Origin of the sequence: Dokdonella fugitiva (assembly GCF_014138265.1) — a bacterium.
Classification (GTDB): domain Bacteria; phylum Pseudomonadota; class Gammaproteobacteria; order Xanthomonadales; family Rhodanobacteraceae; genus Dokdonella_A; species Dokdonella_A fugitiva_A.
Window position 1 is genome coordinate 1 of sequence record NZ_JACGXL010000008.1, and the last position, 57,671, is coordinate 57,671.

Genomic DNA, 57,671 nt, shown 5'->3' on the forward strand with positions numbered 1-57,671 from the left:
CGCTACGCGCGCGACGACGCGGGCGGGCGGCGCTACTTCCTCACGGACCACCTGGGCAGCACGACGGCGCTCTCGGACAGCGGCGGAAACGTGACCGCACGCTATTCGTACAGCCCGTACGGCGACTCGAGCATGACGGTGTTGCAAGGGGCGGCGCCGACGAACTCGTATCAGTACACGGGGCGGGAGAACGATGGGGCGGGGCTCTACTACTACCGGGCGAGGTACTACAGCCCCGGAATGAGGCGGTTCACGCAAGAAGATCCTCTGGGGTTGGGGGATGGACCGAATCCCTATGCGTACGTGAAAGATGGCCCCACGATGGGCACCGATCCGAGCGGAGAGTTCTTTACCTCGGTCGACGTGGCATGTGCACGAATGCCGGAGTTATGCTGGAACCTATTGAGCGAAATGACTCAAGCGAGGGCAGGGCTTGAACGAAAATTGGGCAATGATTGTGCCGCCAATTATTGGGAAGCAGCCGCAGACTTTGCCGAAGCAGTGCGGCCACTTGTACTAGTTGCGCAAATTGTTCCAGTAAGGGCGGTCGTCGAACTCCATCATTTGCTCCCACAAGCCAAACGATTCAAGAATTTCTTTAAGCGAGCGCAACTAGATATCGAAGATTTTAAGATTCCTTTGGATCGCGCGACACATAGACTTAAGCCCGATGGAATTCATACACGAGATGGAGGCGACTGGAACAAGGTATGGGATCGCTTTTTTGAAGCGAATCCGAACGCGACTAGAGATCAAATCATTAGGCAGTTGGAACGCATGCGGCGAGACTTCGGAATATAGAAATGTTCTATAAGCTACAAATAGGGCGTGATAGGCGATTCATTGAGGGGGGCGATATCAATGATTGGGAGGCAATTATTTGTCAAAAGAACCCTGGGCATTCTAGGGCAGGCATGCGAATTACGCGTTTGGCCGTCGATGTCCTATCGGAGAGTGTCGTTGATTTTTCGCAGACATTGCTCGGCGACATCGTGATTACTGATCGGGTTCTAGATGCCATAGTTCGAGCCGAACTGACTGGGTTTACTGCAAGCCCGGTGACGATATCGTCGTTTCCTGCAGGAACGGATCAATCGCGGTTTCCTCGACTTTGGGAGTTAACCATAGTCGGAAAAGGAGGTTTTGCGGGTAAGGATTCAGGAATAAAGAAGTTGAGAGAATGCGATGATTGCGGCCTCGTTGAATATTCTTCGTTCAAAAATGGAATCGTAGTAGATACCGATCAGTATGACGGATCCGACTTCTTTTCCACTACAGAGTATTGGAAGTATATTATGGTAACTGAGCGAGCGAAGTCCGTTATTATTCAAGAGCGAATGACGAACGTAAGTTTCGTCGCCTCCACCGAGTTGAAGTGGCCTAATGGGGTGGTTGAGCCAGAATGATTTGGGCTCCGGGGGAAATTTATCCGCTTGCACCTCACGGGCGATGCCTGAGCTAGTACGTCTAAGACGCGCGCGACCAGCTTGTCGAAATCAAGCAAGGCGGCCTGACGACCGCGAGCTTCGCCTACGACACGTTCGGTCGGCGGGCGTCAAAAAAAGCCGTGAGCGGAGTCGCGACTACCTATCGCTACGACGGCAAGAATCCGATCCAGGAACGAAGGACGGCACTGTAAGCACGATCCTGTCGGGCCTGGCGATGGATGAGCGCTACGCGGGTGACGACGCGGGTGGGCGGCGCTACTTCCTTACCGATCACCTGGGCAGCATGACGGCGCTCTTGGGCAGCGGCGGAACCGTGACCGCACGGTACACGTACACCCCATACGGCGACACGAGCATGACGGTGTTGCAAGGGGCTGCGCCGATGGGGCGGGGATCTACTACTACCGGGCGAGGTACTACAGCCCGGGCATGGGGCGGTTCACGCAAGAGGACCCATTGGGGTTTGTGGATGGGCCTAATTCATACGCATATGTCAGCAATAGTCCGATGGACGACAACTACCCTATGGGCGAATGTCCATGGTGCATCGGGGCAATTGCAGGGGCCCTAACAGATCTCGCTCTTCAGTACTTCGTGGATGGTAGGTCGATAAATTGCATAAACTGGGCATCGGTTGGCATATCCGCCGCTCTAGGCGCGGTAGGTGGTGCGTGGGCAAGCGGGGCCTTTAGGATTAACAAAAGGTTCCATGAAGGCTGCAAATGCCATTCGGAGGTATCGACGACTGCACAACGTAGAGCGCACCCATGACGTGCATCATTGGTTCATTGAGGCGAACGGGCGTGTACGAAAGCTTCTGGGGAAAAAATGCTGCCCGACGAGTTTGTCAATCAACCGTGGAATTTCAATCCGATTGAGAGAAACATCCACCAAAACATACACAATGTGTACGATCCCATTCGCAGGTGGTGGTTTGGTACGCCAGCATGGGCGATCGGAGCCGAATCGACGGAGGTTGGTGGCGCCGTTGCGGAGGCTCTGGATTCGGATGAGGATTGCGGTTGTCCATGACTAAGCTACCAGTATTTCCGCTTCTTCGGGTTAATGCGCGTCATATACAGCGCATCGAAGCGCCTGGGTTTTCAAAAGAAAATGATCTGTACCTCGCGAATGGTGCATATGCGGCGGGGACATACTTGATTGATTTTGTGGGCAACCGTTTTGACGTAGTCTCGTGGAGTAAGCGACGAAAAAGCTACAATTTGTTGGACCTACTTAGCAAGTATCCATGGTTCTACGTAGAACTTGAGCTTCTTTACTCTAACAAGCAATCAATCGATAAAACAAAACATGATCTTATGAAGTTAATACTTGATAACAGATGGTACCGACAATCTTATGAATCGAAAGAGAAATTTGTCCATTGGTTTGAGAGGATTCTTACATACCCCGAGCTTATGCGGTCCATTAGCCTCTACGGCGGACTGCTCAGAAACGCAAAGAGTATTGGTGGGTAGCTAGGCGGGATAATCGGGAGCGGAGTGGGAACAAAGGGAGCGGAGGAATATCGTTTGAATTCTCCACTTCCTCACACGCACTACGTTCATTGAATCGGCCGGTGAGGATCTCCCAGCCATTCGGGCGCACATCCAACCGCAGCGAGCGCTCGGCAGTCCGCGCTTCCAAGCCGTGGTGGCCAAGACGCTGAATCGACCCGTTCGTCCTGAGGCCGAGAGGGCAACCCAAGGTCAATTCTTCCGTGGACGCGCCGCAACCACCCGCCATCGATTCAAACGGGCAATTACCCGTTCCTTCTGCAGAACGTTGGAGCTACCCATTCTTCGAGTGGGTCGGTACCTATGACGGTATGGGGACAGCGGCCGCGGGACAGGGCTTGCTGACGGCCTCACCAATTGCGGCTGCCAGTGAAGGGAATGAGTATGACTTCAAGCACTAACAGACATCTCCTCCGTATGAGCATTGAGGCGACTCTTATACCCCTGCTCGAGAACTCAGGCTTCGAGCGTGTGCCCCTCGCTGGTGACGATCTTGCCAGTCGAGATATTAGATCCGGATTTCCTTTCGGGAGGCTTCGTAGATGCATTCCCAACGGGGCTGATCTGGCGGATATTCAAATCGACAAGAGGTATTGCGCGTTCCGAGTCAACTTTGGTCGCGTCCCTGAGGCGGGTGTTGACCACCCAATTTCGGGTCACATCGATTTCCTGGATGCATGGGCACATTATTTGCCAGTCTCTTATGAATTGTATGCAAATGCACTGTTCCGCCGTTGGTTTTCCGCCGAAACATGGTTCGGTAAGCCAATTACGCAAGAAAGGATTCATCGTGTTGTCCACTCCGCGGCTCTCGCATTGCCTGAAATGGAGATGGCCTTAGCAGGGGGAAGATCGGGTCCTCATGTGCGGCGCGTGCGTTTTTACTAGCTCGGTAGGGCGCGGTTAGTGCAACGAACCGCATCGGAGAAGGAGGTCGTTCGACAGATCGCCTAGCGTGGCCACTCCGCGGCCCAGGTATACGCACGCATCGGCGTGCCGGCGCACAGCCTGTACGAGTGGGCCAAGGCCATCGCGCCGGACAAGACCGAGAAGCATCAACGATCATCAGCACGAGTGCGGCTACAACGCGCACGACCGGCTGGTCGAGATCAAACAAGGCAGCCCTGATCACCGCGAGCTTTGCTTACGCGGTGAATATGTCGGTGGATATATCTATCATAGAAATCCGCTATTCGGGCATCCGGGGGATTTTGCCTACTTTTCAGCTGGTGGCCTTTCTGCTTGGGTCAGCAGTGGCTCATGGAATCTTGTTTGGATTGCCGACGGAGCGAGTCACGCAGCCATCCACCGATGGATGAGGAAGCTAGACGCCGTTTGGGGTTCGTTCGTCAATCCAGCAGCGACGGCACCGCGTGCGGCCTATGATTTTATTGGCGGTTGTGGGTTCGAATAGGAATCTTGGCTATGTCTTGGTTTGCTGTCATTGGCATTTTTTCTGTATTTATTGCGTATGCGTATAAAGAATACAGAATGAGACGATATGCAGCTTCTAGTAGTGAGCAGAATGAGAGTGCAAGGGCGACTCCATCGCTCGATGAGACTTGATTTCGAGTTGATGAGCAGCTTGAGGAAGGATTGATATTCCAAATTGTCGCCGCGAGAAGGTCGCGCACTGAAAATCAATGGCTAGGCCAGCTGCGGCCAGAAACGAGGGCATTCTTTGCGCGATATCATTGCGTTCAAACAATTCGAGGCGGAACAGTCATCTCTGAAGGATTGGTTGCGCCCTCATCGTACCTAACGGGGTACATATCCATTGGTCATAGCGAAGATTGGGACATTATTCAGGCCCCAGGGGATGATCGGATCTATGTTGTTGAGGGAGCGGAGAGGAGCAAGTCCGATTTGCGAGTAGAATTTCCGACGATCTACGATTTTATCGCTCACGAGATCTCGGAGATGGGTGGAATAGACGATTGAAGAAATTGGGAACGGAATTCAGGCGGATAGTGCTGTGCAGGGTTATAAAACACTTGTCCGTGTTACGCCACAGTCTGTTCTAAGGTCCCGGGACTGTGCGCCGCGCCAGGAGTTTCCCAGACTGACACCATAGGCGTTGCCTATGTCCATCGTCGGGAGGGCCTCGCCACCTGTTTCAGTTCCTGCATCGACCGCTGTCTCCCTATTGCTGCTGGCGATTGGATTGACCGCGCTGGCCCGCAAGCGGAAAGAATGGGTTGCAGTGCTTCTTATGACATTGACGCCCTATCCGGCGAGTACGGTTCGCGCCGCCGACGAGCGACCATATACGATCGACGCAGCGTCGTCGCTCAATGCCGCGCCACCTGCGAGTGGGTATGCTCTCGCCTCTTGCTGACCCGTGGGCGAATTGGACATGCTGGACCGTAGCCTCGCGCTTGCACCAGCGATCGCATGCGCTGTCGCGACACACCCCGCGTACGCGTTCTGGGATCCTCCCTACGTCACTCCGCCGAATCCCGTTGCCGGCCAGGCGGTGTCCGTCGGCATTCGAGCGGGCATTTGCGATGCGATCGTCGAGATGGATGGCTACCCACGAATCTCACGGTCGGGGAATGCGCTGCGCATCCTGTTCTACGGCGTGCAGATTCGAGACCCGGACTTCTGCAATCTGCCCATAGGCACGCTCGTCACTCCGGTGGCGAGTCTGGAGGCCGGCAACTACACGCTCGCGGTGGACGTCCTGTACGACAACTATCCCTTCGGGTACGACACGCTCCATCTGGGCGTCGTCCCTTTCGCCGTCGGCGGTTCTCCACGCCCCGCGGAGCCGGTGCCTTCGATGGATGGCGCGGCGGCTTTGCTTCTGGCGGTGCTGCTGGCGTTCGTCGCACGGCGTGCACTGAGCGGTTCCGCAAAGCGCGGACGAATGCTCGTCTGAGCGCGTTCGATATCGCTGGGCGCGATGCGGTCGCACGTCCGCTGTCAGTCGATCGTCAGGATCCGTCGGTGCGATCCGCGTAACGGCGCGGCAGGCGCGCGGACTCCCCTTGGCGATGTGCGCTTCCTCGGCCTCACGGAGTATCGTGACGACCGCCGCGAAGCCCGAGGAGCCTGCCGATGTCGTTCCGCCGTAGTCCTGTCCTGCTGTCGATGGTATGCCTGGCCGCATCGCTCTCTGCCGCGAACGCCTCCGGGCAGGGCGCACCCGACGACCTCGCCGGCCCCCAATGGCGCCTCCTCGGCCCCTTCCGCGCCGGCTGGGGCACGATGGCGGCGGGCATCGCGGATCAGCCGGATACGTTCTACTTCGGCGCGGCCGGGGGCGGCGTGTGGAAGACCGTGAATGCGGGGGCGACCTGGCAGCCGGTGTCGGACGGGCTCGCCTCGGCGCCGGTGGGGGCGATCGCGGTCGCGCCGTCGAACCCGCGCGTGCTCTATGCGGGCATGGGTCATCCGGAGCCGCGCTACGACATCGCCGCGGGGGATGGCGTGTACCGCTCCGAGGACGGCGGTGCGCACTGGCAGCGCGCGGGGCTGGAGGCGACGCGGCACATCGGTGCGATCCTCGTGTCGCCGTCCGATGCGAACACGCTGCTGCTCGGTGCGCTCGGCCACGTCTTCGGCACGAACGCGGAGCGCGGCGTGTTCCGCAGCACGGACGGCGGTCGCCACTGGACGCACGTGCTGGCGATCGATGCGCACACGGGCGTGGTGGATCTTGCGGCCGATCCGGCGCAGGCGAACATCGTGTTCGCGGCCGCGTGGCAGGCGCGCAACTGGCCGTGGCTGAGCTACTTCACGCCGATCGAAGGCGAGGGCAGCGCCATCTGGCGTTCGGACGACGGCGGCGTGCACTGGCGCAAGCTCGGCGGCGAAGGCTGGCCGGCGGGCAAGCTCGGTCGCATCGGCCTCGGCGTGACGCACCTTCGCGATGGCGCCACGCGCGTGTACGCGTCGATCGATTCGGAGGACCACGGCGGCCTCTACCGCTCCGACGACGGCGGTGCGCACTGGCAGCGCGTGAACGACGCGAAGGCGGTGAGCACGTGGTACGAGAGCCGCCTCACCGTCGCGCCGGACGATCCGGACACGCTCTACACGGTCGGCCAGTCGATCCACAAATCGACGGACGCGGGCAAGACCTTCACGATCATCAAGGGCTCGCCCGGCGGCGACGACTACCATCACCTGTGGATCAACCCGAAACACCCGGAGCGCATGGTCACCGCGAGCGACCAGGGCACGGTAGTGAGCGTGGACGATGGCAGGAGCTGGAGCGACTGGTACAACCAGCCGACCGGGCAGTTCTACCACCTGGCCGCGGACGATCGCTTCCCGTACTGGATCTACTCGGGCCAGCAGGACTCGGGCACGGTCGCGATCGCGAGCCGCAGCGACTACGGCGCACTCTCGTTCCGCGACTGGCACCCGGTCGGCGGCGACGAGCGCGACTACGACCTGCCGGACCCGGAGGACGCGAACATCGTGTTCGGCTCCGGCCTCGGCGGACGCATCTCGCGCTGGGACGCGCGCACGGGTGAAGTGCAGAACGTGTCGCCGTGGCCGGTGTCCAGCTACGGCGCGCGCGGCACCGACGTGAAATACCGCTACACCTGGTTCACGCCGATCGCGTTCTCGGCGAAAGCGCCGTACGCGCTCTACGCGGGCGCGCAGGTGCTGTTCCGTTCCACCGACCGCGGCGCCCACTGGCAGGCGATCAGCGGCGACCTCACCGGCAAGCGCGACAATGCCAAGGGCTGCACCGGCGACGTGCCGGTCGCGCGTGCGAGTGCGTGCGGCTACGGCGTGATCTTCAGCATCGCGCCGTCGCCGCGCGACAACGACGAGCTCTGGATCGGCACCGACAACGGCCGCATCCAGCTCACGCGCGACGGCGGCGCGCACTGGGCCGACGTCACGCCGAAGGCGGTGCCGGACTGGGGCAAGGTGAGTGCGCTCGACGTGTCCGCGCTGGAGCCGGGCACCGCGTACGCGGCGATCGACAACCATCGCCAGGACGATTTCGCGCCGCGCATCCTGCGCACGCACGACTACGGCAAGACATGGACCGCGATTAGCGACGGCCTGCCGCGCGATCATTTCGTGAGCGTGGTGCGCGCGGACCCGCAGCGCAAGGGCTTGCTCTACGCGGGCACCGACGTCGGCGTGCACGTGTCGTTCGACGACGGCGCGCACTGGCAGCCGCTGCAGCAGAACCTGCCGGTCGCGTGGGTGCGCGACCTGCTCGTGCACGGCAACGACCTCATCGCGGCGACGCAGGGTCGCGCGATCTGGCTGCTCGACGATGTCGCGCCGCTACGCCAGATGGCCGATGCGCGTGCGCACGATGGCGCGTTCCTGTTCTCGCCGTCGCCGGCGTATCGCCTGCGTCGCAGCCAGAACAAGGACACGCCGCCGCCGGCGGATACGCCGCTGGGCACCAACCCGCCGGATGGCGCGATCCTCGACTACCGCCTGCCGCGTGCGGCGAAGGGCGCGGTCGCGATCGAGATCCGCGATGCGCAGGGCGCACTCGTGCGCCGTTTCGCGAGCGACGCGGTGTCGCCATGGCGCAGTTCGGAACGCTACTTCGCCGAGGAATGGACCAAGCCCGACGCGAAGCCCGCGACCGCCGCCGGCGCGCACCGCTTCGTGTGGGACCTGCGCACGCCGCGTCCGCACGCGATCAGCTACGACTACAGCATCGCCGCCGTGCACGGCGAGGACACGCCGCTCACGCCGCAAGGCGTGAAGGTGCCGCCGGGCCGCTACGACGTCGCGCTGCTCGTCGACGGCACGACGCTGCACGCACCGCTCGAGGTGAAGGCCGACCCGCGCAACCCCGCGAGCGCGGACGACCTGCGCGCCGCGACCGCATTCGCGCAAGCGCTCGGCACATCGCTCGACCACGCCTATCTCGCCTACGGCCAACTGCAGGCGCTGCGCACGCAACTCGACGCGCTGCGCAAGGGCGACGGCGCGCTCGCCGGCGACGCGCGCAAACCGATCGACGCGCTGTACGACGCGACCACGCCGCTCGTCTCGGGCGCAGGTGCGGACAAGCCCGGCATCGCGACCGTGAGCGGCGTGTTGTCCTCGCTCTACACCGACGTCGAAGGCGCCGATCGCGCGCCGACCGAGGCGCAGCGCGCGGTGCAGGCCGATTACGACGCGCGCCTTGCTGCGCTGTTGCAACGTTGGCAGGCGTTGCGAGATGGAGACATGAAGAAGGTGGATGCGCAGCTCGTCGCGATGGGTAAGCCCGGGATACGGTTGCCGGCGATCGAGGAGATCAAGCTGGAAGGGGGCGGGGAGGCGAAGGATCTGCCATGAGGAGCAAAGAAAGGGTTAGGTCGTTGGAATGGATGTCGTGCGTGTAAGGAAACGCAGGACTCAACGGATAGTTCCTCCGTCCGCTTTGTTTCGAGAGATCTATGAACCCGAGATACTCGTAGTCGCTTCCGCCAAATGAATGGCTTTCGGTGCCTCAACGGAACGATCCAGCTGCATCGACAAATGCGATGAAAGTCACAATGAATCCATGTCGCATTACGCAAAATTGAATAACAGTTGCCGCGCGCGCCGATGACTTACCGGGTAGCGCGACAATATGATTCGATGTCTCCAATGCGTGCTTGCGAGGGCGAATTCATGAAGGTCGCAGCTGTCTGGGCAGTGGTCATGGGGCTGAGTGTCGCCGCGGTCCGCATCGCGTACTCGCAGGAACCTGGAACGATCCTCTGCTCGGGTTCCGTCCCCCCACCTGCGCCCCTGGCATGTCCGCTGTTCGCGGGCCTGCGTGCCGAATGCGTAGCCGGCGAGTCCGACCAGTGGCATTGGTACGCAGATACCTCGCGTACCAACAGTCTTCCTTGCAGCATTCCGCCCACTGCGGGGACCTGGTGCACCAAGGAACAAAATGCTTGGGACGAGGTGATCGCGAAATACGCCGCCGAATCTACCCACTGCCCCAATACCACGCCAACGCTGGATTACCTCTGCACCACCTATTCGGGCGGCGTCATCGCCGGTCTGCCGTACTTTTTCTCCAAGAGTTATCACTTCAATTTCCAGGAGAAGACGGGTCCCAGTACGTGTGGAACTTTCGTCCACGATGGCTCCGCGATCGCGTCGCGCACGCCCCATTGCCCTGTCGGCTATACATCATCGGACAACCGGGGCCCTTGCTACCGCGTGAAGCCGGAAGCATGCCCCGTCAACAATCCGATCCAGTGCGCAGGTGGCGACAAGAAGCAGGTCGAGGTCGACATTGCACAAAGCAACGGAGGCCTGGGCCTCACGCGGTACTACTCCAGCAATGGGTTCTACACCAGTCCGGGCGGTGAACGGCCACGGGAGATCCTCGGCTCGCGCTGGAGACATTCTTGGCAGAGTTCCGTGGTGGTGGAAGTCGGTGCGACGGACTCGTACGCATTCGTCTTGCTGACCAGTGGCGACTATCTGCAGTTCCATCAAAGCGGATCGGCATGGATCGGGAGAGAGGACAAGCCTGGAGCGCTTACGGAGCTCGCATCAGGTGGCGTTCGTACCGGATGGCTCTTCAAGGCTTCCGACGATTCCATCTATCACTATGACGCGAACGGCGTCTGGACGTCGCTCGAACAACATGGGCTGATCACGTCGCTTTCGTACAGCGACGCGTCCACGTCGCCGGCGGTAGCGCCCAAGCCCGGTCTCCTGATCGCCGTCACAGACCCTCGCAATCGCTCGTTGGCATTCCAGTACGACGCAGAGGCATACCTGATCCGTGTCACGGACGAGCTCGGAACCAATGTCGAGTATCGATACACCAGCTATACCGCCGCGGGTGTCTCCCACAATGGCGGGGTCCTCGAATATGCGGACAAGCCTGGCGGAAGTTCGCGCCACTATCTGTACGACGAGAGCGCCCACTTGAGTGGATCGCTGCCGTACAACGAACTGCTTACCGGCATCGTCGACGAGAACGGACAGCGGTTCGCGACATACGAGTACGATTCGCTCGGCAGGGCGTATCACGAGTGGCATGGCGGCGTCGATGCTGACGAAACCACCCTTCACTACAATGCGGGGGGTTACAACGGTGCGACTTCCAGCACCATTCGCGAAACTGCGTTGCATCATTTCGAGCGGCGCAATTTCCAATCCGTTGCTGGAATCGTGCGCGATGCGGGCGTCGATCGTTGTACCGACGTTACATGTGCGGTAGTCACCGGCAGCTCGTCACGAACCTACGACGGCAGCGGCAACCCCGACCTCGACACCGACTTCAACGGCAGTGTCACGGATCATGACTACAACACGCGGGGCCTCGAGACCCGGCGTGTGGACGCGTCGAACGCAAGCGGGGCAAATGCGGCGACGAAGCGCACGACGGAGACAACGTGGAACGCGACCTTCAACGTTCCCGATCAACGCACCGTAAAGAACTCGACCGGCACGGCCGAGGTGCAGACGAAGTGGTCGTACAACAGCCGCGGCCAGGCGACCGCGCGTTGCCAGATCGATCCAGCTATCAGCGGCGCCGGCAGCTACACCTGCGGTTCGTCGACGAACGCGCCTGCGGGCGTGCGCCAGACGAAGACGAGCTACTGCGAGGCGCCGGACGTCACCGCCGGCACGTGCCCGCTCGTCGGCCTCGTCACGTCGGTCAACGGCCCACGCCTCACGACCGACGCCGGCATGGGCGGCGGCGACGACATCACGACCTACACCTATCGCATGGCCGATGATTCGACCTGCGCATCGAGCGGCGCGTGCCTGTACCGCAAGGGCGACCTCTGGAAGGTCACCAATGCGCTCGGCCAGGTGACCGAGTACGTGAGCTACGACAAGAACGGCCGCGTGAAGCGCACGAAGGATGCGAACGGCACACTCACCGATTTCACCTATCACGCGCGCGGGTGGCTTACCGATCGCACGGTGCGCGCGAACAGCCTCGGCACGACCGACCCGGGCGACGCGACCCTGCACATCGACTACGACGCGGTCGGCAACGTGACCAAGGTTACGCAGCCGGACGGCGCGTACCTGCAGTACACCTACGATGCCGCGCACCGGCTGATCAAGATCAACGACAACCTGCCCAACAGCATCGACTACTGCCCGGGCGGCGTCGGTACGTCCAACTGCCTCGACGCGGCGGGCAACCGCAAGGTCGAGCAGGTGAAGGATCCGTCGAACACCGTGAAGCGCCAGCTGCATCGCGTCTACAACCAGCTCGGCCAGCTCACCCAGGTGCTCAACGCCGCCAACACCGCGGTCGAGACCTCGGCAGGCATCAACGGCACCGGCATCGCCGACGGCTACGACGGCAACGGCAACCGCGTGTACAAGGACGACGGCCTCGGCATCCGCACCGAGCAGGACTACGACCCGCTCAATCGCCTGAAGACGACGATCCAGAACCTCGGTGGCATCGACACGGCGACGCAGAACACGACGACGGGTTATACCTACGACACGCGCGACAACCTGCGCCAGGTGACCGATCCGGACGGCCTCAACACGGTCTACACCTACGACGGCCTCAATAACCTCACCGCGCTCGACAGCCCCGACACCGGCCACACCGGCTACACCTACGACGCGGCCGGCAATCGTATCAGCCAGACCGACAACCGCACGCCGTCGGTGACGAGCACGTACACCTACGATCGACTCAATCGCCTGACCGCGGTCACGTACCCGACGATGAGCCTCAATGTCACGTACGCGTACGACCAGTCCAATGCGACGACGGGTTGCAGTACGTCGTTCTCCTTCGGACGGCTCACGACCATGACGGACGCGACCGGCAGCACGACATACTGCTACGACCGGCGCGGCAACGTGACGAAGAAGACGCAGGTGACGAGCGGTACGACGCTCGTCACGCAATACACCTATACGACCGCCGACCGCCTCGCGACAATGACCTATCCGGGGGGCGATCTCGCCACCTACACGCGCGACGTACTCGGCCGCATCACGGGCATCTCGTGGACCCCCTTCGGTTTGCGAGCGTCCACGCTGGTCAGCAGCGCCGCGTACCTCCCGTTCGGCCCGCTCACGACGCTCACCTTCGGCAACGGCCGCACGCTGACCAAGGCCTACGACCAGGACTACGCGATCGACAGCATCAGCGGCACGCCCGCGGGTGCGCTCACGCTCGACCTCGGCGTCGACGTGATGGGCGACATCACGAGCGCGAGCGCCACGCTCGGCCTGAGCCCGCCCGATCGCGCCTACGGCTACGACGCGCTCTATCGACTCAAGACCTCGCAGACCGGTGCCAGCAGCCCGCTCGAGGCCTACACCTACAACAAGACCGGCGATCGCCTGAGCGCGAGCCTCAACGGCGGTGCTGCGAGCGCCTATACCTACACCACGGGCACGCATCACCTCGCGAGCGTCGGCGGCGTCGCGCGCACCTACGACGGCAACGGCAACACGCTCACGGGCACCTCGTCGGGCCTCACGCTGACCTACGACGACCGCAACCGCCTCGCGAGCATGGTCAACGGCACGACGAGTGCGACATACGGAATCACGGGTCGCGGCGAGCGTGTGCGCAAGACGGTCACGGTGAGTGGTACGCCGACGACGACGCTGTTCGGCTACGACGAAGGCGGTCGCCTCACCGGCGAATACTCGGGCACAGGCACGGCGCAGGCCGAATACATCTACCTCGACAACATCCCGGTCGGCGTGTTCAAGGGCGGCGCGTTGTACTACATCGAGACCGACCACCTCGGTACGCCGCGGCAGGTCGTGAAGCCGCTTGGCAATGTCGTCGTGTGGAAGTGGGACTTCCTGCAGAACACGTTCGGCAACAGTGCGCCGAATCAGGATCCGGATGGGGATTCGGTGCAGTTCGTATTGGGGATGAGGTTTCGGGGACAGTACTATGATCTGGAAACCGACCTAGCCCAAAACTATTTTCGCGACTTTGATGCACGCAGAGGACGTTACCTGCAGAGTGATCTGATCGGGCTCAATGGAGGGCTTGCGACTTACGCATATAGTGGAGCAAATCCGCTTCGGTATGTCGACGCCTACGGTTTGCAAGCAGAACCTGGGCTAGGAGATCAATTCAATCCTGGCGGGGCGCGTGGCCCGGGGAATGCCGACTACACACAGTATTTTGAAACGAGATTCCCCAATACGATCGCCGGTGGAAAACTGCTTTTCGACGAAAGAATCAGAAAAAAAATATGTGAGCTCGCAAACGGGAGCAACTCGCCAACGGTAATTCCAGGCTTGAATAGTGGCGCTGACGATATCGACATACAACCGGATATGAAAAGATTTAATGACCAACCGCAAGGCTGGTACGAAAGAAACGTTAAAATTGGCGCCTTTGAGCTCAAGACAGATGCCGTGAATGTCCTATGGGATGGCTCGGATTTGCAGTGCTCGAAATGCTTCATGTATACAACTACGATGTATGTGCTTGAGAACACCGGTGACAATCGCTTGCCGGGGTTCACTGAGAGGCCTGTCCGCATGGCGAATTGGCCCCTGTCGGGAAGGGGGTGCTGTGACAGCAAGTAGATTGATCAAGAGCTTTGTAGCTATGGCACTATTTTCCGTAGGTGCATTCATATGGTTTGAGCGTAGTCAAGAGAATTCATATCGAAAAACCCTAGATGCGCTCGAAGCGTCGATCGACTACACGTTTGAAGTGCGTGACACATGGAAGATTGGTTCATACGTTGATCGATCGGCCATTTGGGGAGTGACCGGAGGCGGCAGGCTGCTCTCAAAAATTTCTGGCAGACGTAACTTTTCCACTGCTGACGAGCACGACCTGAAATTCTTTGAGCAACTCATTGCTTCTGCTAAGGGAACTGACATATCTCTTTCCGGATATACGCTCTATCGCGCCGAGGTTCCTTTGGGGCCAGGAACTATTTGCGCTGCATTATCGTGCAGTATCTATATTGCGGTGCGACCGGACCGCGATATGGGGTATGTAGGAATTCTCAAAATATGAAATGGAGCGACTAACGGGGGAAAATCAAAGGGGACGGAGTGGACCACCCCTGATTTTTCGGACACCAGAAAGCGAGGACAATCCTCGCACGGAGGTGTTCGATGGAGAAGCGTCAGCGATTCACCGCGGAGTTCAAGCGCGAAGCGGTTCGGCTGCTGCGGACGTCTGGCAAGCCGGCGGCCGTCGTGGCGCGAGAGCTGGGCATTCCACGTAACCGAAGAATCAAAGGGGACGGAGTAATTATCCGTTTGAATCGAAAGCGGGTGGTTGAGGGGCTTCCTCTGAAAGTTTGATCCTGGCGACCGGATGACGTCGAGGCACTCATCGGTCATCCCGCAGCGGTGCTATTCGCGCATCAACCCGCGCCCTCGAAGCCATCGACAAAGATCGCATCGCCGCCGCCCTGCAACGCGAACAACCACAGCGGCGCACCCTGCGCGGGCGAGGTCGCCCACGTGACGTGATACGTACCTGCGCTGGCCACTTCGCGCACGGCGACCGCGCATTGCACGGCGCTGTTGGGCGGCAGGTCGACGAAATTCTCGATGAGCGTGAAGCCATCGCCGGGTATAGCGGAGTGGTGCAAGCCGGTGGCGTCGCCCCACCAGAACGCCACCAGCGTCGCGGGACCGGTGGTGGTCACGTCGCCGCTGCGCAGCGACGTCGATGCCTCGGGATAGGTGACGGCCACGTCCTGCAACAAGCCCGCGTCGCGCACTTCGATGAACGGCACGGTGATCTCACCGGCGGGCACGCCGTTCTTCACGACGGACACGCGGTGCGCCGCGCCGCCCGCGGCATGCAGCACGAGATACGCGGTGACGTCGAACTGGCCGTTGTAGCCGCGGTAGAACACCGGATCGCCAAGGCGAACCCACGCGTTGCCGTGCGTGTCGGTCGGCGGCTGGTCGTTGTCGGTGTAGCCGGCGCTGAATGCGATCAGCGTGCTGCCGGTGGCCGCCGTGGTGATCGCTGCGGTCGTCGCGACCGGCGGACCGTTGCCGTCCTCGTGCGCGAGCAGCGTGTGCGAGCCGAGGGTGCTGGCATGGCAGGGTGAGGCGCTCACGGCGATGGCGAACGCGACGAGTGTGCCGCCTGCGCGCGCGGCGGGACGATGGGTGATGGGCATGCGGCGTCTCGACCGGGAAACGGCGGCATTGTCGACCGGTCGGGAATCAGGCGCCGTGTCGCTCTTCGCAACGGCGGATTGCGGACGACCTGCCGGAACGGCGCGGTTCGTCGAGCGCGTCGTAGTCTCGATGGGTTCGCGAAAGAAGATCTCGCCGCCGGCAGGCGGCTGCGGCCCCGTACGGGCGCCCTCGGCGGCTGAACGGCGCGCCACGTCCGGCACGGACCCGCTGCATCGTCGTGGCCCCGGCAAACGCTACAATGCGCGTTCATGCGCAAGGCTGCCGCGCTGGCGGTGCGTCAGGATAAGCGGGGCGGTATCCGTGCAGGGGGCTTGATGGCAATTCGTGGAAGGGCGGCGCTGCTGGGCAGTGTCGTGTTGTGCCTGTGCGGCCCGGCGATCGCCGGGATCGCCTATGACGCCGTGCGGGTCGAGGCGCCGTATCGCGGCTATCCGGCGAACGTGTACGGGTTCGTACCCGTCCCCGGCGCGACGGACGTCGCTGCCTCGATGCTGCTCGCCGGCCAGGCGACCGCGATGGGCACGAGCTGGTACAGCACGCTCGGATACCTGGGCGGCGCGCTGGGACCGACGGCCGAGGTCGCGCCACCGCTCATGGGCGACGTCCCCGTGGGAGGCGTGGATGTGGCAGCGACGCCGGAGCCGATCGTCGTCGTTGCCGGTACGCGTCCCGATGACGACCGGCTCGCGCTGCGGGTGTTCGCGGGCAATCCGCTTGCACCGCGGTCGTCGCGCTGGCTCACGCCGGACGACCAGGTGATGGCGGTCGCGCTCACGCGCGTCGCCAGTGCCGACGATGTCGACGTCGCGGTGGGCGGATCCGCGGGCGTGGGCTTGTTCCGCGGCCAGGCGACGTCGCCGGCGTGGCGTTACGACGGCTCCGCGTATGCGCTCGCCCACCTGCCGGCGGCGGGCGCCCAGCCCGACCGCCTCGTCGTCGGCGGCTACGGTCAGGTCGACATCCGCGCGACATCGGACGGCCACGTGCTGTGGTCGTGGACGGACGCGGGGGCGCGCAAGGTGCTCGTCGGCAACATCGCCGGGTCCGCCGCGCCGGAGTTCGTCGTGCTTGGTTCGGACTACAGCGTCATCGCATTCAATGCGGACGTGCCGGCACTGCGCTGGCGCAAGCTCGACGTGTCGGCGAGCGACATCGCGCTCGGCGATCGCAATGGCGACGGCGTGATGGAAGTGCTCGTCGCCACCATCGACGGGCACACCTTCTGGCTCGACGGCAGTGGCGCGCAGGTCGGCGCGAGCGTGGCGTTGCAACACTCGGACCCGCGCGTGGCGGTGGCGAAAGTCGATGCGGCGCGCGCGCGCGCGCTCGTGCTCGGCTCGTCCTACGACGGGGGCGGCATCGACGTGCGCTCGCTCGACCTCACCACGTCGGTGTCCACGGTGGACGCGCAGGGCGGTCCGTTCGACCGCCTCCTGATCGGCGACACCGACGGCGATGGCCATGACGAACTCGTTTCGCTCGCGGACATACCGTTCGGCTACCCGACCAATGTCGGATACAGCGGCCGTGTCTCGATCCGCGACCTCGACACGCACGCATTGCGCTGGCGTTCCGCGATCCCGGCCGGACTCGGGCCGACCGGCAGCGATCCGCTGGTCGACGTCGCGATCGGGCACGTGCAGCCGGGGGCCGGGCGCCAGCTCGTCGTGCTCGGCCGCGACGCGGCGGGCGGCTCCTACGATTCCGTGCTCGAGATCGTCGACGGCGCCACCCATGCGTTGCTGCGGCGTGCCTTGGTGCCGTTGGCCGGTCGCATCGCGACGCACGTGCGGCTCACCGACCTCGACGGTGACGGCATCGACGAGATCGTGCTCGTGAGCGAGCCCGGTAGCGGTGTCCTCAACGGCACGCGCGTGCACGTGCTGCGCGCCGACACGCTCGCAAGCCTGTGGACCTCGCCCGTGCTCACGCCGGCGTGGGGGGCCAGCGCCGCGTTCCTGCGGCCCGTGGCAGGGGGGCCACCGCATTTGATGTTCGCGGTGCCGCAGGCGGGGCTGTGGTCGATCGACCTCGCCAACCACCTCGTCGACTACAGCGTGCCGGTCTCCGGGAAGTCGATCGCCCTGCTGCCGAACGGGCGCATCGCGGTCCTCGATTTCGGCACGCCGACCCTCGTCGTGCTCGATGCGACCGATGGCACCGAGCTCGATCGCCTGTCGATGCCGGATGCGGCGTACTCCGCGATTGCCGCGCTGCCCGGCGACGCCGATCGCGTCGCCGTGGCCGTCGGCGATCACCTGCAGACGTGGAACCTCGCCGAGCACCAGCCCGAGGGGCCGTCGCCGGTGGTGGGGCCTGACCTGGCGGCGCGCGGCACGCTGCTCGCGCACGCCGGAGCGAACGGCACGACGCTCTACGCCGGCAACAGCATCGGCATCTGGGCGTTCCCGACGCGACCGTACGCATCGCTCATCTTCGCCGACGGATTCGAACCATGAGGACGGCACGCGTGATACGTGGGATCGTCGGCGCGCTGCTCGTCGCGGCATTCGGCCATGCCCACGCGCAGTACGCGCTTCGCGCCGATGGCGCGCAGGTGCCGGGCATGGTGTATCCGGGCGTGCCCGGTATCGTCGTGGCCGACTTCGACGGCGACGGTCGCGACGACACGGCGATCGCGGGTCTGCAGATCCCGACGTCCTATCCGGACGACCAGCAGCCGCAGTCGGGCCTCGTCGCGATCGTCGGTTACGACGCGGCGCACGCGAACTATCGCGTGTCGCAATGGCTGGCGGGCGACCAGGCGCGCCTGGTCGGCATCGCGAGCGACCACGCGGCGCACCCCGGGCTCGTGCTCGTGTCCTTCGACGGCGTGATCGAGCACTACGCGGGTTGGCCGCTCGTGCCTGTCGCGCGCATCGCCACCGGCCGCCCCGCGCAGTCGATGCGCGTCGGCGACGTCGACGCCGATGGCCACCTCGACGTGGTCATCGCGGACGCGACCGCGGGCGTCGCGGCGTACTCGCTCGACGACGGTACGCTCGTGCGCACCTACGCCGGGCGCGCTTCGTCGTCGATCGAACTCGTGCAGCTCGATGCGGACCCTGCGCTCGAGATCGTGCTGGCGGGCACGCCCGGCTTCGTCGTCGATGGCGCGACCAACGCGATGGACTGGCAGGACGCGGGCGGGTTCGCGCCGTTGCTCGCGGCCGGCCGCATCGTGGACGCAGCGCACGACGGCTTCATCGCCGCGCGCGAAGCGGGCTACTTCTCCGGGTATCGCGGCACGCCGTACTCGCCGATCTGGTCGGTCAAGGTCGCACGCACCGACGGCGTGGATGTCGCCGATATCGATGGCGACGGCATCGACGAAATCCTCTACTCGGGCGACGGCGGGTTCCGCGTCTACGACGCGCGGACGCAGGCCGTGCGCGAGTCGTACTACGACCTGCCCCTGGTGCACGCGGGCGCCGCGCGCATGAAGGGAGGCACGGCGCGCCAGTACGTGTCCGGCGCGCGCCTCAACGACGCCGGTGGCGACACCGTGCAGGTCCGCGCGGCCGGTGGTGACATCGAGTACACGTTGCATGCCGAGAACGCACCGTTCCGCGCGACGGCGACCGCGGACGTATCCGGCGACGGCGTCGCCGACGCCGTCTGGATATCGGCCTACAGCAATGCGCGCTACCAGGGCGGCCGCTTGCACGTGTACGACCCGGCGACGGGCGTCGAGCGCTGGAGTGGCCTGCTGTCGGCCGACGGTACGCCGCTCGGCTACATGAGCTTGAGCGCGGTCGCCGTCGGCCCGATGCACGCCGCGGCGCCCGCGGACATCGCCGTCGCCGCGGTCACCAATAGCTATCAGATGATCCTGCATCGGCTCGACGGCGCGACGCACCTCGTCACGGCGTCGAACGCGACGACGGGGTTCACGTCGATCGAGCACCTCGTCGCGATGCCCGCGCAGCGTCTGCTCGCGGCGACGAGCACGACCGACGGCGTGCGTCTGGCGCTGTTCGACGGCACCGACCTGCATCGCATCGCGCTGTCGGTCATCGATGCCTCGCTCGGTACGACGGCGCTCGACGTGCAGACCGCGCCCGGGATCGGCGCGGGCGTCGTGCTGTTCGCGACCGGCGCCGCGGTGGTCGCGTTCGACACGGTGACGATGACGGTCGCATGGTCGCAGCCGCTCAACGCGGTGTCGGCGGCCGTCGTGCAGCGCGCGGGCGGTGCGCTCGTCGTGGTCGCGCTCGACCGCGACGGCGGCCTGCACATGTTCGGCACGGATGGCGAGCCGCTCGACGCGTTCGCACTCGGCAACGGCGAGGCCGGCGCCGTGCGCGCGGTGCCCGGCGACCCGGGCAAGGCCATCGCGTGCGTGGACCGTCGCCTCGTGCTCGCCGACATCGACGGCTACGCGGCCGTCGCCGAATCGGCGCCGATCGGCGCTCTCGCCTGCGATCGCGGCGGATTGTTCGTCGACGCCCCGCGCGGTGGCGTCGTGCACGTGCGGGCGAGCAGCCTCGGCGGCGTGTTCGACTTGGACGTCGCCGGTCCGCGGATCTTCACCGACGGCTTCGAAGCGAGCACGCCGTAGCGCGATACGGGAGTGTGCCGGACCGCCAGGCCGTCACGTCGCGTGCGTGGCGGCCCACAGCGTGGCGACGAACTGCACCGGCCGGTAGATGTAGAGGTTCACCGCGATCATCGCCGCGATCAGCGCGGCGCCCGACACGATCGCGCGCGGCCAGCCGGTGCGATACGCGCGCCGCAGCATGAGCACCGCGTACAGCGCGTAGAGGATGCGCGCGGCCCAGTCGAGCGCGGACATCGGCACGGTGGCGTCGAACCATGGCGAATGCCGCCGCAGCACGCCGTCGACGTGCACGAGCGCGCTCACCATGATCAGCGAGAACGCGAAGTAGTGCAGCGTGACGACGAAGTGCTCGGCGTAGTAATAGCGCCGGTCCACGAAGAGCAGCGCGAGCGCGAGCGCGACGAACGGCAGGTGTAGGATCACCAGCGCCTTGCTCACGTCGTCGGCGCGCGCGTCGTAGCGTTCACGCAACTTGCGGTAGCCGTCGCCGTGGCCGTCGGGATCGAGTTCGGCCGCCTTGCGATCCACCCACGCGGCCGTGAACGGGCTGTGCACCTGGCCGCTCCACGTGTAGCCACGCGTGTCCGTACCCGGCTCGGCCGCTGCCGCGGCGATGCGGCCGGGCACCTGCTTGTCGAACTGCATCGCGTAGTCGCCGTGCAGCGGCGAGAGGAAATAGAGCACGTTGACCGCGAAGAACAACGCTACCGGCGCGACCCAGCGCGCGCGCCGGCCTTCGTTGTAGTCGAGCGAGAGCCGCCCCGGGCGGAACAGCAGCGCGACGAGCGAGCGCCAGATGCGGCCGTCGAGATCGAACAGGCTGTGCATGAACTCGCCGAACAGGTGGCCGAAGCGACGATCCTCCGGCTCCAGGCGCTTCTGGCCGCAATTGCGGCAATAGCGGCTGTCGACGGGGGTGCGGCAGTTGACGCAAGGTTCGGTCATGCGGTCGGTCGGACGACGCCGGGCGAGGCGTGCATGCTAGCGCAGCGGGCGTCGGGTGACGGTGCGACGACCGATGGCGACGAGTCGTCTCACCCGAAGACCGACAAGCCTGAGGGGTCCATGCTGGCAGCATCGTTCGTACTTGCCGTGGCCGTCAGCCAGGTCGATCTCTCGTCGGTGCTCGACGAGAAGCCACCCTGTCGCGGCGCTCCGCTCGGGGATGATCAGGTATGGGACATCGCGCGCGGCGTGCTGGGTGATGCGTTCATGCATCCTCGCGGCATGCCGCCGCGTCCCTGGCCGGTCCGTGCGCTCGGTTGCGTCTACGATTTCGAGTATGTCGCGCTCTCGCACGAACGTACGTGGTTCGGATTCGACGCCATCGACGGCACGGGATGGCTCGTCGTTACACGCGACGGCAGCGTGTACACGAACGAAATGGAGGCGGAGGCAAGTGGTTGGTATGCGTCCCCGGCGCCTTGGCTCCAGGTCACCGCACCTTGACCGACCGACGGGGTCGAATCATCTTTATTCGGGAATGGACTTGAAGCGGGTACGGGTCGGACGCCTTCTCTGGAATCGGAGCGAGCGCGATGTGGCGCATGTTTGTCGCTGTCCTGATCGGTCACTTCTTTTTGCCGGATATGCCCTAACGGAGGTTGTTCCGCATGGAGTGCATTCGGCGAATGAATCCGTTCTCCGGTGGATAGCTTACTTCCCGTTCGGCTTCCTTTGGCCGAGTACGCTGCTATTCGTGCTGCTCAACGGGTTGGCTATCTCGTTGGCCATTTCCGGGTCTCTCGCGATTCTTTTCCGACAGACTGGAAGTCGGAGCCAAGGCAGCACATAGCGAACGGCGGTATGCGACCGCATCTTCGTCATCCGTCCGGAGCGGAGCGTTGCGTACATCGCACCTCGATGCTTCCGCCTTCGTGCTTGTTGCCCTCAACCACCGAACCACGCCGGCACCTGCGCCAGCGCGCGCATCGCCCGGCTCCGCTGCGGCCCTTCGCGATCGAGGCCGAAGAAGTGCACCGCGTTCGCGCGGAACAGCGCGTCGAACGGCAGCAGGTCGTGGCCGGTGCCGGTCACGGCGCTGGCGATCTGCGCGGGGAACTGCTCCCAGTCGCGTTCCTGCGCGAGCATGAGCCAGTCGCTGCCGTACATGAGGCGCTCGCCGATCGCCGGGTAGGCGGCCTTCGCGGCTTCGATCCGCGCGCGCAGTTCCGCACACGCGTCGCTGCCGGCGATGCCGCAGGTGCGCGCGTTGGACCAGTAGGCGAGGTCGCCGTAGATCGGCGCCTGCGGGTAGCGGGCCATGAGGCCGGCGAAGCGCGCGGGCCAGTCCCCGTCCCCGTTCGCGTCGCCGCCGAAATGGCTGAGGCTCACGCTCGGTGCGGGCTTGCCCTCGTAGCGCGCTTCCAGCGCGGTCCAGCCGACCGTGCCGCCGAACGCGTCGGAGGCGTCGTCGCGGCCCATGCTGTGGTTGGAATGCGCCATCACCGGCACCTCGTTCGCGACGCACCAGTCGAACAGCGTGGCGAGCCGGCGATCGAGTTCGCGCAGGTCGGGACGCGGCAGTGGCGTCTCGACCGGATGGTCGGCATTGCCGTAGGGGAAGAAGCCGGTCGGCGGATACAGCTTGACGCCGACGAAGCCGTACGAGCCGATCGCTTCCTTGACGAGGGCGAGCGACTCGCCGTCGCGCTTGATGTCGGTCCACGGGTTGTAGCCGATCAGCGGCAGCATGTAACCGCCGGAGAGGTACGACAGCAGCGAGTGCAGCTTCATCTGGTCGCTGCGCGAAGAGTACGGCGCGCAGTCGAGCCAGTAGTCGAAGTCGACGAGCGCGCCGAACGCGGCGTCGATGCCGTAGCTGCCGGCGTCGGTCGAGTACGCGCGCGCGTAGGTGCGCAGGTTCATCCAGCGGTCCTGCAGCATGTACGACGCGAAGCGCAGCACGCCGTCCGCCTCGTCCGAGGTCGCTGCGCGCGGTGACGTCGCGCCGAACGGCTGCACGCCGGTCGTGAGCGCCATCGACTGGCGGATGCGCTCGGGCGTGAGTTGCGGCGACACGTCGCGTGCGCCGCGCTTGCGCAGCGCGGAATCCTTCGCGCGCGCGTAGGCCGTGTCGGCGCCCTTGCGGCGCATCGTGTCGTACAGCTCGCGCGCGATGTCGTCGCGGCGCGCTTCGATGCGGCGGTCGAGCGCGGCGCTCGCGTCGCCGGCCGAGTACGGCTGCACGCCGCTCGCCTGCTGGATCAGCTCGGCATATTCCGCCGCGGCGGTCTTGGCGTTGCCGGCGAGCGCGTCGAGCACGGGCGCCATCGCCCGGATGAGCGTGCGCAGCGGTTCGTCGCGCGAGTGCGCGATGCAGTGCTCGACGTAGCCTGCGACATTGACGTCGGATGCGTTGAAGAAATGCGCATGCGCGTCGACCGCATGGCGCGCGCCGTGGTCGCGCACCTCGGGCCGCAGGATCCGGTTCGGCGGCGTGGCGCGCCCGGTGTCGGTGATGAGCGGCGCGGGGAACCTGCGCAGCGCGCAGCAGCCGGTGAAGGCGAGCGGGGCCGCGGCGAAAGCGCCGAGCAGGCGCCGGCGCGTCGGCGAATACGGAATGGACACGATGCGTTCCCCCGTCAGAATGCAGTGGCGACCAGCTGGTACTCCTGGCCCGGAATGCCGGCGACCGAGACATCCCACGCGCCGGCCGCGGGTGCCTGCACCTCGCACGCCGTGACGACGTCGTCGACGTCGCGCGCGCACGCGGCCGTCGCATCGTGCGGGCCGACCTGGAAGTGCACGGTCGAGCCGGTTTCGATCGTGTTCATCGCGACGCGCAGCACGCGCGTTCCCGGCGGCACCGTGAACGCGCGCGCCCAGGTCGCGTTCTGCGCGAAGATGCGCGCGGGTTCGCCGAACGGGAACCGCTGCACGTTGCTCGTCGCGGGTTGCAGCGAAGGCTCGAGCGGCGCGCCGCTCGACGCGGGCATCGCCGCGAGCTGTTCGCGGATCCAGTCCGCGTAGGCGTAGATCTCGGTGTCGACCGGGCGGTCGCCGACCGTGCAGTCCGCGCCGCCGCCCGAGGTGAGCCCGGCGAGCCGCCACGCGCCGTCCTCGACGACGAGCAGCGGGCCGCCGGAGTCGCCGTTGCAGGTGCTGCCGCTCAACGCGGCGCCGCTCCGCGCCTCGAAGGTCCAGCAGATCAGGCCTTGTCCCTGGTACGCCGCGTCGCAGGCGGACGTCGCCACGTTGCCGTAGAACTTCATGCCGGTGCGGCGCACGATCGCCTCGCTGCCGAGGCCGCTGTGGTAACCGAAGCCGACGATCTGCGCGGGCGTGCCCGGCGCCACGGCGGCGCGCGTGTTGAGCGCGAGCGGCACGATGCCGGTCACGTCGTCCTTGAGCGTGAGCAGGGCGATGTCGAAGCGCGGGAAGGCGAAGCTCGGATGCGCGATGGCGGCGACGACGTCGTGCACGCCGCCGTGCTGGAAATAGACGCCCGACAGCGTCGCGCCCTCGGCGTTGACGCAATGCGCGGCCGTGGCGACGACGTTGGGTGCGATGAGCGCGCCGGTGCACTGGATGCTGGTCGTGCCGGACAGGGTGTCGGTGTAGAGGATCGCGGCCGTCGCCGGGTAGTCCACCGTCGCGAAGCCGAGGCCGACGATGAACGGCGCGAGACCGGTCGAGCCGGGGGGGAGTGGGCTGACCGGCAGCGGAATCGCCCCCGGCGTCGCCGCCGACAAGCCGCCCGTCGCCAGCACGATCGCGCTGTCGCGGGGCACGACGATCGCCTGTGCCAGGTCGAGCGCCTGGTCGGCGGGCGCCTGCTGGATCGTCTGTCCCCAGGTGGCGAGGTGGCTGCTGCTGGTCTTGAGCTCGGCCGTCTTGGCGGCCACGGTGTCGATGAACGCCTGCTTCTGCGCACGCGTCACGCGTCCGATGCGCCCATTGACGACGCTGCGGTCGATCGGCCGTTCCAGCAACAACGGGAATGCGGAGCCGCTCGCAGTGGCGCGCACGTCGGTGGACAGTTTCGCGGGCGAGGCGTCCTCGGCGCGGATCCGCAAGGAATCACCACGCCGCGATTCTTCCGACAGCAGGCGCGAGAGGCGATCGACGCGCCGCGCGACTTCCGCCTTGACCTCGGCGTCGTGCGACGCCTCGTCGGCCTGCGCACCGACGGCGGCGATCGCGAGCGAGACACCGACGACGAACCCGAAACGATGGCCGCGATACGTCACGACACGACCTCCTTGGCCCCTGATCGATTCGCGCGACTCGGCGTATGCAGTATCGCCCCGGGTTGGCCGGGCGCGACCGGAGATTGGCGCGCATGCTTGTAGGAAAATCGCGCGTCGGCGGGAAAGGGCGGCGGAGGTGGCAATGTGTGCACGTCGTTGCCATGCTTCGTGACGACATCGGAGCGCAGGACACGCTGGATCCGAGGGCGCGTGCGTCGTTCGCTTGCGCCTTGCTTCGCTGACAGGGTGCCCGCAGCTCCTTCTCACCATGGTCTTACGTCGAGGTATTGGACATGCGCAAGCCCATCTACGGTCTGGTGGTTGCGCTGCTATCCGGAGTCGGCATCGGATCCGCGGGAACGTTCCTGCTGACGTCATCGAAGGTCGAAGACCTCGTGGCGTCGTCGTATGTCAGGAGCGCCAGCGATGCGCGATCCTTCGCCCAGGTCCTGGACGACATCGAATCGCATCGGGAAGCACAGGCGATCGTTCGACTGGAGGGCTATCTCGGCATTGCACTCGCCTCGCTCGGCGACTACGAGACCGTTTTTCCTGAGCCGAGGCGGGAGCCCGTTGGCCTTTGCTTTTCATCAGGGGGGGGCCAGGTAGGATTGGTGAGCACGTGGTCGTACGATCCCAGTCAGGACGCTTCGAGGGGGGTTCTATTGCAATGGACACGAATGTTGCGATGAAAGGCAGGGCACTGCTGCTCTGCATCGGGCTCGCGTCAGGCGTGGTCGTTCTTGCGCCCATGATCGGCTATGCCCGGCTCGGCATGATGCAAGCGGGGAGCGCCTGGGCGACGTCGTCGTCGCTCTCGCTCGCCGATGTGCTGCCGGTAGCACTCGGGACACTACTGTTTCTCGTGTCGCTCGGAGCCGCGAAGTACCGGGCGGCGGTCATCGCATGCGGCGCGTTGATCGGCATTGCGCTGTACGAGACGTGCATCCTGGTCATGTATCCACCGCTGACGGACGGGTCCTTGCACAGCAACGGAACCGTGTATGGGCCGACGCTGGTGCTTCTGGCCTTGGCATCCGTTTCGTTCTGGAAAGTCATGTTCGCACGCCGCAGCGACACGGCGTGACGATGGGTCGCGCATCTCCGTTATTGCCAATGGGATGTGATATGGATATTGGAACTCGATGGAAGGTGGTCGCCAGGCTGGCGCTCGTCGCCGACGGCACGCTTGCGCAACCCGCGCGGGAGATCGCGCTCGCGAGCGGAAAGGCCGCGTCGTATGAGCCCGATCTCGTGGATGCATTGGTCAGGAAGGGAGCCAGCGAGGCCGCCGCGGCGATGGATCGCATCGAATCCGACGGCGGCGCCGTCGAGGGCGTTGAATTCTGTGTCCGGCCGGTATTGCCGGACGGACTGAGACCTTCATTCAACCTGTCCGCGGAAGCGGTGTCCGCGCTGTCGAAGCTGAACGCGTCACTCGATTTCGATCCCTACTGATCGCGCTCAAATGGATGCGGGCCTATCAGTGCAAGGGCCGCCGCACGGCATCGATTGCATCGAGCTTCGCCCCGATCACCTCGAACGCCCGAGCCCCCAGCGCATCGAGCGTGACGCCGTCGCCGAGCATCGGCGCGAGCAGGGTTTCCGTGGGTGCGTCGTAGCCGCGTGCGAGCAGGGCGTGGTAGCGCGTCGCGAACGTCGCGGGGTGCGCTTTCGCTTCGGCATACAGGTTGATCGCGATGACGCCGGCGTAGAGGTAGTTCACGAGGTAGAACGGGTGCTGGTAGTAGAGACGCTTGGTCGCCCACCAGCTCGACGAGGCCTGCAGCACGTCGGCGGGCCAGGGTTCGAACGCACTGCGCACGCCGGTCGTGACGCGGTCGAGATCGGCGGCCGACTGCACGCGTCCGGCGGCGGCTTCGTCGTGGATCGTCTGCTCCAGTGTCGCCTCCTCGGCGGAGCCGAACACCTGGAACACCATGTCGTCGTCGAGCGCGACGAGGTAGCGCTCGCGCTCGGCCGGCGTACGCGCGTGCTGCGCGAGGTGGTCGTAGAGCAGGAACTCGTTGAGCAGCGCGTAGCTCTCCACGAGGCCGTTCGGCCCATGTGCGAGCAATGACGGCGTGCCGGCGTCGTCGGCGATCTGCGCGGCGATCGCGTGGCCGCCTTCGTGCAGCATCACGCGCAAGTCGCCGAGCGCGCCGCCGAACGCGGCGACGTAGAGGCCCGCGGGCGTACCGGGTGCGCTCACCGAGAATCCACCCGCTTCGCGCCGGCCGAGCACGTCGGCGAGATCGAGGCGGTGCGCATCGGCCGACAGCAGCGCGCTGAACGCGCGTACGTAGTCGCGGCCGAGCGGTGCGAGCGCCGCGGGCGCGATCGTGCGCACGTCGGCGAGCGTGAAATGCGGCGGCGTATCCGAGCCGGCGTCGAGATCCCACGGGCGCACGTCGTCGATGCCGGTCGCGGCGCGGATGCGCTGCGCACGCAAGGCGTGGTAGCGGCCGTACAGCGCGAGGTGCGCACGCACGTCGGCGAGCGAGCGTTCGACCGTCACGCGGTCGAGCCCGCGCTCGACGTAGCCCGCGGACGGCGCATCGGCGAATCCGCGCGCCTGCGCGAGCGCCCGGCGCGTGCGGGCGATGCCGAGCAGCAAGGTCGCGTCGACGTCGGCGCGTGCCTGCGTCGCCTGCCAGCGCCGGCGCCACGCAGCTTCGCGCGTGGCGCGGTCGGCGGCTTTCGCGTCGGCGGTATCGTCGGCCTGGCCTTGCAGCGGCAGGCGTTCGACGCGCTGGTGGATCGTCCAGGCGTCCCGCAGCAGCGGTTCGATCGCGGCGTCGGCGAGTTTCGCGGCGTCGGGTGGCAATGCGTGGGCGGCGCGCGCAGCGGCGTCGGTGGCGAGATGGCGATAGCGCGCGAGGCGCGCGTCGCCGGCGGCGGCCGTGTCGAACGCAGCGAGCGGGCGTACGCGCAAGGCGTCGTCGAGGCTGCGCGCGAGCTGGTCGCCGAGCGCGTCGACGCGGTTGCGGGCCTGCGTCGCCGCCGCGTCGTCGAGATCGCGCGCGGCGAGGATGTCGACGTACGCCGACACGCGGCGCGCGCGACGCGCGAGCGCTTCGGCGGCATCGAACACGGCGGCGAACGTCGTCGACGCGTCCGGATGCCAGCCGTCGACATCGCGTTGCAGGGCGTCGAGTTCGGCAAGTGCGGCCTCGCGCGTCGCGAAGTAGCGCGAGAGATCGATCGATGCCCGCGCCGGCATCGCGGGCGCATCGACGGCCGTGGCCGTTGCGGCGACGGGAAGCACGCCGAACGCGACGGCGGCGCGGAGCAGGGCAAGGTGGAACGAAAGGAGATTCATGCGGCGAGCCTCGCACGCGGGCGACCGGTGCGTCTTGAACGCGCCAAGCATCCGCGCTCAGTGCTCGCCGAATGCGCGTCGCCACGCGCCGGGCGCGCGCCCGGTCGCTGCGCGCACGTGGCGCGTGAGATGGCTCTGGTCGGCATAGCCGGCCTCCGCGGCGACCTCGGCGAGATCGAGCCGCGTGTCGACGAGCAGGCACACCGCGCGCGCGACGCGCCGCTGCCGCAGGTAGTCACCGATGCTGCAGCCGTACGCATGGCGGAACGCGCGCGTGAGATGCATCGGATGCACGCCCGCGCCGGCGGCGAGTGCCGCGAGCGAAGGCGATTCCAGCGCGGCGTCGAGCCGGTCGCGCACCGCGCGCAGCCAGGGCGCGCGCGTCGCGTCGGGCTGGCGATGCCGTGCGATGCCGCCGACCAGCTGCCACGCCGCTTCGGCGGCGACGAGCTCGCGCTCCGCGGCGGGTGCGTCGAGTGCGTGGCGCAGGCGCAGCGCGAGCGGCACGAGCGCGGTCGCATCGCAGTCCCATGCATCGTCGAACAGGCGTACGGCCGCGCCGCCGTCATGCAACGCGTCGTCGTCGACCTCGATCGTGAGCAGGCGCGTCGTGCACGCGTCGTGGCGATCCGCGTGCACTTCGCCGGCGGGGTGCGCGATGAGCGTGCCCGCGACCGCGCGTCGCGTGCGCCGGCCGTAGCGTTCCTCGTAGGCGCCCGCGAGGACGAGGCAGAGGCTCGCGCGTTCATGGTCGTGCCGGCCGATGCGCAGCCCGGGCGCGTAGCGGCCGCAGCCGACCACGAGGCCGCTGCCGCGCCAGCCGTGCTCCGGCACGCCGTGCAAGTCACCGGGGCGCTGCGCTGGAACCGTTTCCATCGAGGTCATGGCGCGCATGCTACGCCAGGATGCGCCGCGGCCGCCGCCGGTCGCGGGGTAGATTCCCTCATGCGCGCGCGCGGCGCGGCGTCCGCGCGCGAACCGGGCTATGCTGGTGGCGGACACGACCGGGTGCCGGGGCGATGGGGATCGACGCGGAAATCACCGGGCTGCTGAACGCCGCGCGCTCGGGCGACGCGGCCGCGCAGGATGCGGCGTACGCGCTCGTCTACGACGAGCTCAAGCGCTGCGCGCGCCGCCAGGGCGGCCTGGCGCCGCCGGGGTCGACGCTGTCGCCGACCGCGCTCGTCAACGAGCTCTACCTCAAGCTGCGCTCGGGCGAAGTCGACACGGTGCAGAACCGCGGCCACTTCTTCGCGCTCGCCGCGCGCGCGATGCGCCAGATCACCGTCGACCACGCACGCCGGCGCCATCGCGCCAAGCGCGGCGGCGGCGCCGAGCACGTCGAGATCGACACGCGCGACCTCGGCGCGGAATCGGCCGACGCCGCGCTCGAGCTCGACGCCGCGCTCGACGACCTCGCGCGGCGCGATCCCGACCTCGCGCGCATCGTCGAATGGCACTTCTTCGCCGGCCTCACGTTCCAGGAGATCGCCGACGAGATCGGCCGCCACGAGCGCACCGTGCGCCACGACTGGGAACTCGCGCGCGCGGTGCTGCGCCGCGCGATGGGCGCGGAGCCGCGCGATGGCGGCTGACGCGCGCTGGCCACGCGTGCGCGAGCTGTTCCACGCCTGCCAGGCGCTCGCGCCGGGCGAGCGCGACGCGTGGCTCGAACGCGAGTGCGCCGGCGACACCGCGCTGCTCGACGAGGTGCGCGACCTGCTCGGCGCGCAGGCGATCAGCGGCGACTTGCTCGCCGCCGACGCGAGCGAACTCATCGGCCTGCTGCGCGCGGCACCGGCGCAGGCGCTGGAAGGCCAGCGCATCGGCGCGTACCGCCTGCTGCGCCTGCTCGGCGAGGGCGGCATGGGTCGCGTGTTCCTCGCCGACCGCGAGCTCGCCGGGCGCGAGGCCGACGGTTTCGAGCAGCGCGTCGCACTCAAGCTCGTGCGCGGCGATTTCGTCGACGCCGAGACGCGCGTGCGCTTCCTGCGCGAGCGCGAACTGCTCGCGCGCCTGAGCCATCCGCACATCGCGCAGCTGCACGACGGCGGCGTCGCCGCCGACGGCTCGCCGTTCTTCACGCTCGAGTACGTCGAGGGCGAGCCGATCACGCGCTGGTGCGACGCGCGCCGGCTCGGCGTGCGCGCGCGCCTCGGCCTCGTGCTGCAGGTGTGCGCGGCGGTCGCGCACGCGCACCGCAACCTCATCGTGCACCGCGACCTCAAGCCGTCGAACATCCTCGTCACCGCGGACGGCGAGGCGAAGCTGCTCGACTTCGGCATCGCCAAGCTGCTCGACGCGGCCCCCGGCGCGGGCGACACGCGCACGCATGCACGGCTGATGACGCCCGAGTACGCCGCGCCCGAGCAGATCCTCGGCGGCGCGGTCACGACCGCGACCGACGTCTACGCGATCGGCGTGCTGCTGTACGAACTGCTCGCCGGGCGCACGCCCTACGCGCGCGCCGAGGCGGGCCTGGTCGGTTGGCCCGAGGCGGTGCTGCACGAAGTGCCCGAGCCGATGACGCGCGCGCTCGCGCGCCTGCCCGTGCGCGCGGGCGCTGGTGACGGCGACACGCTCGCCGAGCGGCGCGGCACGAGCGTCGCGGCCTTGCGCCGGACGCTGCGCGGCGACCTCGAGCGCATCGTGCGGCGCGCGCTCGCGAAGGAACCCGAAGCGCGCCACCCCTCGGTCGCTGCGCTCGCCGACGACGTGCGCGCCTGGCTCGACGGCCGTGCGATCGGCGGCGGCAGCCGGCGCTACCGCGTGCGCAAGTTCGTCGCACGCCACTGGCTGCCGCTCGGTGCGGCGGCGGCGATCCTCGGCGTGATCGTCGCCGGTGCGGCGGCGGTCGCGTGGCAGGCGCGCGAGACCGAGCGCGAGGCGCGCACGACGCTCGCGGTCAAGGACTTCCTGTACGGCCTGTTCACTGCGGTCGATCCGCGCGCGGCGAAGGGCCGCGACGTGAGCGCGCGCGAGCTGCTCGATCGCGGCGCCGCGCGCGTGCAGCGCGACACCGCGCTGGAGCCGGGCCAGCGCGCGGAGATCGACGCGACGCTCGGTCGCATCTACTACCAGCTCGCCCTCTACGAGCAGGCGAAGGGCCTGCAGGAAGGCGCCTCGCGGCTGCTCGCGGCCGATCCCTCGCGCGCGCTGCTCGCCGCGCGCACCGATGCCGAGCGCGCCGAGACGCTCGCCGCGCTCGGCGACGTGCCGGCCGCGAAGACGCTCGCCGACGACGCGATACGCCGCTTCGAGGCGGCGCCCGATGCGTCGGTCGCCGATCGCGTGAACGCGTGGCGCATCCGCGCGCGCACGGCGGTCGACGCGCGCGAGTTCGTCGACGCCGCCCGTTTCATCGACAAGGCGCTCGCGCACGTCGACGATCCGGCCATCGGCGACGACCTGCGCCTGCTCGTCATGATGTCGGCGGGCAACGCGAGCTGGGGCGAGCAGAAGAACGGCGAGGCCGAACAACGCTACCGAACCGCGCTGGCGATCGCTTCGCGCAACGCCGGACCGGACGACCTCAACGTCGCGTTCTCGCAGACCAGCCTCGGCCTCGCGCTGTACGCGCAGTCGCGCTACGCCGATGCGATCGAAGCCGATTCGCTGGCGCTCGCGACCTATCGCAAGGTGCTCGGCGAGGAACACCCGACCACGCTCAACGCGGTGCGCAACATCGGCCTTTCCAACTACCAGCTCGGCCACTACGCGACCTCGCGCGAACTGCTCGAGCGCGTCGCCTCGGTGCAGCGCGCGCGGCTCGGCGCGGACCATCCCGCGCTCGCCGGCACCGACATCAACATCGGCCTGGTCACGACCGACCTCGGCGACTTCGCGCGCGCGGAGGCCGCGCTGGCCGAGGCCGTGTCGATCTTCGGGAAGAAGTTCGGCCGCACGCACCAGGGCACGCGCGCGGCACTCGGCAACCTCGCGATCGTGCACGAACTCGAAGGACAGCTCGAACTCGCCGATGCCGAGCTCACCGAGATCATGCAGGCCGAGGCGGACCCGAAGCTCAACGAACTCAACGGCTATACCACCCTGTATCGCCTCGGCGATGTCAAGCGCCGTCGCGGCGACTTTGCGACCGCGCTCGAGCTGCAGCGGCGCGCGCTCGCCGACAGCATCAGGCACGTCGGCGAACACGCGCGCTACACCGCGCTCGCGCACGAGTATCTCGGCCTCACCTTGCGCGACAGTGGCAACGTCGCGGGCGCGGAGCGCGAACTGCGCGCGGCGCTCGCCTCGTTCGCGGGCTACCTGCCCGGCGCCGAGCACCCGCTCGCGGCGACCGCGCGACTGGACCTCGGCGAACTGCTCGAGCGCGATCCGACCCATCGCGCGGAGGCGGTCGAGCTGATCACCGAAGCCGCGCGCGAGCGGGAGAAATTCCTCGGTGCGACGCATCCGGCGACGGTCGCCGCGCACGCCGCGCTGGCGAAGGCGCAAGGCGCCACCCGGGGCTGAGTTTCAGCGCGCCGGACGGCCTCGACCGCGACGGCAAGCCGAGCATCGCGGCAAGGTGGCCGTGCTGTCGTTCTGGGCGAGCTGGTGCGGTGACTGCCTGAAGGAACTGCCGGTGCATCTACGGCAGCACGCCGGATCACTCCGACTGACGGTCCCCCTGCGGCGTGATGCGCCACACCCTGCCGCCGACATCGTCGGCGACGAGCAATCCGCCATGCCCGTCGAATGCGACGCCGACCGGACGCCCGTGTGCCTTGCCGTCGGCATTGAGGAAACCGGTGAGCACGGGTTCCGGCGCGCCCGACGGCTTGCCGTCGGTCGCGGCGGCGGCGCGTTCGGGGTTCGCGGGCTTCATGCGTTCGTCGACGTGCGAGCCCCACCAACTGTACGGCCAGCCGTAGAACGCGCCTTCCTTCACCGACGTGATGTAGTCGGGCACGAGGTCGTCGCCGAGCTCGTCGCGTTCGTTGACCGCGGTCCACAGCGCGCCACTGTCGGGCTGGAACGCGAGGCCGACCGGGTTGCGCAGCCCGCTGGCGAACGGTTGCAGCGTGCGCGTGGCAAGGTCGATGCGCGACACCGCGGCGCGGCCGCGCTCGGCGTCGATGCCGTTCTCGCCGACATTGCTGTTCGAGCCGATCGCGACGTACAGCGACGTGCCGTCGGGCGTGGCGATGATGTTCTTGGTCCAGTGATGGTTGATCGTGCCCGCGGGCAGGTCGACGATGCGTTCGCCGCTGCCGTCGAGCCGGGTCGCGCCGGCCGTGTACGCGAAGCGCACGACCGCGTCGGTGTTCGCGACGTAGAACGCGTCGCCGACGAGCGCCATGCCGATCGGCGAGTTCAAGCCGCTCGCGAACACGAAGCTGCGGTCGGCCTTGCCGTCGCGGTCGTCGTCGCGCAGCAGGCTGATGCGGTTCGCGCTCGGTGTCGCCGAGCCGGCCTTCTTCATGAGCTTCTTCATGATCGCGCCCTTGATGCCCTTGCCGTCGTCGGGCTTCGGCGGCGCGTCCGACTCGGCGACGAGCACGTCGCCGTTCGGCAGCACGTACAACCAGCGCGGATGATCGAGGTCGCGCGCGAACTCGGCGACCGCGAAGCCGGCGGCCGCGGTCGGCGTCTCACCCTCCTTCCAGCCGACCGTCTCGGCGACTTCGACGGTCGGCACAAGCGTCTTGTGCGGCGGCGGCAGGGTCGGATTTGGGCCGGTCGACGACGACGGCGGCAGCGTCGACGGCGGCGCGCCGGCGGCGAGCGCACCGGCGACCGCGAGCGAGACCGCGGTCGACGCGCCCATCTCAGCGCTCCTCGAGCGACCAGTGCCGACCGTTGGTATCGACGAAGCGGCGCGAGCGTTCGCGTTCGATGCGCACGTGCTCGCGCCGCGACGGCGCGCGTGCGAACTCGCGACGGAACGCGTGGGTGAGCGATGCGATCGCCTGCGCCGGCAACGCGTCGAGGTCGTCCGGCGGAATCGGTGCGTGGTGTTTCATGGCGTGGCCCTGGTGCCCGCAGGTCGGCGGGTCGAGCCACGAGCGTCGGCCCGCGCGGCTGAATCGCGGCCACGCACCGGCGCGCGCGTTCAGCCGCGATTCGTGCGCCCGGATCAGTGCGCGGAAACGAGCACCGGCTGCTCGCGCCAGCGTTCCGGGAACAGGCGCTTGAGGTTCTCGACCTTCGGCAGGTCGTTGATCGCGATGTACGGCTCGGTCGGGTTCAGCGTGAGGTAGTCCTGGTGGTAGCGCTCGGCCGGGTAGAACGTCTTGCCGGTTTCGATCGTCGTGACGATCGGCCGCGCGTACGCGCCGCTCTTGTCGAGTTGCGCGATGTACTCGGCGGCGACGTTCTTCTGCGCGTCGCTCATCGCGAAGATCGTCGAACGGTACTGCGAGCCGACGTCGGGTCCCTGGCGGTTGAACTGGGTCGGATCGTGCGCGACCGAGAAGTACACCTGCAGCAGCTGGCCATAGGTGACCTGGTGCGGGTCGAACGTGACCTGCACCGATTCGGCATGCCCGGTACGGCCGCTGCCGACGTCGTCGTAGTGCGCGTGGCCGCTGCCACCGCCGGCGTAGCCGGACACCGCCTTGCTCACGCCCTTCACGTGCTGGAACACGCCCTGCACGCCCCAGAAGCAGCCGCCCGCGAACACCGCGGTTTCGCTGTCGGTGCCGGCCATCGGTTCGTCGGTGGCCGGCGGCGGGATCGCGACCGCGGGTTCGGCCGAATGGCCGATGCGCTGGCACGCGGTGACGGCGAGCAGGAGTGCGAGCGCGATCGACGCGCGCGGCAGCGAACGGGCAGGGAACGTGGACATGGCGATACTCCGGGTCATCCGAACGTGAACGCGAACGCCTCGACCGGGTCGAGGAATTCGATCTCGAAGGTGCGGTCGTTCACCGCACCCTTCGCGCGATAGAGCTGGTAGAGCTTCTGCTGCGTGACGGTGCCCTGTCCGTCGGCATCGGTGTCGACGCCGTGGTCGTCGCCGGGGCGAGCACCGTCGATGCGCACGACGAAGCGCGCGGGCTTGCCGTCGGCCATGGGGCCGAGCACGAGGTTGAGGTCGCGCGCGTGGAAGCGGAACACGACGCGACCGCCGGGCTTGTCGAGGCGCGCCTTCTCGTCGGCGACGGTCCACGTGCCCGCGAGGCCCCACGCGTTGAGCGGCAAGGTCGCCGGCACCGCGTAGTCGTGCGCGGCGTCGTGCACGGCCCCGCCGGGCGACGCGAAGTGTTCGGCGCGCTCGTAGCCGAGATAGGTTTCGGGCGAACCGACGTCGGCGTTCGCGGGCGCGAGCGCGAGGCCGCTCGTGTCGGGCTGCACCGCCTGCGCATCCATCGGCATCGCGCCGGGCATGCCGCCGCGTGCTTCCTCGAGCAGCTCGCGGATCCATGTTTCCGACTGCTCGTACGCGCCTTCGCCGAAATGGTGGTGGCGGATGCGTCCCTGCGCGTCGATGAAGTAGTGCGCGGGCCAGTACTCGTTGTTGAAGCCGCGCCAGATCGCGTAGTCGTTGTCGAGCGCGACCGGATAGTCGACCGCGAGGTCGGCGACGGCGCGGCGCACATTGGTCTCGTCCTTCTCGAACGCGAACTCGGGCGCGTGCACGCCGATCACGACGAGGCCCTGGTCCTTGTACTTGGCGTACCAGGCGCGCACGTACGGCAAGGTGCGCAGGCAGTTCACGCACGAGTAGGTCCAGAAGTCGACCAGCACGACCTTGCCGCGCAGCCCTTCGCGCGTGAGCGGTGGCGAGTTGAGCCAGGCGACCGCGCCGTCGAGCGGCGGCAGCTCGCCTTCGCTGCGCACGCCGTCGACGGTGGCATGCGGCTTCGCCGCCATCATCGCGCCTTCGCCCGCGGGTGCGGACGGTGCCGCGCCCGGCGAGCGCGCGCCGATCGCGTCGATGAGCGACTGCTCGACACCGTTCGTGCGCGCGAGCGAGAGGCGCGTGAGCCAGCCGGTGTCCGCGCCGAGCGCGATCGCCGCGACCGCGACGAGCACGGCGACGCCGAGGCCGCGACGCACCCATTCCCCCGCACCGAGCGAACGCTTGAGCGCGCCGAACACGCGCCCGCCGACGAACAGCGCGAGCGCGAGCGAGGTCGCCGCGCCCGCCGCGTAGGCGAGCAGCAGCCCGAACGTGCCGATGTTGGCGCCGTGCAACGCGGCGCCGGTGAGCACGAGGCCGAGGATCGGTCCCGCGCACGGTGCCCACAGCAGGCCGGTGCCGATGCCGAGCACGACCGACGACAGCGTCGACGGCGCATCCGCGTCGCCGCGGTTCGACAGGCGCGCGCCGAGCGCGACGAGCGGTTGCATGAGGCGATCGGCGACGCGCGGCAGCAGCAGGGTGAGGCCGAACAGCGCGAGGATGAGCAGCGCGAGCCAGCGGCCGTACACGTTCGCGTGCACGGCCCAGGCGCCGCCGACCGCAGCGAGCGTGGCGACGAGCGCGAAGGTGAGCGCCATGCCGAGCAGCATCGGCAGGCCCGAACGCACGAACGGCTGGTCGGCGCGCGCGAACACGAACGGCAGCACCGGCAGGATGCACGGGCTGAGGATCGTGAGGACGCCGCCGAGGTAGGCGAGGATGAGGAACGTCATCGTGGCTCAGGCCTCGGCCGCGAAGGTGAGCGCGACGCCGTTCATGCAATAGCGCAGCCCGGTCGGCTTCGGGCCGTCGTCGAACACATGGCCGAGGTGGCCGCCGCAGCGCGCGCAATGCACCTCGGTGCGCAGCATGCCGAGGGTCATGTCGCGCGACTCGCCGACCGCGTGCGGCAGCGGCTTGTAGAAGCTCGGCCAGCCGGTGCCGCTCTCGAACTTCGTCACCGACGAGAACAGCGCGTTGTCGCAGCCGGCGCAATGGAACGTGCCCTTGCGGTGCTCGCGCTCGAGCGGGCTGCTGTACGGCGGCTCGGTCGCTTCATGGCGCAGCACGGCGTACTGGTCGGGGGTGAGGCGCGCCTTCCATTCCTCGTCGGTGCGCGTCACCTCGAAGTGCTCGTTCGTCGCGGCGCGCGCAGGCGTGAGGGAGCGGCGCAGGCCGAACGCGAGCAGGCCGGTGACGGCGGCCGCGCCGCCGAGCAGCAGGCTGCGGCGGACGGCATCGGGGGAAGAAGGTCGGGAGGGCGAGGTCATCGAAGGCTCCAGCGGGACACGTCGGTGGACGTCCGTTGCTCAACGGGACCGGCGATCGGCTCGATTCCTTGCGACGCACGCGCCGCTTCGTTCACGCGCGACATCTTGCCACGGTAGCGCGGCCCGGGTGTCGCCGTGCGTGCGCGATCCCGCGGCGCGGTGCCACGCGCGTTCGAGAGGCGGGCTGAACGCGGGCGCGGCGGGCGGTGCCGCGTTCACCTCGTGTTCCCGCGGCGTGCGTAGATTCGACCGCACCGCGTCCGTGCATGCAGTGCGCACGGCTCGCGCGACGGATTCCGGTACAGGAGCGCGACCATGGCCACTCCCGCGAACATCGCGTCGTCGCCGGATGCGGCGTCCTGGTGCGCGCACGAGGGCTGCCGCTGCCGCGTCGAACCAGGCCAGACCTATTGCAGCCCGCATTGCGCCAACGCCGGCATCGAAGTGCCCGAACAGCGCGAGGAACGCTGCGCCTGCGGCCATGCCGCGTGCGACATCGAACACGTCCACGACCACCGCTGATGCGGAACGAACCGAGGAGAACGCCATGCAGACGATCAACCAGGTGATGACGCCCGACATCGTGATCGCGCGTCCGGAACAGACCATCGCCGATGCCGCGCGCATGATGGCGAAGGCCGACATCGGCAGCCTGCCGGTCGGCGACGACGATCGCCTCGTCGGCATGCTCACCGACCGCGACATCGTCATCCGCGCGGTCGCGCAGGGCCTTCCTGCCGACACGCCCGTGCGCGACGTCATGACCGGCACGATCCGCTACTGCTACGACGACCAAGACGTCGCCGAAGTCGCGCGCAACATGGCCGAACTCGGCGTGCGGCGCCTGCCGGTGGTCAACCGCGACAAGCGCATCGTCGGTTTCGTCGCGCTCAGCAACATCGCGCAGGCGGACAGCGAAGGCGCGAAGGACGCATTCCTGCGCGGCGTCGCGACGCCGCACTGATCCCGTGCCGGAGGCTCCGATGCGTACCGTGCGATTCCGCGTGACCGGACCCGAAGACCCCGTGCAGGCGCTGCTCAAGCGCATCGGCGCGCTCGACGACATCGACCGCGTCGAGGAGGTCGCCGACAACGGCGCACATCTGCGCGAGGATTCCAGCTCGCTCGACCTTCCCGACGACGTCGGTCGCAGCGACTTCCACGACATCGAAGTGCATGCGATCAGCGATGCGGTCGCGCGCGGCGTCGTGCGCGAAGTGGAGCGCGCCGCGCGCGAGTACGGGCTCGTGGCCGAGTTCGTCGACGAGTTCTAGTAGGGCGGCACGCGCATGCGCGTGCCGCCGTCCGCTCCCTCGTGGCGTCGACCGAGCACGCGGTGGGACTCGCACCGCGTGCTCGATCGCCCTACATGCGCGCAGGGAACATGCGCCCCGCGCGCGATCGAAAAAATGGGACCGCCTTTCGGCGGTCCCGAACCGGAGCGCGGCAGCGAGGTGCCGGGGAAGGCGGCTCGGCTGCACGAGGACGCTCCGGGGATCGCGCGCGGCAAGGCTCTGCGCCGCGGGCGAAAGGCAGTCCCCTACTTCGACGCACCCGGCAGCGACTGCGCCATCTTCTGGTGCTCCTCGAGCGTCGGCAGCGTCTTCGCGGCGAACGCCTTCACCTGCGCATCGCCGTTCGCGCCGGCTTCCTTGCGGAAGAGCGCGACCGCCTTGTCGTGGTCGCCGCGCATCTGCTCACCGAACGCGCGATCGAACTCGGCACCCTGCAGGCGCGCGAGGCGATCGGCATCGGGATTGCTGGCGGGCGTCGCCGGCAAGGTGATGCCATCCTCCGTCGCGGCCGTCTTCAGGCCATCCGCGGCCTTCGTGTGGTCGGCGACCATGCGTTCGCCGAACGCCTTCACGTTCGCATCCTGTGCGTGCGTCGCGGCGAGGCGGCCGATCGCGATCTCGGCGGCGTTCGCCTTCGCCGCGGTGGTCGCGAACTCGCGATCCGCGGGCGTGGTGGCGGCGAGCGCGGTGCCCGTGCCAACGAGCGTCGCGGCGATCAGCGCCGGACGTACCAGCGCGCTAAGCTTCGTATTCATGAATGGTTACCTCCTCGGTTCGTGCGCGAGTTCCCACCCTAGGCGTCCGCGCGCAACCCCAGCGGAACGGACTCCAGGCAGGCACAGGCGGCGTTAAGTCGTGGACAACGCAATCGCCACCGGCGACCCGGGCCCGCCCCTGCAGCTGTCGCGCGGTCGCGCGTTCGTGTACGTGCTGCCCGTGCGCGACGACACGCTGTTCAAGATCGGCTTCGCGCGCGATCCGCTGCAACGCTGGCGCAGCCTGCATCCGCGCTGCCTGCGCTACTTCGATTTCCGCGCCGGCGCGCTGGTCGAGACCGCGCGCGTCGCGCAGGCGCGTGCGCTCGAGCGCACGCTGTTGCAGCGTTTCGCCGCCTACACCGCCTTCGCGCCACTCGCAGCCGCGTCCGAAGCAGGCGGCGAGCGTGAATGGTTCCGCGGCGTGCTCGACGAGGCGGCCGATGCCGCCGCCGCGCTCGCCGCGTCGCAGGATTTCACGCTCAGCCGCCCGATCGGCACCTGGCTGCGCTCGCAGCTCGATGCGCGCTGCGACGCGCTGTTCGGCTGGTCCGCGCGACTGCTCGAAGCGATCGACGTCGCGCGCGTCTACGACACGTCGGGCAGCGAGCGGCGTCGCCTCGAACACGCGTTGCGCGACACGCTCGACGCATGCCGCGAGGTCGGCCTCGACATCGAAGCGCGGCTGCCCGCGGCGGTCGTGCGCTGGTGGGACGCGGGCGAATCGTCGAGTGAGCGGTGATCGATTCGCCGCTCAGGCGCGCGACGGCTCCGCGCCGGCGTCGGTGGCCACCTGGGGCGTGCCCTGGTGCACGACGCGATTGCGGCCGAGATCCTTGGCGCGATAGAGCGCCGCGTCGGCGGCACGGAACAGGTCGTCGACGCCGCCGATGCCGGCGTCCTGGCTGCAGGCGACGCCGACGCTGATCGTGATGCTGCCGTCGCCCGACGTGCTCGTCTCCACGCCGCGGCGCAGCGATTCGGCGATGCGCATCGCTTCGCGCGCGTCCGCATCGGGCAGGATCACGGTGAACTCCTCGCCGCCGAACCGGCAGACCGCGTCGCCGCGGCGCACGCCCGCGCGCAGGCGGTCGGCGACGAGCTTGAGCACCTCGTCGCCGCGCGCATGGCCGTGGGTGTCGTTGAACTGCTTGAAGTGGTCGATGTCGGCGACGAGCAGTGCGATCGCGCTGCCGCCGCGGCGCGCGCGCTCGAACTCGGCCGGCAGCGTCTCGTCGAAGCTGCGGCGGTTCGGCACCTTGGTCAGGGTGTCGGTGCGGCTCTGCCGGCGCAGTTCGCGCAGGCGGCTCGCGAGCGCGAGCGAGAGCAGCACCATCTCGAGCAGCGAGCCGACCTGGAAGCCGTTCTGCGTGAGCATGTTGTGCGGCAGCAGGCCGAACACCTTGAGCATGTAGGCGAGCACACCGGCGAGCAGCATGCCCCAGGCGAGCATGAAGTAGCGCGCGGGCCGGTAACCCTTGAACAGGCCGACCGTGCCCATCGCGATGATGAGCAGCGTGACGACGACGGTGAGCAGCGCGAGCGGCTGGATCAGCACGCCGTAGGAAGCGAAGAACGACGCGACGAGCGCGAGCAGCGCGAGCACCTGCAGCGAGACCGCGAGCTTGTCCAGGCGCGGCAGGAAGCCGCCGGTGCCGAGGAACGTGCGGGTGAACTGCAGGCCGAACACGAGCGCGAGCGCGAGCAGCACGAGCAGCGCCTGGTTCGCCCAGTGCGGGCTGTCGGGCCAGAGGAACTGGAACGTGAGGCCGTTGTGCACGGCGAAGTAGAGACCGTAGCTCGATGCGTACAGCAGGTAGTAGAAGATCGCGCGGTCGCGCACGATCGCGAAGAGGAAGAAGTTGTACAGCACGAGCACGAGGAAGCCGCCGTAGTACGCGCCGTAGGCGAGTTGCTCGGTGCTGATCGCGCCGACCAGCGCGTGCGGGCGGTACAGCAGCAGGTTGAGGTCGACCGGGCCGTCCGAATGCGCGCGCAGGTAGAACGTGCGCTCGGAGCGCGCCGGCACGTCGAGTTCGAAGATGAAGTCGCGGTGCACGAACTCGCGCGTCGCGAACGGCGTGCGGTCGCCGGTCGCGACGTGGCGCCAGCCGCCGCTGCGGTCGGGTGCCCACAGCTCGAGGTAGTCGATGAGCGGGTAGTCCTCGCGCAGCATGAGCTCGCGGTCGACGTCACCGCCGTTGGCGAGCGTGAAGCGCACCCACCAGCTCGAATGCGTGAAGCCGAAGTTGGTGCCGACCGCGGGCGGCGCGGGCTTGAATGCGTCCGACGCGCGCGCGGCGTCGAAGTCGAGCGTGCCGGCCTTGTCCTCGAGCACCTCGACGTGGCCGCCGAGCGGGAGCGACGCGAAGTCCGCATCGACTTTCAGCGGCGAAGCGCCCACACTCTGCGTCGCCGCCAGCGCGAGTGCCGCGAGCAAAGCCCACAGGCGTGACGGCGGCGTTGCGCTCGATCTGGCCACGTTTCCCCTGCGTAGCGGTGGAACCCAGCCAGAATAGCAGGCTGTCGGGCTCGGGGGAGTCGGAACATGCGCAAGAACCGGTGGCTGGCCCTGGCCGGCATCAGCGTGCTGCTGGCCGCGTGCGACGGCGCGCAGGTCGCCGACGGCGACGCGGTCGCCGGCGGCGGCGGCGCGACCAACCTCGAACAGGGCTGGAGCCGCGCGGTGCAGGAGCGCGCGTGGTTCTCCTCGTTCGGTTCGCGCCTGGTGCCGACCGCGTGGCTGAAGGCGCTCGAACAGGCCGGCACGACGAGCCGCTTCATGTCCGACGAGCACCTCGACGCGCTCGGCTTCCTCGTGCAGGCCGCGACGGCGGCCAATCCGGACGCGTTCCCGGTCGGCTTCACGCACGAGACGGACGCCGACGGACAGGGCTGGACCGGTCTTGGCTGCGGCGCCTGCCATACGGGCGAAGTGCGCTACCAGGGGCACCGCATCCGCATCGACGGCGGCCAGGGCGTGCTCGACTTCGACGCGTTCGAGGGCGAGCTCGTCGACGCGCTGCGCGCGACCGCCGCCGACGAGGCGCGTTTCGAGCGCTTCGCGACCGCGCTCGGTACCGCGGCCGACGCGCGCGACGGCCTGCATCGAGACGTCGGCGCACTCGCCGATCGCATCGCCGCGCGGCATGCGATGAACCATGTCGACGTGCCGTACGGACCGGGCCGGCTCGACGCGTTCGGGCAGATCTTCAACGCGGTCGCGGTGCAGTTCCTCGGCGAGCCGGGGAACCGGCGCGCGCCGGATGCGCCGGTGAGTTTCCCGGTGCTGTGGGATGCGCCGCACCTCGACCTCGTGCAGTGGAACGGCTCCGCGCCGAACGCGGGCCCGGGTCCGCTGCTGCAGAACGTGACGACCGCGCTCGCGGTGTACGGTTCGCTCGACATCAGCGGCCACGATGGCCATGCGGGCTACCCGTCGTCGATCGACTTCGAGCACCTGGGCCAGATCCAGGGCGACCTCTACGCGCTGCGCGCCCCGCGCTGGCCGGTCGCGCTGTTCGGCGCGCCCGACGTCGCGGCCGCAGCGCGCGGCGCGAAGGTCTACGCGCAGCAGTGCGCCACCTGCCATGCGCTGTCCGATCGCGACGATCGCACGCGCGAGCTGAAGGCGGTCATCACGCCGCTCGACCAGGTCGGCACCGATCCGCGCATGGTCGACAACTTCCTCGCTTCGATGTCGCACAGCGGCGCCTTCGCGGGGCGCAAGATCGGCGTCGTCGCCGGCGATCCGCTCGGCGACGACGTGCCGACGACCGATCTCGTCGTGCACGCGGCGGTCGGTGCCGCGTTGCGCCATCCGCTCGCCGCGGTGCGCGATGCGGTCGTCGGCTACCACCGCGTGCTCAAGGCGGCGACCGACAGCCGTCCGGGCGGCTACAAGGCGCGCCCGCTGAGCGGCGTCTGGGCGTCGGCGCCGTACCTGCACAATGGCTCGGTGCCGAGCCTCGCGGACCTGCTCGCCGCGCCTGCCTCGCGCAGCACGCGCTTCGTGCCCGGCACGCGCGAGTTCGATCCTGCGCGCGTCGGCCTCGTCGCCTGCGCGCCGGACCATCCGCGCGCGTTCGACACGACGCTGCCCGGCAATTCGAACGCGGGCCACGCGTACGGCACGACGCTCGCGGACGCCGACAAGCACGACCTGCTCGAGTACCTCAAGACCCTGTAGGCCGGACGGCCGAAGGTCGGCCGGCATGTCGCCGCGATCGTCGCGCGTGCCGCCCGCGCCGCGCGCGTGCGGCCTACCTCGTGGTTGCGGTCGATGGGGCGCTCGCCGCGGCGAGCGCCGCGGCTTGCTGCGCCTCGAGCGCGTCGAACCACGCCGCGGCGCCGCGGCCCGGCGCGTCGCGGCCGAGCATCGCCTCGAAGATCTGCTGGCCGAGCGCGCGGTACGCCTCGAACTGTGCTTCGGCGAAGAACTGTTCGCTGGTCGGCTCGTCGGGGAACGCCGCGTGCGCGCGCCAGTAGGCGTAGATGTCCGCGGTGAGGCCAGCGCAGAGGACTGGGCGCACGTACAGGATGCGGCCGTGCGCGCCGTCCGCGTAGACGATGCGGCCGAGCAGCCACGGCTGCTGCGCGAGCACGCGTTCGCGCTCGTGGTAGAAGCGGTCGGCACCGAGTTCGATCTCCGCGCCGAAGTCGACCCGCACGCGTTCGATCGCGCGGCCGAGATCGCCGAGCGTGGTCTGCGGGTCGGCGCCGGCGTCGGTCACGACGATGTACTTCACGCGCCGGCGCACGAGTTCGTACAGGCCGAGATTCTCGAAGCCGCCGCCGTCGGACAGGTGCACGTGGCGGCGCTTCTCGTCGAGGCCGATGCCGAGCATCTCGCGCGCGATGAGGATCCACCACCACGGCAGCGGCGGCGGCCGCTCGCCCGCGTACTTCGGGTTGCGCGCCCAGTAGCCGAGGCGCACGTTGAGCAGCGCCATCAGGAAGGACACCGAGCGCGCGTGCGTCGCGATCATGTCGGGGTCGATCGCCGCGCCCGAGGTCGTGAACGCGGTCGACAACGCGGTCGAACCGCCCGCGTAGGTGCGGATGCGCCGCCAGCCGGTCGCCTCGGAACCTGCGAACAGCGGCGAGAAGAAGAAGCTCGCACCGGTGCGGCTGCGCCGGCGCTCGTCGTCCGAGCTCGTCGTGTTGAGCGTCGTGTTGATCAGCTGCAGCGGCGCGCCGCGCGTCGGGTCGAGCGAGCGCAGGTCGAAGTCGCCCGGATCGGTGTCGCCGCCGTCGCCGGCGAGGCCGGGCAGGAACGTGTCGCTGAGGCGCGCGCGGTAGTACGCGTGGATCGAGATGCGGTTGATGTCGCAGGCGAACGCGAGCACGACCGACAGCAGCACGAGCACGCCGAACACCGGCGAGCGCAGCAAGTCGACCGATGCGGCGATGTGGTAGCAGAGGATCAGCAGGCCGTAGACGAGCAGGCCGAGGCCGATCGTGGTCAGGCGTCCGCTGCTGTCGCCGCCCTTGCGGCGGTCGAGCAGCATCGAGACGACGCCGCCGAACGCGGGCATGAGGTAGGAGAGGTGCTTGCCGAGCGCGTGCGCGTGACGGAAGGCGGAGAAGTGTTCGACCATCTCGCCCAAGCGCGCGGCGACCGGGATCAGGCCGAGCACGATGAGCACGGGCGCGAACGCGAGCAGGCGACCCATCGCCACGCGCAGCGCGTCGATGCGGCGCACGCTGGCGAGCCCCGGGATGCCCGCGACGAGTGCGAACAGCGTCGCCAGCGGCGGCAACGCGGCGAGGCAGGCGAGTCCCGCGGCGAGCAGCAGCCAGTAGCCGTGATGGCCTTCGACCGCGCGCGCGCCGGGCAGCGCGAGCCAGGCCGGCCATTCGACCGGCAGCCACGCGAGCGTGAGCGAATAGACGACGAACACGAGCAGCGGGCCGAGCACGAGCACGTTCGCGAACGTCGCCGCGAGGATCGACGCGAGCAGGGTCCAGATCGAGAAGCCGCGGTGGCTCACGAGGTACTTGCCGTGGCCACGCAGCCAGTCGAGCACGCTGCCACTGCCGTCGGCGAGTGCGGCTGCGAATGCGTGCGTCGCCTGCGCGGGCGCGAGGCGCGCGCGCAGCCACGTGTAGCACGAGGCGACGTAGCCGCCGCCGGACACCGACGAGAGGTAGTCGACGTGGCGCAGCACGTCGGCGCGTTCGAGTGCCTGCAGCACGCCGAGGTTGAACGTCGCCGAGCGGATGCCGCCGCCGGAGAACGCGAGGCCGACGACGTCGTCGGCGGGCGGCGGCAGGCCGGCGGCGGCGCGGCGCTGCGCGAGCCACGCCTGTTCCTCGGCGAGCACGTGCGCGAAGTCGTCGACGTAGCCGCCGCGTTCGTGCGGCGTGCTCATCGCGCGCAGTCCGGCGGCACGAAGCCCGCGGGCGTCGCGGGCAGGTCGCGATGCACCTTGAGGTATTCGACGATCGCCCAGCGCTCCTCGTCGGTGAACAGCGGGCCGATCACGCCCGGCGGCAGCGGGTGCGCCTTCGGGTCGGCGCGCGCGGCGTCGAGCTGTTGCGGCGTCGCGGTGAATGCGTGGCCGGTGTTGTGGTTGCCGTCCTTGCTCGTGTCGAGCCAGAAGCCGTCCGCTTCACTCGCGTCGGCCGGCACGTCGACGTAGCCGACGCGCTTGCTGTCGAAGTCGCGGCGGCCGACGAAGAAGCGCGCGCTGCGCTGTGCGGGTGGCAGCAGCATCTCGTAGAGGTTCGGCACCGAGCCGTTGTGCAGGAACGGCGGCGTCGCCCACACGCCTTCGAGCGGGCGCGGCTTGTAGCCGGCGACCTGCTGCGGCAGGTCGAGGATGCCGAAGCCCTCGAGGCATTGCTGGCGTTCGTACGGGATGCCGCGGTCGGCGAAATACTTCGCCTTGATCATGAGGCCGAGCACGTTGAGGCCTTCGCCTTCGGTGAGCCGTGCGACGTCGATGCCGGCGAGCTGCGCGTCGACCTGCGCGCTGCCCTGGACGACGTCGACGAGCAGCGCGCGCGTCTGGCAGGCGAGGTCGCAGCCCCAGCCCTGCGTCGGCGGCATCGTGCTGAGGGCGGCGGCGCCGCCGAGCGCGGTCGCGATCGCGGCGAAACTGTCCTGCGGGATCGCCGGCACCGCGCTCGCGTCGGGATCGGGATACGCCGCGCGCAGCGCTTCCAGCGCGCTCGCGTCCTGCCCCGCGGCGCGGCGTCCGGCGATCGTCTCGTCGAGGCGCCAGCGTGCGTCGCGCGCGAGGTTGCGTACCAGCAGCGGCCGCAGCACGCGGTCGACGTCGTCGCGCGTGAGCCCCGCGCGCGTGAGGTCGTAGTGGCGCGCGAGGAAGCCGTTCGCCTCGGTCGCGTCGGTGCCGATGTGCTCGACCGGGACGACCTCGATCATCCATTCGGTCTCCGGCGACGGCTTGCCCGGCGCGCTCGCGAGCTGGCGCGCGCGATCGGCCGGGTGCGGGCCGTGGCATTGCACGCAATGCGCCTCGAACAACACCTTGCCGCGATCGGCGAGCGCGTGGTCGACCGGCCCGAGCAGATCCTCGGGCCAGCGCGGCGGCGTGAGCTTCTGCAGCGTGTGCTCGATCGTGTCGAGGTGGGCCATGTCGACCGACGAGGTGAAACGCTGCTCCGGCGGCAGCGGATTGCCGTAGTTGTCGGTGAGGCGGATCACCGCGCCGACGCCGAGCGCTTCGCCGATGTTGCGCGCGAGCGGTTGCTTGACCGAACCGTTGTACTGCACCCAGTCGAACTTCCAGATGTTCCAGACGTACGGATAGCTGACCGGCGCCGTGCCGGCCTGGTAGTTGCCCGTGCTCAAGTGGTCGCCGAACACGGTGTTGGCAATGCGGCCGAGCGCGTCGGTGCGGCCGAAGCCTTCCTGCACCGGGTAGAGGTGGCGCAGCGGGCTGTTCTGTCCCTGCGTCGCGAACGCGACGATCGTGTCCCACAGCTCGCCGCGCAGCGCGGACTTGCCTTCGGGATAACGCGGGCCGATCACCTTGCGCGCGAAGCGGTCGAACTTCGCCGGATTGGTCCAGGTCGCGATCATCGACGCGACGAGGGTCGGTCCGAACGCGCCGCGCTGCATGTTGGTGAACGCGTGCATCGCCTGGCCGCCGTCGATGCGGATCGCGACCGTGCGGTCGCCCTTGCGCGCGTGGATCTCGCCCGTGTGGCAGGCGGCGCAAGTGATGTCGAGCACGTACTGGCCGAGCGCGGCGTCGAAGTGGCGCGTGAAGCCGACCGGCAGGCGGTCGGGATTCTTCGGCGTCGGCTGCGGGTCGACGATGAAGCGGTAGCGCCGCAGGTGCTCGGGTTCGGCGAAGCGCTCGCTGCCGAACGGCATCTCGAGGTTCGTGAACCACGCATAGCGCAACGGCGTGACGAGCGCGCCCTGCGGCATCGAGGTGCCCTGCGCGGTGTAGTAGTAGGCCTGGCGCTCGGCGCTGCCGGCGGTGGTGCCCCAGCCCTGGTCGAGGTAGCGGTAGTCGTCGACGTGCTCCTCGGGCGGGATCGTGTGCACCGGGTAGAGCACGAACACCGCGAAGCCGGCGACCGCGGCGAGTGCGCCGAGGACCAGCAGCACGAACAGCCACTTGAGCAGGCGCCCGAGCGGGATGTCGAGGAACGCGCGCACGGGCCCCTTGCGCGTGCGGAACGTGACGCGACGATAAGCCATCGATGTCTCCCCTGTGGCGCACTCCGTTGCGAGCGATCCACCTGACGCGTAGCCGTGCCTGCCGCCCCTGCGGCGCCGCGCCGGCGGGCTTCCGCCCGGGCGCGTTGCACGTCCGTGAAAGAGTACACGTTTTTCCTTCCGCGCCGAGGCTGGCTGCGACCGGCTGGCGGGACGGGCGCCCTTCGACCGGTGCGGCGAAGGGTCTACATCCGATCCTGGAACGGCTTGCGGAAGCGGCGGCTCAGCGGCAGGCGGTCGCCGGAATGCAGCACGACCTCGTACTCGCCGTTGCCTTGCAGCTCGAGCGCGCGGACCTTGGCGCGATTGACGATGATCGAGCGGTGGATGCGCACGAAGGTGTTCGCGTCGAGCTCCCCTTCGAGCGTCTGCAGACTGCGGCGCAGGATGTGCGTGACGTCGCCGACGTGCAGGCAGGCGTAGTAGTTCGCCGCTTCGATCCAGTCGACGTCCGATGCGTCGAGGAACAGCATCTGGCCGCGGTTCTTGACGACGAGGCGCGTGACCGGGCGTCGATCGGGCGCCGGCTCGAGCGCGAGCCGGCTCTTCGCCCGCTGCAGCGCACGCGCGAATCGCGCGTCGTCGAACGGCTTCAGCAGGTAGTCGAGCGCGCCCGCGTCGAACGCGCGCAGCGCGTACTCGTCGTAGGCCGTGACGAAGATGACCGCCGCCGGCATGTCCGGGCCCATGAGCTCGAGCACGTCGAAGCCGTCGCATTCGGGCATCTGCACGTCGAGGAAGAGGAGATCCGGCTTCGTGCGCCGCATCTCGTCGATCGCGGCCTGGCCGGAGTCGCACTCGACGACGGCGCCGACGTCGGGATCGCGGCCGAGCAGAAGCGCGAGGTTGCGCCGCGCGATCGCCTCGTCGTCGACGATCAGCACGCGCAGCGGCGCCATTCACGCCTCCCGTAGCGGCAGCGTCACCACGACGTCGACGCCGTCGACGCCCGCACGTTGCAGCACGAGGCCGGAGCGGTCACCGTGCAGGATGCGCAGGCGCGTGCGGAGGTTGCCGAGGCCGACGCCCGTGCGCGTCGCGTCGAGGTCTTGCTGCGTGCACGGGCCGTCGTTCGACACGCTCAGGCGCAGCGTGCCGTCGCGGCCTGCGCCGGCGATGCGGATCGCGCCGCCGGACACGCGCTTGGAAATGCCGTGCTTGATCGCGTTCTCGACCAGCGGCTGCAGCAGCAGGTTCGGCACCTTCGCGTCGAGCAATCCGTCCTCGATGTCGAGATCGACGCGCAGGCGATCGCCGAAGCGCAGCTTCTGGATGTCGAGGTAGCGCTGCAGGTATTCCACTTCCTCGGCCAGCGTCACCTGCGCCCGGTTCGAGTCCTCCGACGCGCGGCGCAGGAACTCGCTCAGCCCCACGATCATGTTGACGGCGGCGCCGTTGCGCTGGTCGCGCACGAGGCCAGCGATCGCGTTGAGCGTGTTGTACATGAAGTGCGGTTCGAGCTGGCGGCGCAGCGCGGTGAGTTGCGCCCGGGACAGCTCTTCGTTGAGCCGCGCCGCTTCGGTCGCCTGGCGCGCGATGCGGTCGCGCGCGTCGAGCAGGTAGATCACCGTCAGTATCAGCGCGTAGGCGATGAAGAACGTGAAGAACTGGTAGACGAGCGACGTGCTCCACGTGTTCGCGAACGTCGGCCAGCGCTTGTTCGCCCACGGGTTGAAGAGCACCTGCAGCCATGCGGACCACGATTCGACCATCGCGCTCATGATCACGAGCGTGGCCAGATGCACGCCGACCGCCTTGAGCGTGGTGCCGCGGATGACCGGATAGCGCCGCGCCAGCTCGATGATCAGGGGCGTCGCCAGCGCCCACGGCAACCACAACGCCAGTTCTGTCGCGAACAGCGGCAGCCAGGAATGCGTCCTGCCTTCCACCACGCGCATCACGATCACGGTCTGGAATGCATCGAACAGCGCACCGGCGCCCCAGGCGCCGGCGATCCAGGGCCAGCGGGTCCGGTCCGCATAGGGTCGGAGGTCGATCATGGCGGGCACGATACAGCAACGCGGAATCGACGAAGTCGCATATGCAGCGAGCGGCGGCATGCATGCAGCGAACGGTCTGGCTGCTCGCGGATGCGACGCCTACGCTGGCTCCGACGTTTCGGAGTCGATGTCGCCAGGTGCGCGTCGCCGCGAAGCGTTCGATTCCAATCCCATCCATCGAAGGAGATCGACCATGAAACATCTCATCGCTTCGGTTCTACTGGCCGCCGCGTTCGCCGTGCCGGCCTCGGCTGCGCCGTCCGCGGATTCCTCCGCCGTCACCGCCATCAAGCAACTCGGGCAGGACATGGGCGACGCGATGGTGGCACTCGACGTCGAACGCATCGACCGGATGTTCGGCGACGACTGGATGACGATCGGCCAGTCCGGCAGCGCCTACACGAAGGCGGAACTGCTGGGCGACATCAAGTCCGGCAAGAAGAAGCTCACGTGGTTCGAACTGCGGCCGATCGACGTGCAGGTCTTCGGCGACGTCGCGATCGCCCAGGGCAACGTGCTCGAGAAGCGGGTCGTCGACGGCCAGGAAACGGAGATGGAACTCGTCTACCAGGACGTCCTCAAGAAGCGCGAGGGGCGCTGGGTCGTCGTGCGCAGCACGGGCGCCAAGGTGAAGTGACCGGCGGCGAAGCCGTTCGCCCAACGGACCCGGCGTGCGAGGCGGGCGACGCCTCGCACGCGGGCGTTTCCCGCGAACCAAACGGAAGCCAAACGCGTCGCGCGAACCCGGCGCGCGGTTCAGTTTTCAGCCAACCACGGCCTGAATAATTCCGCCCCGCCGAACCTGAACAGCGGTGGGAGGCCGCCATGGGCAATGCAAAGCCGCGTATCCAATGCGAGTCGATCGGCCGCCTGGCCGACGAAATGGTCACGATCGCCGAGCGCATCCACGCGCGGCTGGCGCACGGCGACATCCTCGTCTTCGCGGGCGACGACGGACTCGTGTACATCGATGTCCCGGACAACGCGGGCAAGGTGCCGACACACTGGATCGCCGGCACCTTCCGGCTCGGCGAGCCGTTCGAGGCGATCATCGAGGACCTGCGGTGCCTGCGCGACAGTCGTCGTCGCGACTGGATGCTGGAGTAGGCGCCGCGCGCGGTCGCGATGAGGCGTGGAGCGGCGGGTGCCTGTGCAAGGCCGATCGGCGATCCCGCGAGGCGTCGCTTACAATCGCGCCTTCGCTCTTGCCGTCCAGGAAACGTCTTGGCCGTGGATCCGCACGAACCCGCGCAACAGGCGGCCGCCCGAGGGGCCGCCTTCTCGGTCGCGCCGATGATGGACTGGACCGATCGCCACTGCCGGTACTTCCATCGCCTGCTCGCGCCGCACGCGCTGCTCTACACCGAGATGGTGACCGCGCCCGCGGTCATCCACGGTGATCGCGCGCGCCTGCTCGGTTACGACGCGGCGGAGCATCCGGTCGCGTTGCAGCTCGGCGGGTCGGAGCCGGACGAGCTCGCGGAAGCGGCGCGCATCGGCGCCGAGCTCGGCTACGACGAGATCAACCTCAACGTCGGCTGCCCGTCCGACCGCGTGCAGTCGGGTCGCTTCGGCGCGTGCCTCATGCGCGAGCCGACGCTCGTGCGCGAGTGCGTCGCGGCGATGCGCGAAGCGGTCGCGCACCTCGCCGTGCCGGTCACCGTGAAGTGCCGCATCGGCGTCGACGACCAGGACGAATACGCAGGCCTCGCCGGGTTCGTCGAGGCGGTGCAGGCGAGCGGCTGCGACACGTTCATCGTGCACGCGCGCAAGGCCTGGCTGCAGGGCCTGTCGCCGAAGGAGAACCGCGAGATCCCGCCGCTCAACTACGCGCGCGTGTACCGGCTCAAGCAGGACCACGCGCGGCTCACGGTGGTGATCAACGGCGGCATCGGCACGCTCGCCGAGGTCGACGAGCACCTGCGCCACGTCGACGGCGTCATGCTCGGCCGCACCGCGTACCACGAGCCGTACCGGCTCGCCGAGATCGAACATGCGCTGCACGGCACGCCGCTGCCCGAGCGCGACGAGGTGCTGCGGCGGCTGCGCCCGTACGTCGAGGCGCACCTCGCGCGCGGCGATCGGCTCCAGCACATCACGCGCCACATCCTCGGCCTGTACCAGGGCCTGCCCGGCGCGCGCGGGTACCGGCGCGTGTTGAGCGAGCAGGCGCATCGCGCCGACGCGGGCTGGGACGTCGTCGAGGCCGCGATCGCGGCGCGGCACGCGGGCGAGCGGTCGTTGCGCGCGGCGTAGCGCGGCGGGTCGACGAGGCGGCAGGTCAGCGTCGGGTCGAGCGTTTCGGCGGTCGTGCGCCACCGCCGACGTCGCGCACGCAGTGTTCGACGAACGCGACGAACGCGCGCACCTTGGCCGGGATGAAGCGGTTGCCGGGGTAGATCGCGAAGATGCCTTGCTCGATCGCGGTCCACGCGTCGAGCACGCGCACGAGGCGGCCGTCGGCGAGATCGCCCGCGACGACGAACTGCGGCAGCAAGGCGATGCCGGCGCCCGCGCGGCATGCATCGAGCAGGGCGAGCGCATTGTTCGAGCGAACGCGCGGCGGCACGCGCAACGTCTCGCGGCGGCGGCGTCGCCGCAGTTCCCAGCGGTCGGCGATCGCGCCGACGTCGAGCACGAGGCAGGCGTGGCGTTCGAGATCGGCTGGGCGACGCGGCTGGCCGGCCGTCGCGAGATAGGCCGCGCTCGCGACGAGGACGCGGCGGCTGTCGCCGAGACGGCGCGCGACGAGGCGCGAGTCGCGCAGTTCGCCGACACGGATCGCGACGTCGAACGCCTCCTCGACGAGGTCGACGTTGCGATTGGACAGGTGCAGGTCGAGCTCGAGTTCGGGATGCGCGGCGACGAACTCGCCGATGCGCGGCGTGAGGTGGGCGAGGCCGAGCCCGCTCGGGATGCTCGCGCGCAGACGCCCGCGCAACGCCCCGCCGGACGCGCTCGCGGCCGCCTCCGCTTCGGCGATTTCGGCGAGCAGGCCTTCGCAGCGCGCGAGGTGCGTGCGACCCGCCTCGGTGAGCCCGACCTGGCGCGTCGTCCGTTGCAGCAGGCGCACGCCGAGGCGTGATTCGAGCGCGGCGACCGCGCGGCTCACGCCGGACACATGCATGCCGAGGCGGACCGCTGCCTGGGCGAAGCTGAGTCGGTGCGCGACCTCGACGAAGCAGGCGATCTCGGCGAGCTGGTTGCGGATCATTGTTGTCGTGCGCGCAATGATGATTTCGCTGGAAGCCAGTTTATCGCAGGTACGAGCAGCCGTATGTTGCACCCGCCCATGCCGCTGGAGACACCCGTGCCGCTCGTCACCGTGACCGTCCGCAAGCCGACCCCGCCCGCGCGCCGCCGCGCGATCCTCGACGCCGTGCACGACGCGCTCGTCGCGAGCGGCGTGCCCGCGACCGACCGTTTCCAGCGCGTGCTCGAGCTCGATCCGGCCGATTTCGTGTTCGACCCGCGCTACCCCGACCTCGCCACCGACCGTGGCGACGACTTCGTGCTGGTCGAGATCCTCTGGTCGGTCGGGCGCAGCGTGAAGGTCAAGCGCCAGTTGCTGACCGGCCTGCTCGCGGGGCTCGCCGCGCACGACATCGACGGCGAGCACGTGATGGTCGTATTCAAGGAGACCGCGTGGGAGAACTGGTCGTTCGGCGGCGGGCGGATCCTGCACGCATGAGCCGGCTCGCCGCGCCGCCGCTGGACGGCGTCGCCGGCGCGCGCGCGAACCGGCGCGTGATGGCGGGCGTGTTCGTCGTGCTCTGGTGCACCGGCTATCCGGCCGGGCTGGTCGCCGTGCAGCACGCGGCGCCGTTCACGATCCTGTTCCTGCGCTTCGCGTTCGCCGCGGTGATCTTCGCGGCGATGGCGCTGGTCGCGCGTGCGCGGCGACCGGGGTGGCGCGAGGTCGGGCACCACGCGGTCGTCGGCGTACTGTCGCTCGCGGTCTCGTTCGGCGGCATCTACGAGGCACTCCGGCTCGGCATCGGCACCGGCGTCGCGGCGTTGTTCATCGGCGCGCTGCCGCTCGCGACCGCCGCGCTCGGCCTGCTGCTCGGCGAACGCCTGCGCGCCGTGCAGTGGATCGGGCTCGCGCTCGGCCTCGCCGGCGTCGTGCTCGTGCTGCGGGGACGATTCGGCGGTGGCGCGGCCGACCTCGACGCCTATGCGGCGGGTACCCTCAGCCTGATCGCGCTCGCCGCGGGCACGCACTACCAGAAGCGCCGCGCCACGGTCGCCGACCTGCGCGTCGGCCTCGCCGTGCAGCATGCGGTCGCCGCGCTCGCGCTGCTGCCGCTCGCCGTGTTCGCCGAGCACTTCCGCATCGACGCGAGCGTGACGTTCGCGGGCGCGCTCGCCTGGCTCGTGCTGGTCAATTCGATCGGCGGCTTCGCGCTGCTGTTCGCCCTGCTGCGCGGTGGCGCGGCGACCGACGTCGCGACCCTGTTCTTCCTGATGCCGCCGATCACGGCGCTGATGGGCTGGCTCGTGCTCGGTGAGCGGCTTGCGCCGGCGATGCTGCCGGGTTTCGCGCTCGTCGCGTTCGGTGTCTGGCTCGGTACGCGCGCGCGCTGAAACCGCACGAGGCGCGGGCGCGCCGCCACGGCTGGCGCCCGGGCGCCGCCGCGCTGCCCATTTTCGGCCCGCGTGACGTGATTCCGCGCGAAATGGCGTATTGGGAATCAGGACCGCTCCGCACGACGTCGGCGACGAGGATGGGCATGGAAAGGCAGGAAGCGGGGCCGGCGTGCGCCGAGCCCGGGGAGGCGCCTACGGGCGGAAGCAACCGTACACCCGTGGGGCCGAACGCGACGGAGCGCATGGACCGTGTCGACGCGCCGCCTGCAGCGCCGATCGGCATCCGCTGCCTCGCCTGCGGCAGCGACGACCTCGACGCGAGCGCCCATCCGCGCGGCGACGAGCCGGTGCGCTGCCGCGCGTGCGACGCGTGGCATACCTACCTCGAACTCGAAATCGCCGCGGTCGAGGCGATACGCCGCGAGCGCGCACGTCGCTCCGGCGCCTGAGCGGCGTCGGCCCGGCGCGCGTGGCACGGCCGTGACCGCTAAACTCGCGGGCCCGATCCGCGCCACCGGCCCTCGATGTCCCTCGTCAATCTCGTCAACGTCGACTATTCGGTCGGCGGCCCGCTGCTGCTCGACGGCGTCGATTTCGCGATCGAACGCAACGAACGCATCTGCGTCGTCGGCCGCAACGGCGCCGGCAAGTCGACCCTGCTGCGCCTCGTCGCGGGCGAACTGCGCCCCGACGACGGCGAACTGCGCGTGCAGGGCGGCGTGCGCGTGGCCAAGCTCGCGCAGGAAGTGCCGCACGACGTCGACGGCAGCGTGTTCGACGTCGTCGCCGGCGCGCTCGGCCATCTCGGCGCATTGCTCGCCGAATTCCATCAGCTGAGCCACCACCTCGACGTCGCCGGCAACACCGACGCGCTCGCGCGCGTGCAGGCACGCATCGAGGCCGAGCACGGCTGGGACCTCGATCGTCGCGTCACCCACGTGCTCGAGCGCCTCGAGCTGCCCGAGGAAGCGGCATTCTCCGAGCTGTCGGGCGGCATGAAGCGCCGCGTGCTGCTCGCGCGCGCCCTCGTGCTCGATCCCGACGTGCTGCTGCTGGACGAGCCGACCAACCATCTCGACATCGAGGCGATCGCCTGGCTCGAGCGCCTGCTGCTCGACTTCGCCGGCAGCGTCGTGTTCGTCACGCACGACCGTCGCTTCCTGCGCGCGCTCGCGACGCGCATCGTCGAGATCGACCGCGGCCAGCTCACGAGCTGGCCGGGCGACTACGACAACTACTTGCGCCGGCGCGAGGAACGCCTGCACGCGGAGGCGCAGGCGAACGCGCTGTTCGACAAGAAGCTCGCGCAGGAAGAAGTGTGGATCCGCCAGGGCATCAAGGCGCGCCGCACGCGCAACGAGGGCCGCGTGCGCGAGCTCGAGGCGATGCGGCGCGAACGCGCGCAGCGGCGCGAACTCGGCGGCACGGCGAAGCTGCAGGTCGGCGTCGCGGCCGCGTCGGGCCGTCGCGTGATCGACATGGAGGACGTGCGTTTCGGCTGGAATGGCCGGGTGATCGTCGACGGCTTCTCGACGACGATCCTGCGCGGCGATCGCGTCGGCCTGATCGGCGCGAACGGCTCGGGCAAGACGACCCTGCTCAAGCTCCTGCTCGGCCAGCTCGCGCCGCAGGCGGGCGAGGTGCGCCTCGGCACGAACCTCGAGATCGCCTATTTCGACCAGCATCGCGCGCACCTGCGCGAGGACCTGAGCGCGCTCGACAACGTCGCCGAGGGGCGCGAGTACATCGAGGTCGGCGGCGCGCGCAAGCACGCGCTCGGCTACCTGCAGGACTTCCTGTTTTCGCCCGATCGCGCGCGCGCGCCGATCACCGCGCTGTCGGGCGGCGAGCGCAACCGCCTGCTGCTCGCCAAGCTGTTCGCCAAGCCGTCCAACCTGCTCGTCATGGACGAACCGACCAACGACCTCGACGTCGAGACGCTCGAACTGCTCGAGGAACTGCTCGCGGCGTACGCGGGCACCTTGCTGCTCGTGTCGCACGACCGCGACTTCCTCGACAACGTCGTCACGAGCACGCTCGCGCTGGAAGGCGGCGGTCGCGTCGGCGAGTACGTCGGCGGCTACAGCGACTGGCTGCGC

Annotated in this window: 46 protein-coding genes (1 of these 46 running past the window's edge); 28 read left to right on the forward strand and 18 right to left on the reverse strand. The window is 68.2% G+C overall.

Features of this window, described 5'->3' with window-relative positions; genetic code table 11:
* The 8 genes from FHW12_RS19505 to FHW12_RS21860 form a co-directional block, all read left to right on the forward strand.
* On the forward strand, positions 1 to 801 hold an 801-nt coding region (locus tag FHW12_RS19505; protein WP_182532744.1), incomplete at its 5' end, for an RHS repeat-associated core domain-containing protein.
* A 2-nt stretch (positions 802 to 803) separates the two neighbouring features.
* Positions 804 to 1,406 carry a double-CXXCG motif protein gene (locus FHW12_RS19510; RefSeq protein WP_182532745.1) on the forward strand — a complete coding sequence of 201 codons (603 nt, stop codon included), beginning with the start codon at positions 804 to 806 and terminating at the stop codon, positions 1,404 to 1,406.
* Positions 1,407 to 1,841: 435 nt separating this feature from the next.
* The gene (locus FHW12_RS21855) at positions 1,842 to 2,219 is read left to right on the forward strand and encodes an RHS repeat-associated core domain-containing protein (protein WP_428993637.1); all 378 of its coding nucleotides are present in this window, start codon (positions 1,842 to 1,844) and stop codon (positions 2,217 to 2,219) included.
* 3,102 nt (positions 2,220 to 5,321) lie between these two features.
* Positions 5,322 to 5,846: a hypothetical protein gene (locus FHW12_RS19520; RefSeq protein WP_182532746.1), complete on the forward strand. Its 525-nt coding sequence runs from the start codon at positions 5,322 to 5,324 to the stop codon at positions 5,844 to 5,846.
* Between the two features lie 179 nt (positions 5,847 to 6,025).
* Positions 6,026 to 9,241, forward strand: a complete 3,216-nt coding sequence (locus FHW12_RS19525; RefSeq protein ID WP_182532747.1) for a WD40/YVTN/BNR-like repeat-containing protein — start codon at positions 6,026 to 6,028, stop codon at positions 9,239 to 9,241.
* Positions 9,242 to 9,559: 318 nt separating this feature from the next.
* Positions 9,560 to 14,443 carry an RHS repeat domain-containing protein gene (locus FHW12_RS19530; protein WP_182532748.1) on the forward strand — a complete coding sequence of 1,628 codons (4,884 nt, stop codon included), beginning with the start codon at positions 9,560 to 9,562 and terminating at the stop codon, positions 14,441 to 14,443.
* Position 14,444: 1 nt separating this feature from the next.
* Positions 14,445 to 14,885: a hypothetical protein gene (locus FHW12_RS19535; protein ID WP_182532749.1), complete on the forward strand. Its 441-nt coding sequence runs from the start codon at positions 14,445 to 14,447 to the stop codon at positions 14,883 to 14,885.
* A 101-nt stretch (positions 14,886 to 14,986) separates the two neighbouring features.
* Positions 14,987 to 15,178: a transposase gene (locus tag FHW12_RS21860; RefSeq protein WP_182532750.1), complete on the forward strand. Its 192-nt coding sequence runs from the start codon at positions 14,987 to 14,989 to the stop codon at positions 15,176 to 15,178.
* 62 nt (positions 15,179 to 15,240) lie between these two features.
* Here FHW12_RS21860 and FHW12_RS19545 read toward each other — a convergent pair whose 3' ends face one another.
* Positions 15,241 to 16,236, reverse strand: a complete 996-nt coding sequence (locus FHW12_RS19545) for a hypothetical protein (RefSeq protein WP_182532751.1) — start codon at positions 16,234 to 16,236, stop codon at positions 15,241 to 15,243.
* Between the two features lie 114 nt (positions 16,237 to 16,350).
* On the opposite strand from FHW12_RS19545, the gene FHW12_RS19550 reads away from it, so the two are divergent.
* Entirely contained in the window at positions 16,351 to 18,495 is a 2,145-nt protein-coding gene (locus FHW12_RS19550; protein ID WP_182532752.1) for a hypothetical protein, read from the forward strand.
* The gene (locus FHW12_RS19555) at positions 18,492 to 20,597 is read left to right on the forward strand and encodes a hypothetical protein (RefSeq protein ID WP_182532753.1); all 2,106 of its coding nucleotides are present in this window, start codon (positions 18,492 to 18,494) and stop codon (positions 20,595 to 20,597) included. The genes FHW12_RS19550 and FHW12_RS19555 overlap by 4 nt, the downstream gene beginning before the upstream one ends.
* Positions 20,598 to 20,630: 33 nt before the next feature.
* Here the strand turns inward: FHW12_RS19555 and FHW12_RS19560 are convergent, their stop codons facing one another.
* On the reverse strand, positions 20,631 to 21,542 hold the full coding sequence (locus tag FHW12_RS19560) for a DUF3667 domain-containing protein (RefSeq protein ID WP_182532754.1): 912 nt from the start codon (positions 21,540 to 21,542) through the stop codon (positions 20,631 to 20,633).
* A gap of 33 nt (positions 21,543 to 21,575) precedes the next feature.
* On the opposite strand from FHW12_RS19560, the gene FHW12_RS19565 reads away from it, so the two are divergent.
* Positions 21,576 to 22,046, forward strand: a complete 471-nt coding sequence (locus FHW12_RS19565) for a hypothetical protein (RefSeq protein WP_182532755.1) — start codon at positions 21,576 to 21,578, stop codon at positions 22,044 to 22,046.
* Between the two features lie 441 nt (positions 22,047 to 22,487).
* On the opposite strand, the gene FHW12_RS19570 is transcribed toward FHW12_RS19565, so the two are convergent.
* Entirely contained in the window at positions 22,488 to 24,167 is a 1,680-nt protein-coding gene (locus FHW12_RS19570) for an amidohydrolase family protein (RefSeq protein WP_182532756.1), read from the reverse strand.
* Between the two features lie 14 nt (positions 24,168 to 24,181).
* A complete protein-coding gene (locus tag FHW12_RS19575) occupies positions 24,182 to 25,789 on the reverse strand; it encodes a trypsin-like serine protease (RefSeq protein ID WP_182532757.1) in 1,608 nt (535 codons plus the stop codon).
* Between the two features lie 293 nt (positions 25,790 to 26,082).
* Between FHW12_RS19575 and FHW12_RS19580 the strand changes: the two genes are divergently transcribed.
* From FHW12_RS19580 to FHW12_RS19590, 3 genes are all read left to right on the forward strand, one after another.
* Positions 26,083 to 26,481: a hypothetical protein gene (locus FHW12_RS19580; protein ID WP_182532758.1), complete on the forward strand. Its 399-nt coding sequence runs from the start codon at positions 26,083 to 26,085 to the stop codon at positions 26,479 to 26,481.
* Positions 26,460 to 26,876: a hypothetical protein gene (locus FHW12_RS19585; RefSeq protein WP_182532759.1), complete on the forward strand. Its 417-nt coding sequence runs from the start codon at positions 26,460 to 26,462 to the stop codon at positions 26,874 to 26,876. The genes FHW12_RS19580 and FHW12_RS19585 overlap by 22 nt, the downstream gene beginning before the upstream one ends.
* A gap of 65 nt (positions 26,877 to 26,941) precedes the next feature.
* Positions 26,942 to 27,247, forward strand: coding sequence for a hypothetical protein (locus FHW12_RS19590; protein WP_182532760.1), 306 nt, complete (start codon positions 26,942 to 26,944; stop codon positions 27,245 to 27,247).
* Between the two features lie 25 nt (positions 27,248 to 27,272).
* On the opposite strand, the gene FHW12_RS19595 is transcribed toward FHW12_RS19590, so the two are convergent.
* Positions 27,273 to 29,111: a M3 family metallopeptidase gene (locus tag FHW12_RS19595; RefSeq protein WP_182532761.1), complete on the reverse strand. Its 1,839-nt coding sequence runs from the start codon at positions 29,109 to 29,111 to the stop codon at positions 27,273 to 27,275.
* Positions 29,112 to 29,168: 57 nt separating this feature from the next.
* Positions 29,169 to 29,996, reverse strand: a complete 828-nt coding sequence (locus FHW12_RS19600) for a helix-turn-helix domain-containing protein (RefSeq protein ID WP_182532762.1) — start codon at positions 29,994 to 29,996, stop codon at positions 29,169 to 29,171.
* A 134-nt stretch (positions 29,997 to 30,130) separates the two neighbouring features.
* Between FHW12_RS19600 and FHW12_RS19605 the strand changes: the two genes are divergently transcribed.
* Together FHW12_RS19605 and FHW12_RS19610 are read left to right on the forward strand one after the other, a co-directional pair.
* Positions 30,131 to 30,706 carry an ECF-type sigma factor gene (locus tag FHW12_RS19605; protein WP_182532763.1) on the forward strand — a complete coding sequence of 192 codons (576 nt, stop codon included), beginning with the start codon at positions 30,131 to 30,133 and terminating at the stop codon, positions 30,704 to 30,706.
* A complete protein-coding gene (locus FHW12_RS19610; RefSeq protein ID WP_182532764.1) occupies positions 30,696 to 33,587 on the forward strand; it encodes a serine/threonine-protein kinase in 2,892 nt (963 codons plus the stop codon). Before FHW12_RS19605 ends, FHW12_RS19610 begins: the two co-directional genes overlap by 11 nt.
* Positions 33,588 to 33,723: 136 nt before the next feature.
* Here the strand turns inward: FHW12_RS19610 and FHW12_RS19615 are convergent, their stop codons facing one another.
* From FHW12_RS19615 to msrB, 5 genes are all read right to left on the reverse strand, one after another.
* A complete protein-coding gene (locus tag FHW12_RS19615; protein ID WP_182532765.1) occupies positions 33,724 to 34,884 on the reverse strand; it encodes a PQQ-dependent sugar dehydrogenase in 1,161 nt (386 codons plus the stop codon).
* A 1-nt stretch (position 34,885) separates the two neighbouring features.
* A complete protein-coding gene (locus tag FHW12_RS19620) occupies positions 34,886 to 35,080 on the reverse strand; it encodes a hypothetical protein (protein WP_182532766.1) in 195 nt (64 codons plus the stop codon).
* 113 nt (positions 35,081 to 35,193) lie between these two features.
* A complete protein-coding gene (msrA, locus tag FHW12_RS19625) occupies positions 35,194 to 35,904 on the reverse strand; it encodes a peptide-methionine (S)-S-oxide reductase MsrA (RefSeq protein ID WP_182532767.1) in 711 nt (236 codons plus the stop codon).
* A 14-nt stretch (positions 35,905 to 35,918) separates the two neighbouring features.
* Positions 35,919 to 37,697, reverse strand: coding sequence for a cytochrome c biogenesis protein DipZ (locus FHW12_RS19630; RefSeq protein WP_182532768.1), 1,779 nt, complete (start codon positions 37,695 to 37,697; stop codon positions 35,919 to 35,921).
* A 6-nt stretch (positions 37,698 to 37,703) separates the two neighbouring features.
* A complete protein-coding gene (msrB, locus tag FHW12_RS19635; protein WP_182532769.1) occupies positions 37,704 to 38,234 on the reverse strand; it encodes a peptide-methionine (R)-S-oxide reductase MsrB in 531 nt (176 codons plus the stop codon).
* A gap of 315 nt (positions 38,235 to 38,549) precedes the next feature.
* Between msrB and FHW12_RS19640 the strand changes: the two genes are divergently transcribed.
* From FHW12_RS19640 to FHW12_RS19650, 3 genes are read left to right on the forward strand one after another with little or no spacing between them, the layout of a single operon-like run.
* Positions 38,550 to 38,756, forward strand: a complete 207-nt coding sequence (locus tag FHW12_RS19640) for a hypothetical protein (protein ID WP_182532770.1) — start codon at positions 38,550 to 38,552, stop codon at positions 38,754 to 38,756.
* A gap of 25 nt (positions 38,757 to 38,781) precedes the next feature.
* The gene (locus FHW12_RS19645; protein ID WP_182532771.1) at positions 38,782 to 39,198 is read left to right on the forward strand and encodes a CBS domain-containing protein; all 417 of its coding nucleotides are present in this window, start codon (positions 38,782 to 38,784) and stop codon (positions 39,196 to 39,198) included.
* 19 nt (positions 39,199 to 39,217) lie between these two features.
* A complete protein-coding gene (locus FHW12_RS19650) occupies positions 39,218 to 39,508 on the forward strand; it encodes a hypothetical protein (protein ID WP_182532772.1) in 291 nt (96 codons plus the stop codon).
* Between the two features lie 266 nt (positions 39,509 to 39,774).
* On the opposite strand, the gene FHW12_RS19655 is transcribed toward FHW12_RS19650, so the two are convergent.
* Positions 39,775 to 40,284, reverse strand: a complete 510-nt coding sequence (locus tag FHW12_RS19655; RefSeq protein ID WP_182532773.1) for a DUF4142 domain-containing protein — start codon at positions 40,282 to 40,284, stop codon at positions 39,775 to 39,777.
* Positions 40,285 to 40,384: 100 nt separating this feature from the next.
* On the opposite strand from FHW12_RS19655, the gene FHW12_RS19660 reads away from it, so the two are divergent.
* Positions 40,385 to 41,026, forward strand: coding sequence for a GIY-YIG nuclease family protein (locus FHW12_RS19660; RefSeq protein WP_182532774.1), 642 nt, complete (start codon positions 40,385 to 40,387; stop codon positions 41,024 to 41,026).
* A 12-nt stretch (positions 41,027 to 41,038) separates the two neighbouring features.
* Here FHW12_RS19660 and FHW12_RS19665 read toward each other — a convergent pair whose 3' ends face one another.
* Positions 41,039 to 42,766, reverse strand: a complete 1,728-nt coding sequence (locus tag FHW12_RS19665; protein ID WP_182532775.1) for a diguanylate cyclase — start codon at positions 42,764 to 42,766, stop codon at positions 41,039 to 41,041.
* 66 nt (positions 42,767 to 42,832) lie between these two features.
* On the opposite strand from FHW12_RS19665, the gene FHW12_RS19670 reads away from it, so the two are divergent.
* Positions 42,833 to 44,473 (forward strand): c-type cytochrome, encoded by a 1,641-nt coding sequence (locus tag FHW12_RS19670; RefSeq protein ID WP_182532776.1) that lies wholly within the window; start codon positions 42,833 to 42,835, stop codon positions 44,471 to 44,473.
* A gap of 73 nt (positions 44,474 to 44,546) precedes the next feature.
* On the opposite strand, the gene FHW12_RS21105 is transcribed toward FHW12_RS19670, so the two are convergent.
* The 4 genes from FHW12_RS21105 to FHW12_RS19690 form a co-directional block, all read right to left on the reverse strand.
* Positions 44,547 to 46,658, reverse strand: coding sequence for a patatin-like phospholipase family protein (locus tag FHW12_RS21105; RefSeq protein WP_220484570.1), 2,112 nt, complete (start codon positions 46,656 to 46,658; stop codon positions 44,547 to 44,549).
* Entirely contained in the window at positions 46,655 to 48,964 is a 2,310-nt protein-coding gene (locus FHW12_RS19680) for a di-heme-cytochrome C peroxidase (RefSeq protein ID WP_220484571.1), read from the reverse strand. Before FHW12_RS19680 ends, FHW12_RS21105 begins: the two co-directional genes overlap by 4 nt.
* 203 nt (positions 48,965 to 49,167) lie before the next feature.
* Complete coding sequence (locus FHW12_RS19685; protein ID WP_182532777.1) at positions 49,168 to 49,881, reverse strand: LytR/AlgR family response regulator transcription factor; 714 nt, start codon at positions 49,879 to 49,881, stop codon at positions 49,168 to 49,170.
* Complete coding sequence (locus tag FHW12_RS19690) at positions 49,882 to 50,982, reverse strand: sensor histidine kinase (RefSeq protein ID WP_182532778.1); 1,101 nt, start codon at positions 50,980 to 50,982, stop codon at positions 49,882 to 49,884. It abuts the gene before it with no gap.
* A 193-nt stretch (positions 50,983 to 51,175) separates the two neighbouring features.
* Between FHW12_RS19690 and FHW12_RS19695 the strand changes: the two genes are divergently transcribed.
* From FHW12_RS19695 to dusA, 3 genes are all read left to right on the forward strand, one after another.
* Positions 51,176 to 51,619 (forward strand): nuclear transport factor 2 family protein, encoded by a 444-nt coding sequence (locus FHW12_RS19695; RefSeq protein WP_182532779.1) that lies wholly within the window; start codon positions 51,176 to 51,178, stop codon positions 51,617 to 51,619.
* A 188-nt stretch (positions 51,620 to 51,807) separates the two neighbouring features.
* The gene (locus FHW12_RS19700; protein WP_182532780.1) at positions 51,808 to 52,089 is read left to right on the forward strand and encodes a hypothetical protein; all 282 of its coding nucleotides are present in this window, start codon (positions 51,808 to 51,810) and stop codon (positions 52,087 to 52,089) included.
* A gap of 123 nt (positions 52,090 to 52,212) precedes the next feature.
* On the forward strand, positions 52,213 to 53,238 hold the full coding sequence (dusA, locus tag FHW12_RS19705; RefSeq protein WP_310735302.1) for a tRNA dihydrouridine(20/20a) synthase DusA: 1,026 nt from the start codon (positions 52,213 to 52,215) through the stop codon (positions 53,236 to 53,238).
* Between the two features lie 25 nt (positions 53,239 to 53,263).
* Here the strand turns inward: dusA and FHW12_RS19710 are convergent, their stop codons facing one another.
* Positions 53,264 to 54,196, reverse strand: coding sequence for a LysR family transcriptional regulator (locus tag FHW12_RS19710; protein WP_182532782.1), 933 nt, complete (start codon positions 54,194 to 54,196; stop codon positions 53,264 to 53,266).
* A 63-nt stretch (positions 54,197 to 54,259) separates the two neighbouring features.
* Between FHW12_RS19710 and FHW12_RS19715 the strand changes: the two genes are divergently transcribed.
* The 4 genes from FHW12_RS19715 to FHW12_RS19730 form a co-directional block, all read left to right on the forward strand.
* Positions 54,260 to 54,673, forward strand: a complete 414-nt coding sequence (locus FHW12_RS19715) for a tautomerase family protein (RefSeq protein ID WP_259393168.1) — start codon at positions 54,260 to 54,262, stop codon at positions 54,671 to 54,673.
* Complete coding sequence (locus FHW12_RS19720) at positions 54,670 to 55,569, forward strand: DMT family transporter (RefSeq protein ID WP_182532783.1); 900 nt, start codon at positions 54,670 to 54,672, stop codon at positions 55,567 to 55,569. Before FHW12_RS19715 ends, FHW12_RS19720 begins: the two co-directional genes overlap by 4 nt.
* A gap of 245 nt (positions 55,570 to 55,814) precedes the next feature.
* Entirely contained in the window at positions 55,815 to 56,021 is a 207-nt protein-coding gene (locus FHW12_RS19725; protein ID WP_182532784.1) for a hypothetical protein, read from the forward strand.
* Between the two features lie 75 nt (positions 56,022 to 56,096).
* A protein-coding gene (locus FHW12_RS19730; protein WP_182532785.1) for an ATP-binding cassette domain-containing protein crosses the window boundary here: on the forward strand, positions 56,097 to 57,671 show its 5' portion. It continues 351 nt past the right edge of the window; 1,575 of the gene's 1,926 nt are visible here — the first part of the coding sequence; the start codon lies at positions 56,097 to 56,099; its stop codon lies beyond the right edge, outside the window.

Coding starts and splice junctions, on each gene's coding strand:
- FHW12_RS19645 (WP_182532771.1), top strand. CDS start 38,782: ATGCAGACGATCAACCAGGTGATGACGCCCGACATCGTGATCGCGCGT.
- FHW12_RS19530 (WP_182532748.1), top strand. CDS start 9,560: ATGAAGGTCGCAGCTGTCTGGGCAGTGGTCATGGGGCTGAGTGTCGCC.
- FHW12_RS19690 (WP_182532778.1), bottom strand. CDS start 50,982: ATGATCGACCTCCGACCCTATGCGGACCGGACCCGCTGGCCCTGGATC.
- FHW12_RS19710 (WP_182532782.1), bottom strand. CDS start 54,196: ATGATCCGCAACCAGCTCGCCGAGATCGCCTGCTTCGTCGAGGTCGCG.
- FHW12_RS19580 (WP_182532758.1), top strand. CDS start 26,083: ATGCGCAAGCCCATCTACGGTCTGGTGGTTGCGCTGCTATCCGGAGTC.
- FHW12_RS19520 (WP_182532746.1), top strand. CDS start 5,322: ATGCTGGACCGTAGCCTCGCGCTTGCACCAGCGATCGCATGCGCTGTC.
- FHW12_RS19640 (WP_182532770.1), top strand. CDS start 38,550: ATGGCCACTCCCGCGAACATCGCGTCGTCGCCGGATGCGGCGTCCTGG.
- FHW12_RS21105 (WP_220484570.1), bottom strand. CDS start 46,658: ATGAGCACGCCGCACGAACGCGGCGGCTACGTCGACGACTTCGCGCAC.
- FHW12_RS19725 (WP_182532784.1), top strand. CDS start 55,815: ATGGACCGTGTCGACGCGCCGCCTGCAGCGCCGATCGGCATCCGCTGC.
- msrA (WP_182532767.1), bottom strand. CDS start 35,904: ATGTCCACGTTCCCTGCCCGTTCGCTGCCGCGCGCGTCGATCGCGCTC.
- FHW12_RS19525 (WP_182532747.1), top strand. CDS start 6,026: ATGTCGTTCCGCCGTAGTCCTGTCCTGCTGTCGATGGTATGCCTGGCC.
- FHW12_RS19560 (WP_182532754.1), bottom strand. CDS start 21,542: ATGACCGAACCTTGCGTCAACTGCCGCACCCCCGTCGACAGCCGCTAT.
- FHW12_RS19510 (WP_182532745.1), top strand. CDS start 804: ATGTTCTATAAGCTACAAATAGGGCGTGATAGGCGATTCATTGAGGGG.
- FHW12_RS19685 (WP_182532777.1), bottom strand. CDS start 49,881: ATGGCGCCGCTGCGCGTGCTGATCGTCGACGACGAGGCGATCGCGCGG.
- FHW12_RS19555 (WP_182532753.1), top strand. CDS start 18,492: ATGAGGACGGCACGCGTGATACGTGGGATCGTCGGCGCGCTGCTCGTC.
- FHW12_RS19655 (WP_182532773.1), bottom strand. CDS start 40,284: ATGAATACGAAGCTTAGCGCGCTGGTACGTCCGGCGCTGATCGCCGCG.
- FHW12_RS19585 (WP_182532759.1), top strand. CDS start 26,460: ATGGACACGAATGTTGCGATGAAAGGCAGGGCACTGCTGCTCTGCATC.
- FHW12_RS19620 (WP_182532766.1), bottom strand. CDS start 35,080: ATGAAACACCACGCACCGATTCCGCCGGACGACCTCGACGCGTTGCCG.
- FHW12_RS19695 (WP_182532779.1), top strand. CDS start 51,176: ATGAAACATCTCATCGCTTCGGTTCTACTGGCCGCCGCGTTCGCCGTG.
- FHW12_RS19595 (WP_182532761.1), bottom strand. CDS start 29,111: ATGAATCTCCTTTCGTTCCACCTTGCCCTGCTCCGCGCCGCCGTCGCG.
- FHW12_RS19600 (WP_182532762.1), bottom strand. CDS start 29,996: ATGACCTCGATGGAAACGGTTCCAGCGCAGCGCCCCGGTGACTTGCAC.
- FHW12_RS21860 (WP_182532750.1), top strand. CDS start 14,987: ATGGAGAAGCGTCAGCGATTCACCGCGGAGTTCAAGCGCGAAGCGGTT.
- FHW12_RS19565 (WP_182532755.1), top strand. CDS start 21,576: ATGCTAGCGCAGCGGGCGTCGGGTGACGGTGCGACGACCGATGGCGAC.
- FHW12_RS19630 (WP_182532768.1), bottom strand. CDS start 37,697: ATGACGTTCCTCATCCTCGCCTACCTCGGCGGCGTCCTCACGATCCTC.
- msrB (WP_182532769.1), bottom strand. CDS start 38,234: ATGACCTCGCCCTCCCGACCTTCTTCCCCCGATGCCGTCCGCCGCAGC.
- FHW12_RS19550 (WP_182532752.1), top strand. CDS start 16,351: ATGGCAATTCGTGGAAGGGCGGCGCTGCTGGGCAGTGTCGTGTTGTGC.
- FHW12_RS19700 (WP_182532780.1), top strand. CDS start 51,808: ATGGGCAATGCAAAGCCGCGTATCCAATGCGAGTCGATCGGCCGCCTG.
- FHW12_RS19605 (WP_182532763.1), top strand. CDS start 30,131: ATGGGGATCGACGCGGAAATCACCGGGCTGCTGAACGCCGCGCGCTCG.
- FHW12_RS19610 (WP_182532764.1), top strand. CDS start 30,696: ATGGCGGCTGACGCGCGCTGGCCACGCGTGCGCGAGCTGTTCCACGCC.
- FHW12_RS19680 (WP_220484571.1), bottom strand. CDS start 48,964: ATGGCTTATCGTCGCGTCACGTTCCGCACGCGCAAGGGGCCCGTGCGC.
- FHW12_RS19670 (WP_182532776.1), top strand. CDS start 42,833: ATGCGCAAGAACCGGTGGCTGGCCCTGGCCGGCATCAGCGTGCTGCTG.
- FHW12_RS19615 (WP_182532765.1), bottom strand. CDS start 34,884: ATGGGCGCGTCGACCGCGGTCTCGCTCGCGGTCGCCGGTGCGCTCGCC.
- FHW12_RS19715 (WP_259393168.1), top strand. CDS start 54,260: ATGTTGCACCCGCCCATGCCGCTGGAGACACCCGTGCCGCTCGTCACC.
- FHW12_RS19650 (WP_182532772.1), top strand. CDS start 39,218: ATGCGTACCGTGCGATTCCGCGTGACCGGACCCGAAGACCCCGTGCAG.
- FHW12_RS19720 (WP_182532783.1), top strand. CDS start 54,670: ATGAGCCGGCTCGCCGCGCCGCCGCTGGACGGCGTCGCCGGCGCGCGC.